This is a genomic window from Bosea sp. 685 (assembly GCF_031884435.1).
Classification (GTDB): domain Bacteria; phylum Pseudomonadota; class Alphaproteobacteria; order Rhizobiales; family Beijerinckiaceae; genus Allobosea.
On the sequence record NZ_CP134779.1, the window covers coordinates 4122931 to 4178359 of the forward strand.

The 55429-nt window shown below is 64.7% G+C and carries 56 protein-coding genes (2 of these 56 running past the window's edge); 27 read left to right on the forward strand and 29 right to left on the reverse strand.

What is annotated here, in order from left to right; genetic code table 11:
• Positions 1 to 209: the beginning of an agmatinase gene (gene speB / locus RMR04_RS20480; protein WP_311910199.1), read on the reverse strand. The gene continues 844 nt to the left of window position 1, outside the view; 209 of the gene's 1053 nt are visible here — the first part of the coding sequence; its start codon is at positions 207 to 209; its stop codon lies beyond the left edge, outside the window.
• A 330-nt stretch (positions 210 to 539) separates the two neighbouring features.
• On the opposite strand from speB, the gene RMR04_RS20485 reads away from it, so the two are divergent.
• From RMR04_RS20485 to RMR04_RS20495, 3 genes are all read left to right on the forward strand, one after another.
• Positions 540 to 1625, forward strand: coding sequence for a TRAP transporter substrate-binding protein (locus RMR04_RS20485; protein ID WP_311910200.1), 1086 nt, complete (start codon positions 540 to 542; stop codon positions 1623 to 1625).
• A gap of 388 nt (positions 1626 to 2013) precedes the next feature.
• Complete coding sequence (locus RMR04_RS20490) at positions 2014 to 3120, forward strand: TRAP transporter substrate-binding protein (protein ID WP_311910201.1); 1107 nt, start codon at positions 2014 to 2016, stop codon at positions 3118 to 3120.
• Positions 3121 to 3603: 483 nt separating this feature from the next.
• Positions 3604 to 4002 (forward strand): porin family protein, encoded by a 399-nt coding sequence (locus RMR04_RS20495; protein ID WP_311910202.1) that lies wholly within the window; start codon positions 3604 to 3606, stop codon positions 4000 to 4002.
• Positions 4003 to 4102: 100 nt separating this feature from the next.
• Here RMR04_RS20495 and RMR04_RS20500 read toward each other — a convergent pair whose 3' ends face one another.
• The 11 genes from RMR04_RS20500 to RMR04_RS20550 all read right to left on the reverse strand — a co-directional run bounded on the left by RMR04_RS20500 (position 4103) and on the right by RMR04_RS20550 (position 13843).
• The gene (locus RMR04_RS20500; protein ID WP_311910203.1) at positions 4103 to 4792 is read right to left on the reverse strand and encodes a uracil-DNA glycosylase family protein; all 690 of its coding nucleotides are present in this window, start codon (positions 4790 to 4792) and stop codon (positions 4103 to 4105) included.
• Complete coding sequence (locus RMR04_RS20505; protein WP_311910204.1) at positions 4732 to 5166, reverse strand: hypothetical protein; 435 nt, start codon at positions 5164 to 5166, stop codon at positions 4732 to 4734. The genes RMR04_RS20500 and RMR04_RS20505 overlap by 61 nt, the downstream gene beginning before the upstream one ends.
• Positions 5167 to 5201: 35 nt before the next feature.
• The gene (locus RMR04_RS20510; RefSeq protein WP_311910205.1) at positions 5202 to 5702 is read right to left on the reverse strand and encodes a hypothetical protein; all 501 of its coding nucleotides are present in this window, start codon (positions 5700 to 5702) and stop codon (positions 5202 to 5204) included.
• Entirely contained in the window at positions 5703 to 6314 is a 612-nt protein-coding gene (locus tag RMR04_RS20515) for a glutathione S-transferase family protein (protein WP_311910206.1), read from the reverse strand.
• Positions 6315 to 6890: 576 nt separating this feature from the next.
• Positions 6891 to 7694 carry an ABC transporter permease gene (locus tag RMR04_RS20520; RefSeq protein ID WP_311910208.1) on the reverse strand — a complete coding sequence of 268 codons (804 nt, stop codon included), beginning with the start codon at positions 7692 to 7694 and terminating at the stop codon, positions 6891 to 6893.
• A gap of 8 nt (positions 7695 to 7702) precedes the next feature.
• Positions 7703 to 8452, reverse strand: a complete 750-nt coding sequence (locus RMR04_RS20525; RefSeq protein WP_311910209.1) for an ABC transporter permease — start codon at positions 8450 to 8452, stop codon at positions 7703 to 7705.
• Entirely contained in the window at positions 8449 to 9282 is an 834-nt protein-coding gene (locus RMR04_RS20530) for an ABC transporter ATP-binding protein (RefSeq protein ID WP_311910210.1), read from the reverse strand. The genes RMR04_RS20525 and RMR04_RS20530 overlap by 4 nt, the downstream gene beginning before the upstream one ends.
• 11 nt (positions 9283 to 9293) lie before the next feature.
• Positions 9294 to 10283, reverse strand: coding sequence for an ABC transporter substrate-binding protein (locus RMR04_RS20535; protein ID WP_311910212.1), 990 nt, complete (start codon positions 10281 to 10283; stop codon positions 9294 to 9296).
• A 115-nt stretch (positions 10284 to 10398) separates the two neighbouring features.
• Positions 10399 to 12450 carry a phosphonate metabolism protein/1,5-bisphosphokinase (PRPP-forming) PhnN gene (phnN, locus tag RMR04_RS20540; RefSeq protein ID WP_311910213.1) on the reverse strand — a complete coding sequence of 684 codons (2052 nt, stop codon included), beginning with the start codon at positions 12448 to 12450 and terminating at the stop codon, positions 10399 to 10401.
• 22 nt (positions 12451 to 12472) lie between these two features.
• Entirely contained in the window at positions 12473 to 13309 is an 837-nt protein-coding gene (gene nadC / locus RMR04_RS20545) for a carboxylating nicotinate-nucleotide diphosphorylase (RefSeq protein ID WP_311910214.1), read from the reverse strand.
• Positions 13310 to 13360: 51 nt separating this feature from the next.
• A complete protein-coding gene (locus RMR04_RS20550; protein WP_311910215.1) occupies positions 13361 to 13843 on the reverse strand; it encodes a MarR family winged helix-turn-helix transcriptional regulator in 483 nt (160 codons plus the stop codon).
• Positions 13844 to 14648: 805 nt separating this feature from the next.
• Here RMR04_RS20550 and RMR04_RS20555 point away from each other — a divergent pair.
• Together RMR04_RS20555 and RMR04_RS20560 are read left to right on the forward strand one after the other, a co-directional pair.
• Positions 14649 to 14954, forward strand: coding sequence for a type II toxin-antitoxin system TacA family antitoxin (locus tag RMR04_RS20555; RefSeq protein WP_311910216.1), 306 nt, complete (start codon positions 14649 to 14651; stop codon positions 14952 to 14954).
• A complete protein-coding gene (locus tag RMR04_RS20560) occupies positions 14942 to 15469 on the forward strand; it encodes a GNAT family N-acetyltransferase (protein WP_311910217.1) in 528 nt (175 codons plus the stop codon). The genes RMR04_RS20555 and RMR04_RS20560 overlap by 13 nt, the downstream gene beginning before the upstream one ends.
• 111 nt (positions 15470 to 15580) lie before the next feature.
• On the opposite strand, the gene RMR04_RS20565 is transcribed toward RMR04_RS20560, so the two are convergent.
• On the reverse strand, positions 15581 to 16132 hold the full coding sequence (locus tag RMR04_RS20565) for a thermonuclease family protein (protein ID WP_311910218.1): 552 nt from the start codon (positions 16130 to 16132) through the stop codon (positions 15581 to 15583).
• An 86-nt stretch (positions 16133 to 16218) separates the two neighbouring features.
• Between RMR04_RS20565 and RMR04_RS20570 the strand changes: the two genes are divergently transcribed.
• Positions 16219 to 17736, forward strand: a complete 1518-nt coding sequence (locus RMR04_RS20570; RefSeq protein WP_311910219.1) for a sensor histidine kinase — start codon at positions 16219 to 16221, stop codon at positions 17734 to 17736.
• Between the two features lie 277 nt (positions 17737 to 18013).
• On the opposite strand, the gene ilvD is transcribed toward RMR04_RS20570, so the two are convergent.
• Positions 18014 to 19855, reverse strand: coding sequence for a dihydroxy-acid dehydratase (gene ilvD, locus RMR04_RS20575; protein WP_311910220.1), 1842 nt, complete (start codon positions 19853 to 19855; stop codon positions 18014 to 18016).
• 279 nt (positions 19856 to 20134) lie between these two features.
• Between ilvD and RMR04_RS20580 the strand changes: the two genes are divergently transcribed.
• Positions 20135 to 21016, forward strand: coding sequence for a LysR substrate-binding domain-containing protein (locus RMR04_RS20580; protein ID WP_311910221.1), 882 nt, complete (start codon positions 20135 to 20137; stop codon positions 21014 to 21016).
• On the opposite strand, the gene RMR04_RS20585 is transcribed toward RMR04_RS20580, so the two are convergent.
• Complete coding sequence (locus RMR04_RS20585) at positions 20951 to 21559, reverse strand: hypothetical protein (RefSeq protein ID WP_311910222.1); 609 nt, start codon at positions 21557 to 21559, stop codon at positions 20951 to 20953. The two genes, RMR04_RS20580 and RMR04_RS20585, sit on opposite strands and share 66 nt — an antisense overlap.
• Before the next feature lie 211 nt (positions 21560 to 21770).
• Complete coding sequence (cobT, locus tag RMR04_RS20590; RefSeq protein WP_311910223.1) at positions 21771 to 22793, reverse strand: nicotinate-nucleotide--dimethylbenzimidazole phosphoribosyltransferase; 1023 nt, start codon at positions 22791 to 22793, stop codon at positions 21771 to 21773.
• Positions 22794 to 22908: 115 nt separating this feature from the next.
• Here cobT and RMR04_RS20595 point away from each other — a divergent pair, with 115 nt between their 5' ends.
• Both RMR04_RS20595 and RMR04_RS20600 read left to right on the forward strand, forming a co-directional pair.
• Positions 22909 to 23781, forward strand: coding sequence for an adenosylcobinamide-GDP ribazoletransferase (locus RMR04_RS20595; RefSeq protein WP_311910224.1), 873 nt, complete (start codon positions 22909 to 22911; stop codon positions 23779 to 23781).
• Positions 23778 to 23954 carry a DUF1289 domain-containing protein gene (locus RMR04_RS20600; RefSeq protein WP_311910225.1) on the forward strand — a complete coding sequence of 59 codons (177 nt, stop codon included), beginning with the start codon at positions 23778 to 23780 and terminating at the stop codon, positions 23952 to 23954. The genes RMR04_RS20595 and RMR04_RS20600 overlap by 4 nt, the downstream gene beginning before the upstream one ends.
• Before the next feature lie 225 nt (positions 23955 to 24179).
• On the opposite strand, the gene RMR04_RS20605 is transcribed toward RMR04_RS20600, so the two are convergent.
• Positions 24180 to 24668, reverse strand: coding sequence for a GNAT family N-acetyltransferase (locus RMR04_RS20605; protein WP_311910226.1), 489 nt, complete (start codon positions 24666 to 24668; stop codon positions 24180 to 24182).
• A 13-nt stretch (positions 24669 to 24681) separates the two neighbouring features.
• The gene (locus RMR04_RS20610) at positions 24682 to 25515 is read right to left on the reverse strand and encodes a sulfite exporter TauE/SafE family protein (RefSeq protein WP_311910227.1); all 834 of its coding nucleotides are present in this window, start codon (positions 25513 to 25515) and stop codon (positions 24682 to 24684) included.
• 312 nt (positions 25516 to 25827) lie between these two features.
• On the opposite strand from RMR04_RS20610, the gene RMR04_RS20615 reads away from it, so the two are divergent.
• Positions 25828 to 27054, forward strand: coding sequence for an SMP-30/gluconolactonase/LRE family protein (locus tag RMR04_RS20615; protein WP_311910228.1), 1227 nt, complete (start codon positions 25828 to 25830; stop codon positions 27052 to 27054).
• A 96-nt stretch (positions 27055 to 27150) separates the two neighbouring features.
• On the opposite strand, the gene RMR04_RS20620 is transcribed toward RMR04_RS20615, so the two are convergent.
• From RMR04_RS20620 to RMR04_RS20635, 4 genes are all read right to left on the reverse strand, one after another.
• A complete protein-coding gene (locus tag RMR04_RS20620; protein ID WP_311910229.1) occupies positions 27151 to 27861 on the reverse strand; it encodes a DUF1428 domain-containing protein in 711 nt (236 codons plus the stop codon).
• Positions 27862 to 27971: 110 nt separating this feature from the next.
• Positions 27972 to 28427, reverse strand: coding sequence for an SRPBCC family protein (locus RMR04_RS20625; protein ID WP_311910230.1), 456 nt, complete (start codon positions 28425 to 28427; stop codon positions 27972 to 27974).
• A 58-nt stretch (positions 28428 to 28485) separates the two neighbouring features.
• Positions 28486 to 28845: an ArsR/SmtB family transcription factor gene (locus RMR04_RS20630; RefSeq protein WP_311910231.1), complete on the reverse strand. Its 360-nt coding sequence runs from the start codon at positions 28843 to 28845 to the stop codon at positions 28486 to 28488.
• A 478-nt stretch (positions 28846 to 29323) separates the two neighbouring features.
• Positions 29324 to 29965 (reverse strand): TetR/AcrR family transcriptional regulator, encoded by a 642-nt coding sequence (locus tag RMR04_RS20635; protein WP_311910232.1) that lies wholly within the window; start codon positions 29963 to 29965, stop codon positions 29324 to 29326.
• A 241-nt stretch (positions 29966 to 30206) separates the two neighbouring features.
• On the opposite strand from RMR04_RS20635, the gene RMR04_RS20640 reads away from it, so the two are divergent.
• The 4 genes from RMR04_RS20640 (at position 30207) to RMR04_RS32140 (ending at position 34207) form a co-directional block, all read left to right on the forward strand.
• The gene (locus tag RMR04_RS20640; RefSeq protein WP_311910233.1) at positions 30207 to 31403 is read left to right on the forward strand and encodes an ABC transporter substrate-binding protein; all 1197 of its coding nucleotides are present in this window, start codon (positions 30207 to 30209) and stop codon (positions 31401 to 31403) included.
• Positions 31403 to 32332: a MaoC/PaaZ C-terminal domain-containing protein gene (locus RMR04_RS20645; RefSeq protein WP_311910235.1), complete on the forward strand. Its 930-nt coding sequence runs from the start codon at positions 31403 to 31405 to the stop codon at positions 32330 to 32332. The genes RMR04_RS20640 and RMR04_RS20645 overlap by 1 nt, the downstream gene beginning before the upstream one ends.
• A gap of 94 nt (positions 32333 to 32426) precedes the next feature.
• Entirely contained in the window at positions 32427 to 34058 is a 1632-nt protein-coding gene (locus RMR04_RS20650) for an AMP-binding protein (protein WP_311910236.1), read from the forward strand.
• 71 nt (positions 34059 to 34129) lie between these two features.
• Positions 34130 to 34207 carry a hypothetical protein gene (locus RMR04_RS32140; protein WP_410492279.1) on the forward strand — a complete coding sequence of 26 codons (78 nt, stop codon included), beginning with the start codon at positions 34130 to 34132 and terminating at the stop codon, positions 34205 to 34207.
• A 189-nt stretch (positions 34208 to 34396) separates the two neighbouring features.
• Here the strand turns inward: RMR04_RS32140 and RMR04_RS20660 are convergent, their stop codons facing one another.
• The 6 genes from RMR04_RS20660 to RMR04_RS20685 are packed head-to-tail and all read right to left on the reverse strand — an operon-like array spanning position 34397 to position 40353.
• Positions 34397 to 35461: a LacI family DNA-binding transcriptional regulator gene (locus RMR04_RS20660; RefSeq protein ID WP_311910237.1), complete on the reverse strand. Its 1065-nt coding sequence runs from the start codon at positions 35459 to 35461 to the stop codon at positions 34397 to 34399.
• Positions 35461 to 36102 carry a ThuA domain-containing protein gene (locus RMR04_RS20665; RefSeq protein WP_311910238.1) on the reverse strand — a complete coding sequence of 214 codons (642 nt, stop codon included), beginning with the start codon at positions 36100 to 36102 and terminating at the stop codon, positions 35461 to 35463. Before RMR04_RS20665 ends, RMR04_RS20660 begins: the two co-directional genes overlap by 1 nt.
• A gap of 17 nt (positions 36103 to 36119) precedes the next feature.
• The gene (locus tag RMR04_RS20670) at positions 36120 to 37217 is read right to left on the reverse strand and encodes a Gfo/Idh/MocA family protein (protein WP_311910239.1); all 1098 of its coding nucleotides are present in this window, start codon (positions 37215 to 37217) and stop codon (positions 36120 to 36122) included.
• Between the two features lie 46 nt (positions 37218 to 37263).
• Positions 37264 to 38115, reverse strand: a complete 852-nt coding sequence (locus RMR04_RS20675) for a carbohydrate ABC transporter permease (RefSeq protein WP_311910240.1) — start codon at positions 38113 to 38115, stop codon at positions 37264 to 37266.
• On the reverse strand, positions 38108 to 39040 hold the full coding sequence (locus RMR04_RS20680) for a carbohydrate ABC transporter permease (RefSeq protein WP_311910242.1): 933 nt from the start codon (positions 39038 to 39040) through the stop codon (positions 38108 to 38110). The genes RMR04_RS20675 and RMR04_RS20680 overlap by 8 nt, the downstream gene beginning before the upstream one ends.
• A gap of 53 nt (positions 39041 to 39093) precedes the next feature.
• Entirely contained in the window at positions 39094 to 40353 is a 1260-nt protein-coding gene (locus tag RMR04_RS20685; protein WP_311910243.1) for an extracellular solute-binding protein, read from the reverse strand.
• Positions 40354 to 40536: 183 nt separating this feature from the next.
• Between RMR04_RS20685 and RMR04_RS20690 the strand changes: the two genes are divergently transcribed.
• Positions 40537 to 41295 (forward strand): SDR family NAD(P)-dependent oxidoreductase, encoded by a 759-nt coding sequence (locus tag RMR04_RS20690; RefSeq protein ID WP_311910245.1) that lies wholly within the window; start codon positions 40537 to 40539, stop codon positions 41293 to 41295.
• A 2-nt stretch (positions 41296 to 41297) separates the two neighbouring features.
• Here RMR04_RS20690 and RMR04_RS20695 read toward each other — a convergent pair whose 3' ends face one another.
• Complete coding sequence (locus RMR04_RS20695; protein WP_311910246.1) at positions 41298 to 42461, reverse strand: ATP-binding protein; 1164 nt, start codon at positions 42459 to 42461, stop codon at positions 41298 to 41300.
• 370 nt (positions 42462 to 42831) lie between these two features.
• Between RMR04_RS20695 and RMR04_RS20700 the strand changes: the two genes are divergently transcribed.
• From RMR04_RS20700 to mmsA, 12 genes are all read left to right on the forward strand, one after another.
• On the forward strand, positions 42832 to 43062 hold the full coding sequence (locus RMR04_RS20700) for a hypothetical protein (RefSeq protein WP_311910247.1): 231 nt from the start codon (positions 42832 to 42834) through the stop codon (positions 43060 to 43062).
• Positions 43063 to 43220: 158 nt separating this feature from the next.
• On the forward strand, positions 43221 to 44321 hold the full coding sequence (locus RMR04_RS20705) for an aldose epimerase family protein (RefSeq protein WP_311910248.1): 1101 nt from the start codon (positions 43221 to 43223) through the stop codon (positions 44319 to 44321).
• Between the two features lie 143 nt (positions 44322 to 44464).
• The gene (gene ytfQ / locus RMR04_RS20710) at positions 44465 to 45418 is read left to right on the forward strand and encodes a galactofuranose ABC transporter, galactofuranose-binding protein YtfQ (RefSeq protein ID WP_311915895.1); all 954 of its coding nucleotides are present in this window, start codon (positions 44465 to 44467) and stop codon (positions 45416 to 45418) included.
• A 217-nt stretch (positions 45419 to 45635) separates the two neighbouring features.
• Positions 45636 to 47213, forward strand: a complete 1578-nt coding sequence (locus tag RMR04_RS20715; protein ID WP_311910249.1) for a sugar ABC transporter ATP-binding protein — start codon at positions 45636 to 45638, stop codon at positions 47211 to 47213.
• A gap of 14 nt (positions 47214 to 47227) precedes the next feature.
• On the forward strand, positions 47228 to 48211 hold the full coding sequence (locus RMR04_RS20720) for an ABC transporter permease (protein WP_311910250.1): 984 nt from the start codon (positions 47228 to 47230) through the stop codon (positions 48209 to 48211).
• Complete coding sequence (gene yjfF, locus RMR04_RS20725) at positions 48208 to 49194, forward strand: galactofuranose ABC transporter, permease protein YjfF (protein WP_311910252.1); 987 nt, start codon at positions 48208 to 48210, stop codon at positions 49192 to 49194. The genes RMR04_RS20720 and yjfF overlap by 4 nt, the downstream gene beginning before the upstream one ends.
• Complete coding sequence (locus tag RMR04_RS20730; RefSeq protein ID WP_311910253.1) at positions 49191 to 49985, forward strand: FadR/GntR family transcriptional regulator; 795 nt, start codon at positions 49191 to 49193, stop codon at positions 49983 to 49985. Before yjfF ends, RMR04_RS20730 begins: the two co-directional genes overlap by 4 nt.
• 8 nt (positions 49986 to 49993) lie before the next feature.
• A complete protein-coding gene (locus RMR04_RS20735) occupies positions 49994 to 50920 on the forward strand; it encodes a dihydrodipicolinate synthase family protein (protein ID WP_311910254.1) in 927 nt (308 codons plus the stop codon).
• The gene (locus RMR04_RS20740; protein WP_311910256.1) at positions 50917 to 51861 is read left to right on the forward strand and encodes a Gfo/Idh/MocA family protein; all 945 of its coding nucleotides are present in this window, start codon (positions 50917 to 50919) and stop codon (positions 51859 to 51861) included. Before RMR04_RS20735 ends, RMR04_RS20740 begins: the two co-directional genes overlap by 4 nt.
• Positions 51855 to 52757, forward strand: coding sequence for an SMP-30/gluconolactonase/LRE family protein (locus tag RMR04_RS20745; RefSeq protein WP_311910257.1), 903 nt, complete (start codon positions 51855 to 51857; stop codon positions 52755 to 52757). Before RMR04_RS20740 ends, RMR04_RS20745 begins: the two co-directional genes overlap by 7 nt.
• A gap of 91 nt (positions 52758 to 52848) precedes the next feature.
• Positions 52849 to 53916, forward strand: a complete 1068-nt coding sequence (chvE, locus tag RMR04_RS20750) for a multiple monosaccharide ABC transporter substrate-binding protein (RefSeq protein WP_311910258.1) — start codon at positions 52849 to 52851, stop codon at positions 53914 to 53916.
• 69 nt (positions 53917 to 53985) lie between these two features.
• Positions 53986 to 55429, forward strand: the 5' portion of a protein-coding gene (gene mmsA, locus RMR04_RS20755) for a multiple monosaccharide ABC transporter ATP-binding protein (RefSeq protein WP_311910259.1). The gene runs 122 nt beyond the window's last position; 1444 of the gene's 1566 nt are visible here — the first part of the coding sequence; it begins with the start codon at positions 53986 to 53988; the stop codon falls past the right edge of the window.

Consider the following 55429-nt stretch of genomic DNA (forward strand, 5'->3'; position numbering starts at 1 on the left):
GCGACATCGAGGCCGCCGAGATCGGGCAGGCTCAGCGCATCCGGCCTATAGGGCGCGCTGATGAAGGTCGCGACGTCGGAGAACGGCCATTTGCGCTTGTCGCCCTTGAACTGGTCGGCGGCGACCTTGGCGAAGCGCGGATCGTGGATATCGGCCCCGCTCGCGCCGGCATAGCGCGCCCTCAGCAGGCTGAGTTTATCCTGGTCCATATCGCGCCTCTTTCGCATTTCGTCCGCATCAGATCGGGCGGAGGTTGACCGCATGCGTGAAAAGTTTCATGCGCTCCTGGCGCAGCCGTGCCATGTTCCAGGCGCAATTGTCGAGCCCGCAGGATTGCCCGACGGTCACCAGATGTTTGGGGAGATGTGCGAGAAAAACGTGCAAGTATAGGGCCGAACACAAGAGCGCGTTGCACCAAAGAACAATGCGCCCGGCCTTGATGATTGCTGCCGCCAGCCATCATTGTCCTGAAACACCGCAGGATGGGAGCAAACCCGTCTGCGTATCATTTTGCTGAAATCCCGGAGGAGATGTTCCAAATGAAGCGTCGTCAATTCATCCAGACCGCCACTGTCGGCGCAGCCGCCGCAGCGGTCGCCATGCCGGCCGTCGCACAGTCGAACCCAGAAGTGAAATGGCGCCTGGCGTCGAGCTTCCCGAAATCGCTCGACACGATCTATGGCGCCGCCGAGGTCATGGCCAAGATGGTCTCCGACCTGACCGACGGCAAATTCCAGATCCAGGTCTTCGCCGCCGGCGAAATCGTGCCCGCGCTGCAGGCCGCCGACGCCGTGACCAACAACACCGTCGAGATGTGCCACACGGTGTCGTATTATTATGTCGGCAAGGATCCGACCTTCGCGATCGCGGCCTCGGTGCCCTTCGGCCTCAATGCGCGGGGCCAGAACGCCTGGCTCTACCAGGGCGGCGGCAACGAGCTGTTCAACGAGTTCTACAAGAAGTTCAACATCTACGGCCTGCCCTGCGGCAATACCGGCGCGCAGATGGGCGGCTGGTTCCGCAAGGAGATCAAGACCGTCGCCGACTTGCAGGGCATCAAGATGCGCATCGGTGGCATCGCCGGGCAGGTGCTACAGAAGCTTGGTGTCGTGCCGCAGCAGATCGGCGGCGGCGACATCTACCCCGCACTGGAAAAGGGCACCATCGACGGCGCCGAATGGGTCGGCCCCTATGACGACGAGAAGCTCGGCTTCGCCAAGGTCGCGCCGTACTACTATTATCCGGGCTTCTGGGAGGGTGGGCCGACGGTCCACGCCTTCGTCAACGTGGAGAAGTGGAATTCGCTGCCCAAGGCCTACCAGGCCGCGCTGACCGCCGCCTGCACCTATGCCAACAACTGGATGGCGGCGAAGTACGACGTCGTGAACCCGCCGGCGCTGAAGCGCCTCGTCGGTGCCGGCACGCAATTGCGCCCGTTCTCCCAGGAGATCCTGGAGGCCTGTCTCAAGGCCTCGAACGAGCTCTATGCCGAGATCTCGGCCAAGAACCCCGACTTCAAGAAAGCGATCGAATCCATGGCCGCTTTCCGCGGAGACCATTATCTCTGGTGGCAGGTCGCGGAACTCACCTTCGATGTCTTTCAGGTGCGTACGCGCTCCCGCTGAGGCAGGGGCCGCGCTTCAGCGCGGCCCTTCCACTGCGACGACGTCCGCTTCAGCGCGGCCTTTCCACTGCGACGACGGCCGCACTCCGGCGCGGCCTTTCCCTTCAACGACGCTTCGTCCTCAAAGCCCGGCAGGTTGCCGGGCTTTTTTCATGTCCCGGGCTTTTTTCATGTCCAAGGATTGCGTAGAGGCCCCGGAATGCCCCTGCCCCACCGGGAATGCCTGCTCTTGCGCGCAAAGGTGGTGGATTTCGAAATAGATATGCTATTTTTGCATGATCGCCATGCTGTTTTCGCTTGCACTGGTGAAAAGACCTGCTTTGTTTGTGGGAATGCGAAGACTGGGCAAACCCGGCGCGCGCACCGTCTTTGAGGGAGGACAGGTCCAGATGAAGCGTCGTCAATTTCTGAAGACGGCAGGAGCCGGCGCGGCCGTCGGCATGGGTGCCGGTGTGATCGCGAGCCCGGCCATCGCGCAAGCGCTGCCCGAGGTGAAGTGGCGCGTCACCTCATCCTTCCCGAAATCGCTCGACACGATCTATGGCGCTTCGGAAATCCTGGCCAAGGCCGTCTCGGAGGCGACCGACGGCAAGTTCCAGATCCAGGTCTTCGCCGCCGGCGAGATCGTGCCCGGGCTGCAGGCCGCAGACGCTGTCACCAACGGCACCGTCGAGATGTGCCACACCGCGTCCTATTACTATGTCGGCAAGGATCCGACCTACGCCTTCGGCACGGCCGTGCCCTTCGGCCTCAACGCCCGCCAGCAGAATGCCTGGTTCTACCATGGCGGCGGCATGGAGCTGCTCAACGAGTTCTACAAGAAGGCCAATATCTACGCCCTGCCCGGCGGCAATACCGGCTGCCAGATGGGCGGCTGGTTCCGCAAGGAGATCAAGACCGTCGCCGACATGCAGGGCGTCAAGATGCGCATCGGCGGCTTCGCCGGGCAGGTGATGAGCAAGCTCGGCGTGGTGCCGCAGCAGATCGCCGGCGGCGACATCTATCCGGCCCTGGAAAAGGGCACGATCGACGCGGCCGAATGGGTCGGGCCGGCCGATGACGAGAAGCTCGGCTTCAACAAGGTCGCGCCCTATTACTATTATCCGGGCTGGTGGGAGGGCGGCGCGGCGCTGCATTTCTTCATCAACACGGCGAAATGGGACGCCTTGCCGAAACTCTACAAATCGGTCCTGACCACGGCCGCGGCGCTCGCCAATGTCGACATGCAAGCCAAATACGACGCCCGCAATCCGGCCGCGCTGAAGCGCCTCGTGGGTGCGGGCGCGCAGTTGCGGCCCTTCTCCCAGGAGATCATGGAAGCCTGCCTCAAGGCCTCGAAGGAGGTCTATGCCGAGACCTCTGCCAAGAACGCCGATTTCAAGAAGATCTACGAGGCGATGTCCGCCTTCCGCGGCGACCAGTATCTCTGGTTCCAGATCGCCGAATATTCCTATGACAATTTCCTGATCCGCGCGCGCGCGGCCAATCAGCTCTGAAAAGAGCGACCGGCCAGTTCTCTGGCCCAACTCGAAGCCTGACGAACCCCGGCCGCAAGGCCGGGGTTTTTCCTTGGAGCCCGTTTGAGATTCACTCAGCCCTCATCCTGAAGGCCTGGCCGGAAATGAAATCTAGGATTTCGATGGCTCAGCGTTGACTACCCCTGCGCCGTCATTCCGGACGCAGCGAAGCGGAGATCCGGAATCCATCGTAGAGTTCGGTGGCCTCCGATGGATTCCGGATCTGCGCCGCGACGCGGCTTGTCCGGAATGACGGCGCGGGTGATAGCAAGCGAACGGAGGTTCTTGATATCGCTCGATTCATGTCCGGTCAGGCTCCGAGGAGCCATTCCGGCAGGAATGGCGCCTCGAAGGATGAGGGCTGGAATGATCGATCTGTCTCTTAATCCAAGGCCCGCGGCCATGGCTTTGCCGGAATTCTGTCGTTACCATCGCCGCATGGCGCATCCGAAGGTCCCGACCGTGCTCATCCGATTCCCTGCATTCGCGCTGCTGGCATTAGCGACGCTCGCGGTCGCGCCCGCTCCCGCCATGGCGCAAGTCATCGGCGAGCCGATTCCCGGGCAAAGCACGACGACCTCCAAGGCGACGCCCTGGAAACCCAATAAGACCGCCCGGCCCTGCCCCGAATACGGCCCGGGCTTCGTGCGCATGGAAGGCAGCACGGCCTGCGTGCGTCTCGGCGGCTCGGTCGCCGTCGAATACGGCGTCCGCACGGGCGGCCGGAGCGGCTCGGCGGCAACAGCCGGCGTGCGTCTCGAAACTCGCGACCAGACGACACTCGGCCCGGTCAGCACCGTCATCCAGGCCAGGGGCCGTATCGACCGCGGGCTCGACGGCTACGCTTACGGCTATCGCTGAGCTGGCAAGGACACCGGCGCATCCTGCTCTCATACCAACGGCGTTTGAGGCCGGCTCATGGCCGTGGCTCCGCCGTCGCTCAGCGCTGAAGGCCGTCAGTTTAACTCTTCGAAACGAGCCGTGCGATCTCGGCGCGCAGGACCGGCACCAGCTCCGCCTCGAACCAGGGATTGCGCGTCAGCCAGGCATTGTTGCGCCAGGAGGGGTGCGGCAAGGGCAGCACGCGCGGCATGACCGGCCGCGCCAGGATTTCGCGCCAGCTCGCCATCGTCTGGGACAGCGAGGCACCCTGGCTCGGCCCCAGATGCCAGGCCTGGGCATAGCGGCCGATCGCCAGCACCAGTTCGATCTCCGGCAGCGCCGCGAGGACTAGGCTGCGCCAATGCGGCGCGCATTCGCGGCGCGGCGGCCGGTCGCCGCCCTTGGCGTCGAGACCGGGGAAGCAATGCCCCATCGGCACGATCGCGACGCTCGCCTCATCGTAGAAGGCGGCCTCGTCGAGCCCGAGCCAGTGGCGCAAACGGACGCCGGAGGGATCGGTGAAGGGCCTGCCGCTGGCATGGACGCGCGTGCCCGGCGCTTGCCCGGCAATGCAGAGCCTGGCTGTCACGCTCGCCTGGATCACCGGGCGCGGCTCATGCGGGAGGGGCGGCGGATAAAGCGGGGCGTCGCGGCAGATCCGGCAGGCGCGCAAATCCCGCAGCACCGCCTCGAGCGGCTCCGCCTGGCTCACCGCCGCGCCAGCCGGGAGCGGCCGGGCGCGCGCGAGATCAGCCCGTCGCAGGTCCATTGCGCGGCCCCAGTACCAAAGCCATGCGGATCGCCGGGCTCGATGGTGGCGATGCCGTTGATGCGCCCGCTCGGCCGGCTGCGCAGCACATAGAGCCGGCCGCTCAATTCCACCGTGAAGCAATAGGTCCGGCGCGTTTCGGTGGGTCCATAGTAGTAGCAGACCGCGTCCGCCGTGGTGATCCAGCAGGCGTCCGTATTGGCGACATTGCGGTTGTGGCCGCTGGCGCGGCCATCGGGGTGGTGGAATTCGCTGAAGGGCAGGTTGTTGCTGGAATAGCGGCCGCTCACCGTATTCCCCTCGAACGCCTTGCGGATGGCGTCGCCGCTCAAGCGCTCAGCCGCACGGCCGACGGCACTGACAGGAACCGACAAGACCAGGATCAGAGCAGCGCAAGCGAGCCGCCGCATCATCGGGACGCGAACCGGCGCCGCGACATCGGCAGGGCCGGCGCCCGCGAGATCAGCCCGTCGCAATACCAGGGCGCGCCATTGTCGCTGTGCTTGCGCGGATTGCCGAGCTCGACCGTCGCAAACGCGTTGATCTGGCCGTTGGAGACGTTGCGCAGCACATAGAGCTTCTCGGTGGCCTCGACGGTGAAGCAATGCACCGTGCGGTCGGTCGGCGGGCCATAGTAATAGCAGACCTGATCCTCCTTGGTGATCCAGCAGGCGTCCTTGTTGGGTTGCCAGCCATTATGGCCAAGCGCGCGCCCATCCGTGTCATGATATTCGGTGAAGAAGCCGCCATTGGTATAGCGGCCACTGACCGTGTTGCCCTCAAAAGCGCGCTTGATCGCCTCGCCGGTCAGTCGCTCGGCGGCGGAGGCGGGTGATACCAGCGCCAGTGATGCCAGCGCCAATGTTGTCGGCGCCAATGTTGCCAGCACTAAGACGACGATCGCGCGCATTCAGGCCTTCCAACTCGGGCGCGCTGAGAGCTCAGTGTGCCAGCGGCGGATATGGACGAAATCCTCGGGCAGCGAAATACGCGAGGGCTTCATGAAGTCGATCGCGATGCCGGCCGTGATATCCGCAACCGTCAGCGTCTCCCCGCAGACGAAGCGGTTGCCGGCGAGCTGGAGCTCGAGAATCCAGAGATGATCCTCGATCTGCTCGCGATTGGCCTCGGCCCATTCGGGAACCTGATCCTCCAGCTCCGCCATCGAGGGGTGGCTGTGGCGGAAGACGGCGGAGACGCTGCTGAACAGGCCAAGCTCGACGCGGCGATTCCACATCTCGGCCAGCGCCTGCTGCTTCGGATCGACCCCGAACAGCGGCGGCTGCGGATGGAGGCTCTCGACATAGCGGCAGATCGCAATGGTCTCGGCCAGCGCGGTGCCGTCGTCGAGCACGAGCACCGGCAGCCGCTGCAGCGGGTTGATGCGCGTGAAGCTTTCGCTCCTGTGCTCCTTTTTCGCGATATCCACCGGCACGAGCTCGGGCAGAGTCACGCCCTTCTCGGCGAAGAAAATCCGCACCCGCCGTGGATTGGGCGCCCGCCCGCCATCATAGAGCTTCATCGAAGACCCCTCCCTTTCGCGGGCCGACCCGACCATGGCGAGGCCTTGGCGGTCAACAGGATGACGCCATTTCATGATCGATGTTTGGCGATGATTTGAAAACAGCCCTCATCCTGAGGAGCCGCGGCACGCGGCGTCTCGAAGGATGCTCCAGATGGTTCGGGAGCCTCTTGGAGCATCCTTCGAGACGCCATTCCTAAGCTGCATCGGCCCGAAAAGTGGGAACCGGTTTTCGGGACAAGCCGATGCAGGATCAAAGCCCTACAACATCAGGCCGAATACGATATTCTGCCTGATGTTGTAGGGGGAATGGCTCCTCAGGATGAGGGCTCGCGGAGTTTCCAAACGGCTCTCAGATCAGGCCGTCCAGGCACGGAACCACACCGTCATCCTGGACAAGCCGCGTCAGCGGCGCAGCTCCGGGATCCATCGTAGAGCCGACTCCTTGATTCAAGAATCCGCCCTCCGATGGATCCCGGGAGGCCCTTCGGGCGCCCAGGATGACGGTGCGGTTCCCAAGCGCAACTAGCGCAATGCTTTTGCGAAAAACCGGTTCCCGCTTTTCCGCATCCCGCTCTACCGGCCGGCCGAGCGGTGGCGGATCGCGCGCTCCAGCGACAGCAGCCCGCCATTCGCCAGCACCGCGAAGAGCGCCAGAAACACGCCGATCGCCATGATCGTGTCGAGATCGCCCAGGCCCATCGCGTTGACGGCGGTGAAGCCCAGGCCTCGTTTTGACGCGAACATCTCGCCGATCAAGACGCCGAGCAGGCTCAGCGAGAAACCGATCCGGATGCCGGCGACGAGCTCGGGAATGATCGCGGGCAGCACGACGGAGCGCACCGCCTCGAACGCGCTGAGCCGCATCACCTTGGCCGTGCGCAGATAGACCGGCTTCAATTGGGTGATGGCGTTGCGCGTCAGGAGCGTGATCGGCACGAGCCCATGCATGATGCCGAAGGCGACCTTCGCCGGCATTCCAAGCCCGAAGATCAGCAGGACCAGCGGATACAGCGTCACCTTCGGCAGCGAGTAGAAGGTCACCAGGATCGGCTCCATCACCTCGCCCACCGGCCGCAGCAAAGCGAGCACGACGCCGAGCCCGATGCCGAGCACGATCGACAGGACGAGCGCCCAGGCGAAGGCCGTGCCGGTCTCGACGACGTCGAGCCAGAAGCGGCCGCTCCCCATCAGCACGACGAGCCGCGCCAGGGTCGCGGCGGGCGAACTGATCGCGCCCGATGCGGTGGCAAGGTGCAGGCCCTGCCAGCACAGGATCAGGACCAGGGCCAGCACGATCGGCGGCACGATGTTTCGCAAGGCTCCGCCTGGCAGGGTTTGGCTCGACAGGGCTTTGCTCGCCAGGGGTTTGCTCGCCATCTTGGACCTCAGCGGCGCAGGCGCGATTGCAGGCGGCGGTCGAGCCTGTCGAGCGTCATGTTGACGAGCGTGACCGCGATCACGATCAGCAGCATCAGCCCGTACATCTGCCGGTTCTCGAAATTGTTGTAGGCATAGGCGATGGCGTAGCCGAGCCCGTCGCCCGACAGGATGAACTCCGAGGCGATGACGCCGATGAAGGAGTAGGCCACGCTCAGCCGCGCCCCGGTGAAGAAATACGGCGCCGCCGCCGGCAGCTGGATCATGAGCGCGGTCTTGACCGGCGACAGGCGCATGATCCGGGCGGTGCGCAGCAGCACGGTCGGAATCCGGTCGAGGCCGTTCATCGTGGCGGTGATCATCGCCACGATCGAGAGCAGCACGGCGATGGCGATGATGGCGGCACTGTTGACGCCGAACAGCACGATGAAGACCGGGTAGAAGATGAAGGTCGGGACGGCGTAGTAGCTGGCGAGATAGGGCTCGACCGCGCGCCGCAGAAAATCGCTGGCATGGATCGCGACGCCCAGCACGAACCCCGCCGCAATCGAGATCACGACCGAGATCATCACATTGGTCAGGGTCAGGGCGATCGCGCGGTTGAACTCGCCCGACCACAGGATGTCGCGGAGGCTGCCGACCATCTCGCTGGGCGGGATGATCACGGTCCTGGCGACCCAGCCCAAGGCGCAGGCCAGTTCCAGCGCCAGCACGCAGGCCAGCACGACGGCCAGGGTGACGAGCGCACGATATCTCATCGCGGTCCGGCGCCTTGCGTCTGCATGTGCTTCATCGTCTCAGTGCGCAGCTTCTCCCAGATCCGGCCGGTCATCTCGCCGAAGCGCGGATCGGCGACGATCCGGCTGTCGCGGTCGCTGGGCCAGCCGGTCTCGATGATGTCGATGAACAGGCCCGGCCGCGCCGACATCACCCCGACGCGGTCGGCCAGCATCGCGGCCTCGTCCAGCGAATGCGTGATCAGAAGCACGGTAGCCCTGGTCTCGCGCCAGAGCCGCAACAATTCGTCGCCCATGATCAGCCGGGTCTGCTGGTCGAGCGCGCCGAAGGGCTCGTCGAGCAGGATCAGCCGCGGCTGCAGCACGAGCGTGCGGGCGATGCAGACGCGCTGCCGCATCCCGCCCGAGAGCTGCGCCGGATAGGATTGCCGGAAATCGCGCAGGCCCATGAAGCCGACGGCGTAATCGACGCGGCGGTCGATCTCGGCCTGGTCGATACCGGCCCGCTTCAGGCCGAAGGCGACATTGGCCTCGACCGTCAGCCAGGGAAACGAGGCGTCCTCCTGGAAGACGACGCCGATGCCATCGGGCACGCCGGCGATCGGCTTGCCCTCGAAGCTCGCCGTGCCTTCGCTGGGCGGGTTCAGCCCCGCCAGCACGTCGAGCAGCGTCGATTTTCCGCAGCCCGACGGGCCGACGACCGAGAAGAACTCGCCCTGCCGGAGGTCGAGATCGATCGGCCCCAGCGCATGCAGCGTCTTAGCCCCGCCGGGGAAGCGGTAATGGCGCGTCACGCCCCTGAGGCTCGCGGCCGGCGGCTCCGCGGCTTTCGGCGCGTCGCGTGACGCCATGGCCAGGACCGTCATTGGTCGGCCTTGAGGTCGGCCGGCAGGAAGGAGCGGTCGATCAGCGCCCCCCAATCCGGCAGGGCCGATATCTCGCCGACGAGCTTGAGGCCCTCGCCGATCCGGTTCAGCTCGGCCATGCTGAAGGCGCCCTCGCTCCACATCTGCGGCTCGATCATGTTCAGCATCGCGACCTTGGCTAGGACCGGGTCCATGTTGAACTGCTTGGCGACCATGTCGGAGGCGGCTTCCGGCGCGCGGTAGATCGCCTGCACGCCCATGCGGCGGCCGGCGATCAGGGCCTTCAGCTGCTCAGGGTTGGCCTTGGCGAAGTCGCGGGTGGTGATGCCGACCGAGGTCGTCATCGCCGGCAGCAGGCCTTTCGCCGCGATCACCGTGCGGTAGCGGTCCTTGCGCAGGATCGAGAGCGGCTCGATCAGGACGGCAGCCGAGACGGCTCCCTGCTCCAGCATGGTCAGCCCCTGCGTATAGCCGCCGGACGCGATGCGCTGGATCTTCGAGGCGTCGATGCCTTTCGCCGCCAGCTCCATCAGGAAGACCATTTCGGAGGTCGATTTCGGCGAGGTGATCGCGACCTTCTTGCCGATGAGGTCCTCGAGGCTCTTGATCTCCGAATTCGGCATCGTCACCAGGCTGGCCTCGGCGACCGTGCGGGTGCCGGAATGGATCAGCACGACCGGCAGCCCCTGCCTGGCGGCCGCCAGCGCTGCGGCCGTGGCGACCTCGCCATAGGGCACATCGCTCGCCAGGATGTTGCGAACGCTCGTGCCGCCGCCGCCCGAGCCGACCACGCCGGTCACATCGATGCCGGCCTTCTTGAAATCGCCCTGCTCGATTGCAACAGCCACGGGAGCGCCATAGAGGCTGGCGCCCCATTGCGTGATCGAGATTTCGACCGCGCCGGCCGCGCCGGACAGGATCGACGTCGCGGCGAAGGCGAGCGCCCCCACCAGGGATCGAGCGCTCCTGCGTGTCCTGAAAGCCATACGATTTCTCCCGAAAATCGCCGCCCGTGCTCCGAAAGGGGAGGACGCAGCCGCAGTTGGATAGCCAAGATTCGTGGATAGCGAAAACGCGTGGATAGCCTAGATTCGGCCGTGCTCAGACTGTCTCGAAAACCTCGCTCAGCGTGATGCCCGATCGTCTCGACGACAATTCGACGGCCGCGTCCAGATCGGCCGCTCCCGTCGCGTGAATGGTGTAGAGCGCCCCGCCGGCCGCGACGCGCTGTCCGACCGATGTCGCAAGATCGATGCCTGCCGCCTTGACCGCCGGCGCGCCGGCGCTGCGCGCGACGCCGGCCAGTTGCCAGCCGTCGATGGCGGTGACGCGGCCCGCCTGCGCAGCCCGCACGACATGGGTCAGGGGGCCGGGCTCGATCCGGTCTGTGCGTCCCTGCGCCGCCACGATGCGCTCGAAGCGGTCGCGCGCCGCGCCCGACGCCAGCAGCGCCTCGGCCCGCGCCCGTCCGCGCGTGGTATCGCCGATTGCGGGATCGAAGGACAGGATCTCCGCGGCGAAGGTCAGGGCCTTCTCGCGCAGATCGCTGGGAGCCGCCGGGTCGCAATCCAGCACCAGGCCGACATCGCGCAGCTCCAAAGCGGGCCCGATGCCGCGGCCGATTGCGCTGCTGCCGTCGGTGGCCAGCGCGCGCACCGTGAGGCCGAGCCCGGCGCCGACCAGCTCGAAGACGCGGCAGAGTTCCCGGGCGTCAGTCAGGGTCTTCAGCTTGGCGTTGGGGCCGTAGGGACAATCGACCACGACATGGGTCGATCCCGCGGTCCATTTCTTCGACATGATCGAGGCGACCGACCAGCGGTTGCTGTCGAGGCCGAGCGGCCGCGTGATCGCATTGACCACGTCATCGAGCGCGGAATGGTTGAGCCGGCCGTTCCAGGCGATGCAGGCGCCGGTCTGACGCACGACGCGGGCGACATCGGCAGCATTCAGGTCGACCCGGCAGGCGGCTTCCATCGCATCGGCCGTGCCCGATGCCGAGGTGATGGCGCGCGACGAGGTTTTTGGCATCAGCAGCCCGTGGGCGGCGACGATCGGGACCACGATCAGAGTGATGCGGCTGCCGGGAATACCGCCGAGCGAATGCTTGTCGACGACGATCGGCGCGTCCCAGGCGATCCTGGCCATGAAGCGGCAGCGCGCCTGGGCGACGGCGACGACCTCGGTATCGTCGAGGTTCTGGATCGTCTTGACCAGGAAGGCCGAAACCTCGCTCTCGGGGTAGCGATCCTCGACGATGTCGCGAAACAGCGTCTCGTATTCATCGGCGCAGAGGCGCCCGCCATCGATCTTGCGGCAGAGCAGCGCGCGGCTGCCGGGTGTCGGCGTGCGCCTGATCGACACCCTATGGCCCTCGGGCAGCGACAGCGTATCAAAGGCCTCGGCCGAGAGGCCGATCTCGTCATCGCCGAGAAGCGTCGCCGGCTCGACCATGCTGACCGCGGCCCGCACGCTACGCCCGGCCGCCATGAGCTCGATGCGCCCGCTGCCCGCATAGGTCGCGGCCGGCACCGCGCTGCTGTCTTGCGGCAAGAACGCCATGTTGGCGCGCCCCGCATGGATCGGCATGCGCCGCAGTGCCATGCGCGCGGCGGCGGTCTCGATCACTGCGACAAGTTGCTCGATCCCGGCCTCGACGCTCGTATCATTGGCGACCGTCAGGACCTCGATCCCCTCCGGCAGTGGATCGGGGCTGCGGTCGAGGCGTCGGTCGATCTCGGCTGCGCTCTCGCGGCCACGCGCAAGGATGCGCTCCCGCAGCCTGGCGCGTGGCGCCGTGATCTCGACGACGACGAGGCGCGGCACGATGTCCTTGAGCCCCGCCAAGGCCCCCCGCGAGCCATTGGCGACGACATGGCGCCCGGCCTCCAGCTCGGCGCGCAGCTGGATCGGCAGCCCATAGCTCAGCCCATGCGCCTGCCAGCGGTGCAGGAAGCCGCCGGCTGCGACACGGCGTTCGAACTCTTCGGCAGAGACGGGCTCGTGATCCTCACCCGGCCCTTCCGCGCGCGTGATGGCCCGCCGGCAGGCGACATAGCGGCCCGACGCTGCAAGGGTGGTCATCGCGCCGGCGATCAGCGTGTCCTTTCCGACACCGCTCGCACCAACAATGACGAAGAGAATGCCGGGTTTCATCGGGTTTCGTCCGCCGGCCTCGTCAGCGCGGCTCGTCGAGACCGATATCGACCGCCGGCGCCGATTGCAGCGGCCGGCTCGTCGAGACGTAGTCGACGCCGGTCTCGGCGATCGCTGCGATCGTATCGAGCCTGATCCCGCCCGAGGCCTCCAGCGCCGCCCGGCCAGCGACGAAGAGAACGGCTTCGCGCATCGCCGGGATCGCCATATTGTCGAGCATGATCACATCGGCGCCTGCCGCCAACGCCTCGCGGACCTGCTCCATCCGGTCGCATTCGACCTCGATCTTGGTCAGTGCCGGAACCTTCAGCTTCGCCCGGCGAACCGCCTCGGTGATGCTGCCGCAGACCGCGATGTGGTTGTCCTTGAGCATCACGCCATTATCGAGGCCGAGCCGGTGATTGAGCGCGCCGCCGCAGGCGGAGGCATGCTTCTCCAGCATCCGCAGGCCCGGCGTCGTCTTGCGGGTATCGAGCAGTCGCGCCTTGGTGTGGGCGATGGCGGCGGCATATTTCGCGGTCTCGGTGGCGATGCCCGACAGGCGCTGGACGATGTTGAGCGCCACGCGCTCGGCGGTGAGCAGGGCCTGGGCCGGCCCGCTGACGATCATCAGCACCGCGCCCTTGTCGACGGCTTGTCCGTCCTCGACCTTCAGCTCCACCTGGCAGGACGGCTCGTAGCGCGTGAAGACGGCGGCGGCGACCTCGATGCCGGCGACCGTGATCGGCTCGCGCGCATTCATGTGAAAGGTGGCGCGGGCCTTCGGATCGATCATCAGCTGGGCAGTCAGGTCGAAGAAGCCGATGTCCTCCGCCAGCCAGAGGTCGATCATGCGAAGTGCGGAGAAGCGGTCATACATGCGTCTTGCCTCACGATGATGCGAACGGGTTGGATGCGAACGGGTTGCGTATCAGAACATTTTCCGGAGAACGAAGATCGCCGCCGCCTGCTCGGCGGGATTGAGCTCCGCCAGGGTGCGTTGCGTGATGTCGCGCGCACGGGGGATCATCTCATCGAGTAAAGCCCGCCCCGCCGGCGTGATCGCGACCAGGACCTTGCGGGCGTCCTGGCGGTCCTTATCGAGGGTGATGCAGCCGCGCGCATGCAGGCGCTCGAGAATGCCGCGGATCGTGCCCTGGTCGATCGCGGTGGCGGCGATGAGATCCTTCTGGGAGGCCTGGCCCTGGCGCTCGAGGGCGCACAAGGTCGCAAACTGGACCGCGGTCATCTGCGCGTCGCCGATATGCTCCTGGAAGATCGCGAGATGTCGGTGATAGGCGCGCCGCAGCAGGTAGCCGATCTGCTCGGTGACGTCGTAAGGCTCAGGCAGCGTAGCGCGGGCCGCGCTTTCGGCGGCTTCATGCACCGGTCCCGACTGTCCTGACGCGAGCATGCGAGTCCTTCCGCTGGGGGGAGACACAGGCGCTTTTGAAGTCTTCGATTTATAGAGTGCACACTATTCCGCGGGGAGCGTCAATAGCGCTTCGCAGCTGAGATGCCGTCTCATATGGCAAAAATAATCCAAAAAATAGGCGACATGAACCAATGCGGAGATTCCGCGCCGCAGGCTGTCGACCAGAAAGAAGAGTGTACCCTGCTTATAGGGGGAAGTCCGACTCTCTCTATGTCGCCTCGGCGTCGGTGCACGGCGATCGTCGCCGGGCCTATTGAGTCCTGTGCAGTCTTTGGATCCGAGGTGGGCTTGGGAGAGGTCGATCGCGAGAAGGGAAAGACGATGCGCGACTCGCTCAAGACCATCCAGGCCGTCATTGCAAGCGTGAGCCGAAGCAGTCCAGGGGACATAGAGCTCTGCCACCCCTGGATTGCTTCGTCGCTTTGCTCCTCGCAATGACGGTGCAGTTCAGGCTGGAATCACCCCCCTAGGGTAACTGTGCTCAATCACTGATCGGTGCCTTATGCCCGAATGATTGGAGTTGAAGTCCCGTGGAGCGGAGTTCCGCTGCATCGCTGATGCTCAGCAGATTGTCACAACGCCAAATCCACGATCATGACCGATCGTGGTCAGCATTTCGTCCGTGCCCAGATTGCTGCGTGTTGGCACTGCAATGCGCATGCGACGTTATCTGTGTTGACGATGTAGATACAAATATGGCTTATCAACGATGTGTTGACCGATTGGCAGATCGATCAACCCGCGCAGCCAAGCGCGATCAACCCGGAGAGAATGGAACCTGACAATGCCACCCGCCGCAGTTGTCGTGAAGCGACCGGCATCGGAGACGAAGACGACAACGATAAATCTGAGAGTACCCCGGCAGACACGAGATCTCATCGATACCGCTGCAAATGTCGTCGGGAAAACGCGTACGGAGTTCATGCTGGAGAGTGCGAAGCAGCACGCGATCGATGTCCTGATCGATCAGAAGCTGTTCTCTCTGAATGAGGCGCAGTTCGAAGCGTTTATGGATGTCCTCGACAATCCGCCGCCGCCTAGCTCACGACTGAAGAGACTGTTCGCAGAGAAATCTCCATGGGAGACGTAACGGACATATCGACGAAGCTCGGGGGCGGTCTTTCGCCCCCGAGCCCCATCACCTCTCATCACGATCTGAGCCGGTTCGCCTGCGGCCACAATGCCCTCGACGATTGGTTGAAGGCTCGCGCTGTGAAAAGCGAAGGGCAAACCAGCCGCACATATGTCTGCGCCGAGCGCAATCTCGTCGTGGGTTACTACTGCATTTCGAGTGCCTCTGTCAGATTGGATGCAGCCCCTGGAAAGCTGCGGAGAAATAGCCCAGATCCCGTGCCGATGATCGTGCTTGGTCGCTTGGCGGTGTGCAAATCTCACGAGCGACAGGGTATTGGTGCTGGCCTTCTGAAGGACGCTCTTCTTCGGGCAATCCAAACGTCCAAAATCATCGGCGTGCGAGGCGTCCTCGTGCACGCTATCGATGATAGTGCCGCGGCCTTCTACAAGCGTTTCGACTTTGTTGGGTTCCCTGCGGAGAGCAGGACGATGTTCATACCGATTGAGACTGCTATTAGGGCGCTCGGCTGAAACACAGCAAAGTTCAACGAAATCTCATAAGGCTGTAGCAGAGCGTTGCTACAGCCTTGTTTTTTCGCATTTTCTTCACGCGAACTGGTGTCCACTTCGCTCAAAAATGCTCTACTGCGGATGCTCCCGCCGCCAGGTCTCGGGCCGCTCGAAGTCGAGCGCCCAGAGACCGCGCCCGGCCGCCCTCGCCTGCTCTTCCTCGTTGCGATAGCCGCCATAGGCGACAGCCTGGCCCTGCCGCACCAGCTCGGCATTGATGTCGATCTCGCCGACGCGGCAATGGGCGAGGCCGCGGCCATAGCGATCGAGCTTGCTGATCTCGCAGGTGACGAGGCCACGCTCCAACAAATCGGCCAAGGCGCGGCGTGCGCTGCGTCCGCAATCGACCGGCCTGCCGGCCTTGGTCGTGCAGCTCTGGCGATATTCGGGCGCATCCAGCCCTTCCAGGCGCAATTCCTCGCCGTTCAGCCGCAGCGAATCGCCGTCGATCGCCTGCGCCGCGCCGGTCAGCATGCGCGCAGGGCCGAGCCGATATTGCAGAACTGCGCCCGCTATCGCCAATAAACCAAGGATTCCAAAGGCGACCACGAAGTCGACCAGCCGGCTGACGCGCCGCCAGCCGAAGGGGCCTGACCTGAAACGACCGAATCCGAAGCGCGCCATCAGGAAGAGCTTAACGATTTACCGACCATGATGGCGAGCCGGCCCCGCATCCTGCGCTGCCGGGTGAGGAATTTTTAGCTTCGATCATGGCGGAAGTCACGGCTGAACAGGTGCAACGCGGGCGAGGACCCGACCCGACCGCATTGGCGCGCCGCAAGCTCGTCACGCGCGAGGTCAAGTCGGTGCGCGAGCGGCTGACCTCCTCGACCGGGCTCGAGCGCGCCTTCGACTACGAATTGCTGCGGCTGTTCGCGCAATACCGCATGAACGGCACGGCCGGCACGCTGGTGCTCGCGCTTTGCATCGCCGCGGCGGCCTGCCTGTGGACACCGGTCTCCAGGGTCGCGCCCTGGGTCGGCGCCGTCATCCTCAGCTCCCTGGTGATCGTGATCCTGTGCCGGCGTTTCCTCGCGCAGGAGACCGGCGATGTCCGGATCAGGCTGTGGCGCCGTCTCTTCGCCCTGGCGGAAGGGGTCCATGGCTTCACCTGGTCCCTGATCCTGTTGCTGTTCGCGCAGAGCAGCGCGCCGGGCGCCAAGGTCTTCGTCACCACGACCCTGCTGATCGTCAGCGCGTTGACCGTGATGCTGTCGGCCTCGATCCCGATCGCGGTCTATGCCGGATTGCTCCCGATCACCGTCGGCATCGGCCTGTTCTTCTGGGGCCGCAACGATATCGACAGCGTGACGATGGCGCTGATGGCGGCTTCCGCCCAGTTCTTCTTCATCTTCCTGGCCAACAGGCTCTATGCCAGCTCGGTCTCGACCATCGAATTCCGTGCCGAAAAGGACGCGCTGATCGCGGAGCTGGAAACCGCGACCGCCAATTCCGACGAGGCCAGGCGCAAGGCGGAGGAAGCCAACCTCGCCAAATCGCGCTTCCTCGCGACGATGAGCCACGAGTTGCGCACGCCGCTCAACGCGATCCTGGGCTTCTCGGAGGTGATGAAGAACGAGGTTTTCGGCGGGCACGCCAACGCCGCCTACAAGGAGTATTCCGCCGACATCCACGGCTCGGGCCAGCATCTGCTCGAACTGATCAACGAGATCCTCGATCTCTCGCGCATCGAGGCCGGCAAATACGAGCTGAACGAGGAGGCGCTCTCGCTCGCCGCCATCGCCGATGATTGCAGCCACATGCTGAACCTGCGCGCCAAGGCCAAGGGCCAGACGATCCGCGAGGCGATCGAGCCCCATCTGCCCAAGGTCTGGGCCGATGAGCGGGCGATCCGGCAGGTGGTCCTGAACATCCTCTCCAACGCGATCAAGTTCACCCCGCAGGGCGGCGAGATCTCGATCAAGGTCGGCTGGACCGCCAATGGCGGGCAATATGTCTCGATCACCGATACGGGACCGGGCATCCCGGAGGATGAAATCCCGATCGTGCTGCAGACCTTCGGGCGCGGCTCGCTGGCGATCAAGACGGCCGAGCAGGGCTCAGGCCTCGGCCTGCCGATCGTGAAGGGGCTGGTCGACCTGCATGGCGGCGGCTTCCACCTGAAATCGAAGCCGCGCGCCGGAACCGAGGTGACGATCACACTCCCGGCCGAGCGGGTGATGGATACGCTGGCGGCCCTGCCGGAACCGACGACGCGGGCGGCCTGAAGCGGCTGCCCTGAAATAAACCGAGCGATATCGGGGCTTCCGATCGCTCGACATCCCCACGCCGTCATTCCGGACAAGCCGCGCCAGCGGCGCCGATCCGGAATCCATCGGAAGCCACCGGAGCTCTACGATGGATTCCGGGTCTCCGCTTCGCTGCGCCCGGAATGACGCAGCGGAGGTGGTCAGGGCAGAGCCATTGAAATCTTTGGCTTCATCCGGGCCAGCCTCTGAAGAGGCGAATGGCGAGAGTGCTGTCCCTCGCCATTCCGCACTGCGTTCAATCCACGACCCGGACTGCGCCCTTGGCGGCGCTCGTCGTCATCGCGGCATAGGCCTTGAGCGCGGTGGTGATCTTGCGCTTGCGCGGCGCGGCGGGCTTCCAGGCGTCCTTGCCCTTAGCCTCCATCGCGGCACGCCGGCGCGCCAGCTCCTCCTGCGAGACCTGCAGGCTGATGCCGCGATTGGGGATATCGATGGCGATGATGTCGCCATTCTCGACCAGACCGATCGCGCCCCCTTCCGCCGCTTCAGGCGAGACATGGCCGATCGAGAGGCCCGACGAGCCGCCCGAGAAACGCCCATCGGTGACCAGCGCGCAGGCCTTGCCGAGCCCCTTCGATTTCAGATAGCTCGTCGGATAGAGCATTTCCTGCATGCCCGGCCCGCCGCGCGGCCCCTCATAGCGAATGACGACGACGTCACCTTCCCTAACCTTGCGGTTGAGGATGCCCTCGACGGCAGCGTCCTGGCTCTCGAAGATCACCGCCGGCCCGGAGAAGCTCAGGATCGAGGCGTCGACACCGGCCGTCTTCACGATGCAACCGTCGAGCGCGATGTTCCCGGAGAGCACGGCGAGGCCACCATCCCTGGAATGGGCATGGTCCTTGTCGCGGATGACGCCGCCGGCACGATCGAGATCGAGCTCCTCGAAGCGGCGCTCCTGGCTGAAGGCGACCTGGGTCGGCACGCCGCCAGGCGCTGCGCTGTAGAAGCTCTTCACCGCCTCGCTCTGTGTCCGCGTGATGTCCCAGCGCGACAGCGCTTCCGCCATGGTCGCCGCATGGACGGTTGGCAGCAAGGTGTCGATCAGCCCGGCGCGCTCGAGCTCGCCGAGGATCGCCATGATGCCGCCGGCGCGGTGGACATCCTCCATATGGACGTTGGCGACCGAAGGCGCGACCTTGCACAGCACCGGCACGCGCCGCGACAACCGGTCGATATCGGCCATGGTGAAAGCGATCTCGGCCTCATGGGCGGCGGCGAGCAGATGCAGCACCGTATTGGTCGAGCCGCCCATGGCGATGTCGAGCGTCATCGCGTTCTCGAAGGCCTTGAAGCTCGCGACATTGCGCGGCAGCACGCTCGCATCGTCCTGCTCGTACCAGCGCTTGGCGATGTCGACGATCAGGTGTCCGGCCTCGACGAAGAGACGCTTGCGGTCGGCATGGGTCGCCAGCACCGAGCCATTGCCCGGCAGCGCCAGCCCCAGCGCCTCGGTGAGGCAGTTCATCGAATTGGCGGTGAACATGCCCGAGCAGGAGCCGCAGGTCGGGCAGGCGGAGCGCTCGATCACATCGACTTCGGCATCGGAATATTTGCTGTCGGCGGCGGCGACCATCGCATCGACGAGGTCGACCTTCTTGAGCACGCCCTCGGCGATATACTTGCCCGCTTCCATCGGCCCGCCGGAGACGAAGACGGCGGGGATGTTGAGCCGCATCGCCGCCATCAGCATGCCGGGCGTGATCTTGTCGCAATTCGAGATGCAGACCATCGCGTCGGCGCAATGGGCGTTGACCATGTACTCGACGCTGTCGGCGATGATCTCGCGCGAGGGCAGGCTGTAGAGCATGCCGTCATGGCCCATGGCGATGCCGTCATCGACCGCGATGGTGTTGAACTCCTTGGCGACGCCGCCGGCCTTTTCGATCTCGCGGGCAACGAGCTGGCCGAGATCCTTGAGATGGACATGGCCCGGCACGAACTGGGTGAAGGAGTTGACCACGGCGATGATCGGCTTGCCGAAATCGCTGTCCTTCATGCCCGTGGCGCGCCACAGGCCGCGCGCGCCGGCCATGTTGCGGCCCTTGGTGGTGGTGTCGGATCTCAGCTTCGGCATGATTCACCCTCTCCGCCCGGGAGACTGGACGTCAAAACAATCGCCGGCACGCTAATGGCTGCTGCATCTGCAGCAAAATTGAATTCTTCGATTTCCAGGATCGACGCTGCCGATCGCAAGTCGCTATCGCAGCGAGAGCGTTTTCGAGCGAAGTGGATACCGGTTCGCGTGAAGAAAACGCGTTTAAGCAAATTGCTCTAGCTGGAGACGGCCCGCCGGAGTTGGCATAACGGGGCAAGGCCGGCGATTTCGACGGCAGGCGCGTCGGGAAGACACCGCATGATCCGCAACATCGACATCGACCTGATGCGCTGCCTGGTGACCATCGCCGAGAAGGGCAGTTTTACGCGCGCCGCGGCAGCGCTGTTCCGCAGCCAGTCGACGATCAGCTCGCAGGTGCGCCGGCTGGAGGAGCTGGTCGGCCACACCTTGCTGCAGCGCTCGCCCCATGAGGTGGCGCTGACGCGCGCCGGCGAGGATTTCCTGGGCTATGCGCGCCGCATCGTGGCCTTGCATGACGAGGCGCTCGACGTCGCCGATGCGCAGAGCGTGAGCGGACCGGTGCGGCTGGCGGTGATGGACGACTACGCCACGATCGTGCTGCCGGAGACGCTCGCCCGCTTCGTGCGCTCCCATCCCGATGTCGAGCTCGAGGTCACGACCGGCTTCACCCGCGATCTGCTGACCAGGCTCGGCGAAGAGTTCGACCTCGTACTCACCACCCAAAAGCAGGGCGACGGGCGCGGCGAGGTGCTGCGCAGCGAACGCACGCTCTGGGCCTGCTCGGATCGGCATGGTCTGTCATTGGAACAACCCCTCAAGCTTGCCCTGCTCAGCGCGCCCAACATGTACCGGGAATGGGGGCTCGCCGCCTTGAACGCGGCAGGACTGAGCTGGCGCATCCTGTTCAGCAGTTCCAGCATCGGCGCAGTCGAGGCCATGGCGGCATCGGGCGCCGCCGTGACCATCGTCAAGGCCGGCACGGCGCGACCGGGCTTGCGACTGCTCGACGCGAGCGACGGCTTGCCGGCCCTGCCGGCCTCCGAGATCGCGCTGCACATGGCGCCCGGCCGCGCCAGCCCCGCCATGCGGGCGCTATGCGACTTCCTGCGGCAGGCGCTGACGCAAAGCAGCGACGAGAGCAGCCAGGGCGAAGCCTGACGACGCCTCAGGCTCCGCCGTCTTCCTGGCGCTCATTGAGAGCAGGTAAAACACCGAAACGTCCCATCGGAGACGAACGTCCCCGTCAGCGGCCGCTTCGCACGAAAGCGCTGCCGTTCCAGGACAGACGTCGCCGGCAGGTTTCGGCGCCCACTCGTCCGCACGCACTGCCATGGAGTGCCAGCTCGAGCACACTGCGCCCCCCGCCTGCGACAAATCACGGACGGTGTCGGCGAATACTCGCCGATAACCCGTTCCTTCCGAGAGGAAGATCATCACCGTGCACCCACCGGACCCGCACTCGGACGAGAGGGTACCGGGGCAATCAACCGCGCCGAAATCCAGGACGTAGTCCGGTTTTCCGTCTCCGTTGAACTCCGCTGTTCGCAGGAAACCGGGCTTGAAGATTACAGGCTTGCTGCACTCCTGCCGGATTTCCTCCTGCACGCGCGTAACGACTGCCGGAGTTTGGGCCACCGCATGGGCGATTGTCGCCATGGTGATGACAGCCATTGTGGTCGGCGTCACAAGCCATTTCATCATCGCTCGACAATCTCCTGAAGACGTGAAAATTCTCGACCTGGCAAGAATCTCAGCAACTCGGCCACGTTGTCCTAAAGACGCTTATCAATGATCTTTCTTGTCACCAAGCATCTCACGTCGATCATCGCTGTCTCTCCGTGATTGCCGCAGTTGCGCGATGATGAGATTGTTTTCGGCTGCGGACAAGGGCCGGCGCCCCCGCCTTATGCCGTCAGGCCCCCTTCCCCGCCACACCAGCCTGAGCGAAGGTCGCCATGCCGGAATGGATCGCGGCGGCGGCCTTGACCAGCGAGGCGGCAAGTGCCGCCCCCGTGCCCTCGCCCAGCCGCATGTCGAGCGCCAGCAGCGGCTGCTTGCCGAGCCGGGCCAGGACCTGCGCATGCGCGCCCTCGGCCGAGAGATGGCCGGCGAGGCAATGGTCGATCGATGACGGCTCCAGCGCGTGCAGGATCGCGGCGGCGGCGGTGACGACATAGCCGTCGAGAATGACCGGGATGCGCTGCGAGCGCGCGGCGATGATGGCGCCGCAGATCGCCGCGATCTCGCGCCCGCCGAAGCGGCGCAGGACCTCGAGCGGGTCGCCGAGATGGGCCGCGTGCAGGGCAAGCCCCGCCTCGACGGCAGCGACCTTGCGCTTCAGCCCCGCATCATCGACGCCGGTGCCGCGGCCGCACCACATCGCCGCATCGCCACCATAGAGCGCGGCGTAGATCGCGGCGGCCGAGGTGGTGTTGCCGATGCCCATCTCGCCGAGGCAAAGCAGATCAGCCCCGCCCGCCAGCGCCTCCATGCCGAAAGCCATGGTGGCGACGCAGGCGCGCTCGTCGAGCGCGTCGCCTTGCGTGAAATCGCCGGTCGGCAGGTCGAGCGCCAGGTCGAAGACCTTGAAGCCGATATCGAAGGCCGCGCAGATCTGGTTGATCGCCGCGCCGCCGGCAGCGAAATTCTCCAGCATCTGGCGCGTGACCGCCTGCGGAAAGGCGGAGACGCCTTGCGCCACGACGCCGTGATTGCCGGCGAAGACGCAGACCAGCGGCCGGTCGACGCGCGGAATCGGCTTGGCCTGCCAGGCGGCGAGCCATTCGGCGATCTCCTCCATGCGGCCGAGGCTGCCGGCCGGCTTGGTCAATTCCTTGTCGCGGGCGCGCACCGCATTGGCCGCGACCATGTCGGGGCCGGGCATGGCGGCGATGAGCTCGCGGATATCGTCGAAGGGCAAGCCGGAAGCGGGCATGGGCGTCTCGTCGGGCGATGCGGAGATGGGCACCGGGCGCTTCGCCATGGCGGCCGGCTCGCCGCTGCTGCTATAGGCTCGCAGGCGTGAAGACAATCGAGGACGACCAGACAGCATGAGCGAGACGCGGGCCGAGAGCGCAAATGCGCCCCCAGACGAGCCGTCATTTCAAGACGAGCCGACTTGGCCGGGCTGGCTGGCGGCGACCGCGATCTGCGTGCGCTTCTATTCGCGGCTGCCGTTTCCGCGCCTGGCGCGCGAGGGCGAGGTCCACGCCATGCCGGATTTCCGGCTGGTGCCGCGCGCCCTGCCCTTGGCCGCCCTCCTCATCGCGCTGCCCGCCGCGCTGATCCTGCTGGGCGCGGGCCTTGCCGGCATCAACCCGACGCTGTCAGCCGCACTCGCCGTCACTGCGCTCGTGCTCACCACCGGCGCCTTCCATGAAGACGGTCTCGCCGACGCAGCCGACGGGCTGTTCGGCGGACATAGCCCGGAGCGGCGCCTGGAGATCATGAAGGACAGCCGCGTCGGCACTTTTGGGGCGATGGCGCTGGGATTGTCGCTGCTGCTGCGGGTCACCGCGCTCGCCGCGATCCTGGCGGCGGCGGGCCCTTGGGCTGCGGCCGGCGCCGTCCTTATCGCCGCGCCCTGGTCGCGGGCTGAGGGCATCTATCTGCTCGCGACCGAGAAACCGGCGCGTACGGAGGGCGCATCGGTGGCGGTCGGTCGGCCGACGGGGCGCACGGCCTTGATCGCATTTTGCCTGTCGGCTGCCTTTGCGATCATTCTCGACACCTCATTCGCCCTGCCACCCTTCGGCTTGGTGCTCGGCTGGTTCCTGAGCTTCGGCACCGGGGCGATACTCAAGCGGCTCTGCCGCCGCCTGATCGGCGGGCAGACCGGCGACATCGTCGGCGCGATGCAGCAGCTCTCCGAAATCGCGATCTATCTCGGCTTCGCGCTCATGCTGGGCGCGGCCAAGCCGTGACGGCGGCATCCAGTCCCTGCATCAAGGTCTGCGTGATCGACCCTGCCAGCAAGCTCTGCCAGGGCTGCGGCCGGACGCTCCGAGAAATCGCGCAATGGGCCGGCATGAGCGAGGCGCAGCGGATGGCGGTAATGGCGCTGCTGCCGGAGCGCATGCGGGCGCAGCGGGGCTGACCGCTCAGTCCTGTGCAGCGGCGCTACCAGAGCGGGATGAATTGCTCGGGACACACCGCCGTCATTCCGGGGCGGTCCGCAGGATCGAGCCCGGAACCCAGAACCGATGCAGCGGCCTGAGAAGGCACGGGGAGCAGGCTCGCTTCACGACGACACGCATCGGTTCTGGGTTCCGGGCTCAGGCCTTCGGCCTGCCCCGGAATGACGGTGTGGTTCCAGCTGAAATCACTCGGCTCGGGCTGTCGCGACGAGTGCCTCACCCGTCAGCCGGTAGAAGATCTTCTCCCGCTGCGCGACCGCGCCCAGGCTCTCATAGAAGCGCAGCAATTCGGGATTGGCGGCGTCTGCCGTCCAGTCGAGACGCTTATGGCCGCGCGCCAATGCGAGGTCGGCAAGCGCGCGCATCAAGGCGCGGCCGATGCCGGCTCCACGCGCCTCACGCGCCACGTAAAGCTCCTTCAGGAAGAAGCCCGAGGTCAGGCCGGGTCCGGGATAGATCGCCGCAGCCGCGGCGAAGCCGAGCAGCGCCGCGCCATCCCCAGCGATCAGCAGCTCGACGCCGGCCGGCGGCGCCGCGATGCCGGCCAGGATCTGCGCCGGCTCCGGGCACGGCACGCGGTAATGCCCCTGCATCTCGACCATCAGCGCCACCAGCGCCGGATGGTCGGCCTCCGTGAGAGGACGAATGCGGATTTTCCGGGTCTGAGCAGCCATCATCCGCCCTCCTTCAGACAAGCAGCGACCAGAGGAAGCGGCTGGCGATGACCAGCAGGAACAGCCCGAAGGCCACCTCCAGCTTGCGCTTCGAGAGCCTATGCGCCAGGCGCGCGCCGATCGGGGCTGTCCAGATCGAGGTCGGGATGAAGAGCAGGAAGCCGATGAAGGAGACATAGCCGAGCGAGAGCGGCGGCAGCACGTCCATCTTCGGCCAGCCGGCATAGATGAAGCCGAGTGCGCCGGGGATCGAGATCAGGACGCCCAGCCCCGAGGAGGTCGCGACGGCCTGGTGGATCGGGCGGCCATAGAAGGTCATGAACAGGCTCGATAATTGGCCGCCGCCAATGCCCATCAGGGCCGAGAGCACGCCGATGACGCCGCCATAGATCGTCATCACAGGCCTGCCCGGCATCTCGGAGCCGAGCTTCCAGCGATCCGAAGCGAAGAGCAGGCGCATGGCGCTGGCGACCGCGACGACGACGAAGACGATCTTGAACAGATCAGGCGGCGCGAAGCGGGCGACATAGCTGCCGAGGATGACGCCGAGCACGACCGGAACGGCCCAGACCTTGAGGATGTCGAGATCGACCAGCCCCTTGGCGCGATGGGCGTTGAAGGAGCGGATCGAGGTCGGGATGATGATGGCAAGCGACGTGCCGACGCAAAGCGGCATGCGCACCTCTTCGGGCACGCCGATGACGCGGAAGACCTCGTAGAGCACCGGCACGATGACCGCGCCGCCGCCGACGCCGAAAAGGCCGGCGAGCACGCCCGTGAAGGCGCCTGCGACGACGAGCGAGACGGCGAGGAAGACGAGATCGCCGATCGGTATTCCAGCAAACATGGGATGAGCCCGGTGATTTTCAGGCGCATCCTGTGGGCGATTTCGCCTGCGACGGCAAGGCTGGCTGCGGCAGAGCGGCCATACCCGGACAAGCAAGAGCCGGACCGGGACAGGGCTATTCCCATGCGGCTGGGGCAAGGCAGCCCCCTTGCCATGAGGGCTCGACCGAGCGCAACGGAGCGGCCGATCCTGAGGCCGCGTCCCAGGTGACGCCGCTGCAACCCATCATCGGAAAGGACCAGAGACCACACAGGGATGGCACGCAGCATCTGGACTAAATCGTTTCAATCAATAAAAATTGAGGGAGGTACGATGACAGACCCCTATGAAGCGACATCTCCGCAAGGCGCGCTTTCGCGGCGAGCCCTGATCAGGGCAGCCAGTGCCGGCGTACTCGCCGCGGCAGCCGGCCCCGTTCTGGCGCAGACCGCGGCCAGCCCCGCCGCACCACCGACCACCATCACCAACCCGCCGCGCGATTTCAGCCCGCGCGGCGCGCCGACCACCTATTTCTGGGATCCCGACGTCATCGCGGTCGACCCGTCCTTCAATGGCCTGGCCCAGCCCAACGCCTCGATCCAACGGCTCTGGACCGGCGGGCTCTGGGTCGAGGGGCCGGCTTGGAACGCACAAGGGCAATACCTGGTCTGGAGCGACATCCCGCGCAACCGCCAGATGCGCTGGATCGAGGATGACGGCCATGTCAGCGTCTTCCGCGCGCCCTCGGGCAACAGCAACGGCAACAGCTTCGACTTCCAGGGCCGGCAGCTCTCCTGCGAGCATCTCAACCGCCGCGTCGTGCGCTATGAGCTCGACGGTTCGGCGACCGTTCTGGCCGACAGTTTCCAGGGCAAGAAGCTGAACTCGCCCAACGATATCGCAGCCCATCCCGACGGCAGCTACTGGTTCACCGATCCGCCCTATGGCGGCCAGCTCTATGAGGGCGCACCAGACGCGGCCGGCGGCCCGAGCAACGCCAATGGCAAGATCAATCCGCGGCTTGGCCAATTGCCCGGCATCGGGCTGGCGAAGCGCGAATTGCCGACCAACACCTACCGGCTCGATCCGAGCGGGCGCCTCGACATCGTCGCCACCGAGCAACAGGTGCCGGACCCGAACGGGCTCGCCTTTTCGCCTGACTACAAGAAACTCTACATCTGCTCGACTGGAAAAGGGCCAGGCGACACCGGGCCGGGCGGCAAGGGCGACATCCATGTCTTCGATGTCGGTGCCGACAACAAGCTCTCGAACCAGAAGCTCTTCGCCGATTGCATGATCGACGGCATCAATTGCGGGCCGGACGGCTTGCGCTGCGATGTCGAGGGCAATCTCTGGGCCTCGTCCAATGCCGGGCGCAATGTCGGCTATAACGGCGTCACGGTGTTCAATCCGGCCGGCAAGCTGATCGGCCGGATCAGGCTGCCGGAGGTCTGCGGCAATATCTGCTTCGGCGGCCCCAAGCGAAACCGGCTGTTCATGGCCGCAAGCCAGTCGATCTACGCGGTCTATCTCGCGACGCAGGGCGCCGGGCCGGGCTGAACCAGCCTGATGTCACTCATGGAGGAGCCCCGGAGCGTTCTGCTCCGGGGCTCCTTCGTCATTCCGGCGGCCAAGCAGACGGCAAACCCGTCGGCCTTACGCGTCGACGATCGGTGCGAAGCCACCATGGATCAGGCGCCTCCCGTCGAAGGGCATCTCGCGCCGCATCCGCGGATCGGCCATGACCTTCTGCCAGCCGGCATTGCGGACCTCTTTTGAGGGCCATTCGATCCAGGAATAGACCACCGTCTCGTCGGCTGTCGCCTGCACCGCCCGCTTGAAATCGGTGAGCTTGCCGTCGGGAACATCCTCGCCCCAGCTGTCGACGACGCGGGCGGCGCCGTGCTCGCACAAAACCGCGCCATGATGTTTGCAGAAGTCGCGATAGGCGTCCTTGTTGCCGCTCGGAACCGCAGCGACCATGCCGTCGACATAGGCCATTCCACCGCTGGCGCCCTGCTGGGCAAGCGAAGCGAAGCCGCCATAGATCATGCGCTTGCCGTCGAAGGGCATGGAGGTGCCCATCTCCTTCATGCGCGGGTCGCTCATCATCTTCTCATTCGCCGCGTCGGCGACGGCCTTGTCGGGAAATTCGAGCCAGGAGAAGACGACGACCTCGTCGGGCGCAGCCTGCACAGCGCTCTTGAAGTCGGTCAGCTTGCCGTCGGGGATGTCGTCGCCCCAGGCCTCGACGAGGCGGGTCGCGCCGAACTCCCTGAAGATCGGGGCGGCATCAGCGGCATGCTTGCGATAGGCCTCCTTGTTCGCAGCCGGAACGGCGACGACGAATCCTTGCACATAGGTCATGGCTTCACTCCCAGGGGTTCGAGGCCGGTTGGAGCGTTTTCACGCGAACCGGTATCCACTTCGCTCGAAGGCGCTCTCGCCTCCAAAGCCGTCCCCGATCGCATGCGCGATCAGGCGAACAGCGCCTCCAGCTTGACCATCGAGCCGGTCCAGCCATGGGTGTGGCTCTTGACCACCTGCTCGTCGAAGAGCTGCTCGTGCAGCAGCGTCAGGATGGTGATGTCGCCATCGGGCTTCAGCGTGACGGTGACGCGCGAGACGCGCTCGGGCGTCGTCACCCAGGACCAGCTGAAGACCAGCCGCTCATTCGCGACGACCTCGTGATAGGCGCCCGAGACCTGATGCCGCGCGCCGGTGTTTTCCAGCATCACGATGCGGTAGACGCCGCCGACCCGGACATCGAGCTCGGCCTCCAGCGTCTCGACGTTTTCCGGCCCGAACCAGCGCGTCAGCAGCTTGGGATCGGTCCAGGCCCGATAGACCTCGGCGGGGCTGGCGTTCAAGCGCCGCTTCATCGTCAGGCTCGGCGTGGTTTTGGTCGGAGTGGTTTTGGCTCGAGCGTCCATCGCATCGCCTCCCGGCACGTTTCTTGTTTCAGGCGCCGCCTCGTTCGGGCGTCGTCTTTCAGATCTTGTCTTTCACATCCCGATCCTGGCGCTGCGCGTTCAGCATCGCCTCCAGCGCGTCGAGGCGCTGGGTCCAGAACCTTTGGTAGCGCGCGAGCCAGCCCATCGCCTCCTCCATCGGTTCCGCGTTGAGGCGGCACGATACCGTGCGGCCCTGCTTCGAGCGCGTGACCAGCCCGGCATCGGAGAGCACGTCGAGATGCTTCATGATCGCCGGCAGCGAGACCGGAAAGGGCCGCGCCAAGTCGCTGATCGAGAGCCCGTCCTCCCCTTCGAGACGCGCCAGCAACGCCCGCCGCGTCGGATCGGACAGAGCGGAAAAGGTGCGGTCGAGCTGCGTCCCTTGAAACTTAACCATTGAGTTAAGTTTAGGCGCGCGACATGGTGCCGTCAAGCCTTACGCCACTGCACGCCGCCCGCATGCAGGTGTAGGGAAACCCAAAGTTTGCCGCAGTTGAGCAAAACTGCCGCAAACCGCGCCCGTCAGCCGGAGTTCGCCCCTCGCGTTTGACCAGGGAACACGCAGATTGCCATCTCGCGACGCGACGGACCGGCACTTGCTCCAAGTGCGAGACATGCGAAGGAACTGCGGGATGCAAAAGTTGCGAGAAGATCGCTCTTGTTCTCACGGCGCACAAAGATTGGCGCCGGGATGCGCAACTTGGCACCGATATGCAGAAAGTTTGGCACTTGCCGTGGTTTCCCCCGCCCCCCGCGGCACCTCCAACACGCTTTAGGATACGATCTTTTGAAAACGTACGGGCGATTCACGAGAATCGCCGTGCGACATTTCGCATGCGGCGACGTTGCGCTCTATCGGCCTCGCTGCCGCCCCTCTAGCCGCGAGCCGAAGGGTTCGGCGCCAAACCGCCTCGGGCGAAGGTCATATATGCGGCAACGATTTTCTCATCCATGTTGCCCTCGTCGTCCAGCCGATGCTTGAGACGCAGGCCATAGTAAATGCGGGACGCCATCAGGGTCAGCCCCATTGCTTCAATTCCGTCGTCATCGAGGGTTCGGATTTCGCCTCGTTGCGAGGCATTTCGGAGAACGCGGCGATAACCATCGTCGATCGTTTTGAAGTACTCCTCGAACGCTTCCGGCACAAAGAGTTCCGCTTCGCTAAGAACGCGCACGAAGAACGGGTTCTGGTACAGAAATCTGAACCAGGCTCGAAAAGCCGACTCCTCGCGCTCGAAAAACGTCGCGTCAGAAGGAATGTGCGAGCTGACATAAGCCCTTAGAAGCACGCCATATTCGACAACGAGGTCCGCAAAAAGCTCCTCGCGATTTTGGAAGTAGTTGTAAAAGGTGCCGAGGGCGATACCGGCACGGTCCGTTATCCTGATGAGCGTAGCGGAAGCAAATCCGCTTTCTCCGATAATTTCGGCAGTGCTCTGATGCAATCGCTGCCGAGTCTGCTCGACCTTCTCCTTCCGGGTCAGCTTGACGGCGGCTTGCGGGCGAGACGTCGCCAAATTCCATGCTCCTCGGATTGGCGGCCGTGCCGCACTGCCTGCCCTACATAGCCCAATCGGTGCGATGGCGCACGTTCCGGCGTGATCGGTACCACGCGCGCAACGCAGTGACAGCCCATGTGCGTCGGCTCCGGACGCGGCCGAAAACTCAAAACATGAAACATGAAACGTCTTTCATTTTTGTTGACGAGCTCCCTTCCCGCGTGTTAGGCGAAAGAAAAAATGCAAACGGGAGGTTTGAGTGAAAAAGCAATTCTTGACCGCTTTCAGCGTCTTCGCATTCACGGCCGCAGCACACGGGCAGCAAGCACCGCTAAAGATCGGCGTGGTTGCCGATATGTCCGGGATGTATTCCGACATGACCGGGACTGGATCAGTCGAAGCCGTCAAACTTGCTGTTCAAGATTTCGGCGGAAAGCTGAATGGAAGATCGATCGAGGTTGTGTCGGCCGATCACCAGAATAAGGGCGACATTGCAAGCAGCCTCGTCCGCAAATGGTTCGACGCTGACGGCGTAGACGTCGTCGTGAATGCAGCTGGTTCAGCGGTGGCTCTGGCGGTCGTGGCGATCGCGAAGAACGCCAACAAGACCGCACTGATCACCGGAGCGGTTACGGATCGCCTCTCGAATGAGGCCTGCACCCCCAACAGCGTGCATTATGGCATCGATAATCACGCGCTCGTCGTGGGGACCGTCGATGCGCTGCTCGCTCAGGGCAAGAAGAAATTCTTCTTCATTGTCGCCGACTACGCCTTCGGCCACTCGTTCTTGGCCCAGGCCCGGCCCTATATTGAGGCCCATGGCGGTCAAGTCGTTGGCTCGGTTCGACACCCATTGAATTCGGCCGATATGTCATCCTTCCTGCTTCAGGCACAGGCCTCTGGCGCCGATGTGATCGCGCTGGCCAATGCCGGCAGCGACACGATCAACTCGGTATCCCAAGCCGGCGAGTTCGGCATGACGCAGGGCAAGCAAAGCGTCGCGGCGATGGTGATGTTCCTCACCGACGTGCACTCGCTCGGCCTGGAGAAATCACAGGGCCTTCTGCTCACGACCCCTAGCTACTGGAATCTCAACGACGAGACGCGCGCCTTCTCGCAGCGCTTCAACAAGGTCGTCGGCCGGATGCCAACCTTCTACCAGCAGGCCGACTACTCTGCGACCCTCGCCTATCTCAAGGCTGCGGAAAAGGTCGGCACGCAGGACGGCGCCAAGGTCGTCGCCGAGATGAAAGGCAAGCCCATCAACGACGGATTTGCCCAAGGCGGGATGATCAGGGAGGACGGCCTTCTCGTCCACGACGTCTACCTCGCGCGCGTCAAGAAGCCATCGGAATCCAAGGCTCCTTGGGACTATTACGATATCGTCGCGAAAATTCCCGGCGATAAGGCCTTTCGGCAGCTCGATAAGTCCGAGTGCCCGCTGGTGAAGAAGTGATGGCAACCGCAACGAGGGTGATGGCACTAGCCGAGAAGCCTCGTGCTTCTGCCGTCGCGGCCGGTGATTTGCTCGACGGCAGCGCCGCTGGACGCGTCGTGGTGGAGCGTTCAACCACCGTTTCGACAAGAGACCTCCTCTGCTTTGCGGGAGGGGTAGGCGCGGGCGACGATATTTATCTGGATGATGCCCGAGCTGGCGGAATTGTCGCCGCTCCCGGCTTCCACTGCGCGTTCGAGTGGCCGTGCATTTTGGCGGATGGCTATCTCGAAGCGCTAGGGATCGCCCGCGAGCGCCTGCTCCAGATCAAGCTCCACGCATTCCAGGACACCCGGTTTTTGGCTCCGATCCGACCGGATAGCGTCTATAAGACGACACTCAGGATCGCGGAGATACGGCAGGTTCGTCCCGGTTGCCTCGTTGTCTCGGAGATGACGACAGCGAACGAAGCAACGGGCGAAATCGTCACCAAGAGCTTTTATGGGTCAATCTTCCGAGGCGCACGGACGGATAATGAAGTCATCTCCCGTGACCTGCCTCCGCTGAGGGACGATGCCGGCATCAGCGAACCTTTATGGCATGTCGCGATACCGGTTTCTCGCGCCCTGCCGCAGGTTTACACGGCCTGCAGTGACATCTGGAATCCGATCCATACGGAGCGGCAGTTTGCATTGGGAGCCGGGCTTCCGGATATCATTCTGCACGGAACATGCACCTGGACCCTTGCGGGCTTGGCACTGCTGGGCCGGAACGGACGCAAACGACGACTGACGCGTCTTGCTGGACGCTTTTCCTCGATCGTCCTGCCGGATCAAGACCTTGGCTTGTCTTCGCGGGTCGCCGGCCCCGGCATTGAGCATTTTGCCGTGCTGCGGTCGGACGGCGAAGTGGCTCTGTCTCACGGCATCATGGAGAGCGCCGAAGCCTAGTCGGCCCTCCGCCTAAAAAGTCTCTTCAACCTCATAAATGCAGGCCGACCGCCAATTTCGACGCGGCGTGGCCTCCAAGTACTGGGAGGAAATAATGGTTTCGCTGAGGGAAGCGGAAAGCAGCTTCAACTATGAGCGCGCGGCCGCTGAGGTGCTCGGTGGCAGGCTGGATTCCATGAATGCAGCGTTTGAATGCTGCGATCGGCACGACGCGCACAAGGTCGCTCTCGTCTGGGAGAGCGACACCGGCAAGTCCGAGGAATGGACCTTCGGCAAGCTTTCCCAACATTCGCAGCAACTGGCGAACGTGCTCAAGCAGCAGGGGGTTCAACCCGGCGATTGTGTAGGCGGCCTTCTGCCTCGTATCCCGGAGCTGATCGTCACAATCCTCGCCACCTGGCGCGTCGGCGGCATCTACCAGCCCTTATTCACGGCATTCGGACCCAAGGCGATCGAACATCGTGTCACGACGGCGAAGACCCGCGTCGTTGTCACCACCCCCGCCGATAGAAGCAAGCTAGACGGTGTCTTTGAAGGCACCGTCATTTCGACGGACGCCACCGCACCCAATGACATCGATTTCTGGTCGGAGATCAGGACCGCCTCAGAGCAGTTCGAAGCTGTGGCCCGCGACGGCGAAGATCCGTTCTTGATGATGTTCACGTCCGGAACGACCGGGCTCGCCAAGCCATTGATGGTTCCGAACAAAGCGATCATCGCATTTGCGGCATATCTGCGGGATGCGGTCGGCCTTCGGCCAGAAGACAACTTCTGGAATATGGCCGATCCCGGGTGGGCATATGGTCTCTACAACGGCATCGTCGGTCCGCTCGCCCTGGGCCATACGACCACGTTCTTCGACGGGCGCTTCACGGTCGACAACTTCTGCAAACTCATCGAGCGGCGCCGGATCTCCAACTTAATCGGAGCCCCGACCGCTTATCGGATGATCATGGCTGAAGGGCCTGCTGCGGCCGCTTCAATCAAGGGAATGCTACGTGTCGTCAGCAGCGCTGGCGAACCACTCAATCCTGAGGTGGCGCGTTGGTTCAAGGATGAACTCGGCGCGCCAATCTACGACCACTTCGGCCAGACCGAAGTGGGCATGGTCCTGTGCAATCATCACCACCTCGAGCACCCGGTGGTACTCGGCGCGGCCGGCAGGGCAAGCCCAGGCTATCATTTGGTGGTTCTTGGCGAGGACCACCAAGAACGTCCGGCGGGCGAGCCAGGCGTGCTTGCGATAGACCGCGTGAAGTCGCCCCTGATGTGGTTCAAGGGCTATCACGGCGTCGAAACCAAAGCCTTTGTCGGCGACTACTATCTGACGGGCGACACGGTCGTATTGAATGCGGACGGCAACATCACCTTTGTCGGCCGCGAGGACGACATCATCACCTCCGCGGGCTACCGGATCGGACCTTTCGACGTGGAAAGCGCCCTGATGGAGCATCCCGCCATTGCCGAGACAGCGGTCATCGGGAAGCCAGACCCCGAGCGCACCGAGGTGGTGAAAGCCTTCATCGTTCTCAAGGCCGGCGAAAATGCCTCTGACGCGCTGATTTCTGAACTGCAGCAACACGTCAGGAAGCGTCTCTCGGCCCACGCCTATCCGCGCGAAATCGTCTTCGTGCAGAGCCTCCCCAAAACACCGAGCGGTAAGGTTCAGCGGGGCGTGTTGCGGCAACGGGAGGTTGCGGCCGCGAACCTTGGCACCGCAGCATGACCGCTGACGGCCCTTTGACTGTGATCAGAGTCGTTGAGTTCGCCGGCATCGGCCCGGGGCCGTTTGCCGCCATGCTCCTCGCCGATCTGGGCGCGGATATCATTCGGATCGATCGGCTTGGTGGGTCATCGCCGGCAAAACCGGGATAATCCGCAAGGCCGTCATCGGACATATCCAGCGGGATGTGTCTTTGCGCTCATTTCTCCAGCATTTCGCACACCTCCACATGGCGCTCCGCGTTGAGCAGGCTGCGCTGAGATGCCGGGATCAGAAAGATGAGGAGAGATCGCCGGGCCGAGCCAATCCTGGCATGGACGCCAAGGTTCTGGACGCCGAAATCAAGGCAGATTGTCCCGCAGGAAGATGTCGATCCCGATGCGCTCCTGATCCGCCACCAGCCGATCGCCTGAGCAATATGCCAGCAGTACGCGCGCCGCCGAGCGCGCTTCGTGGCCTGGATCCTGGCTGATGATCGCGTCGATGTCGCCGTGCAGCAGGAAGCGCCGCGTATGCGGCGTCAATTCATGAGCGATCCAGACGATGTCCTGGGCACGACCGGCCTGCTGCAGCGCTGCCGCGATGCCACGGTTGCCGGCGCCGGCATTATAGAGACCGACGAGATCAGCATGCTGCCGTAACAGGGCCTCTGTCGCTGCCAGCGTTTGCTCGTTGTCGTCGCGCCCCTGGACCGCCGGAAGCATGATCAGATCAGGAAATTCGCGCGCCATGACCTGATTGAAGCCATAGAGGCGCTCGGCATGGTCGCGTAGCGAAAGCGAGCCGGCGACCACAGCGACGACGCCCTGGCGGCCGCGCAGGAAGCGGCCCATCAGCGTCGCCGCGGTGCGCCCCGCAGCAGGATTGTCGATGCCGACATAATGCAGGCGCCGCGCGCTGGGCACATCGGAGACTAGGGTGACGACGGGAACGCCGCGGTCGGTGAGATCGTCGATCGCGGCGCGCACGCGCGGATGATCGAGCGCGATCGTCGCAACGCCGTGATAGCCCGGCAAGACGCCCTCGAGGACGCGCGCCAGCGCATCGGCATCAAACACGTCGACATGCTCCACATCGATGAAGGCGCGCTGGGCGGCGAGCCACTCGGCGGTGCGCGCGACCTGCTCGCCCAGCATGGTCATGAAGCTGTTGGCTCCGCTGGGCAGCACGAAGAGGAAGCGGAAGTTCTGATTGCGGGCGAGACGGGCGGCTGCAGGATCGGCCCGGTAGCCGAGCCTGGAGACGGCCGCCTCGACCCGCGCGATCGTCTTGTCGCGCACGCCGTCGCGGCGGTTGACGACGCGGTCAGCAGTCGCGAGCGACACGCCCGCGGCGCGCGCGACATCCTCCAGCGTCGCCCGCTCCAGCGTCGCCCGGCCGATGACCCCTGTCTCTTCAGCCCCCATTATCGCGCCGCCCAGAGCATCCCGCGCGTCAGCATGGTGCGGATCTCCGGTAGATCCAGCTCATAGGCGCGGTGCCCCAGCGCGCAGTAGAATACCCGGCCCTCCCCATAGCGTTTCTTCCACACGACCGGCATCTCGACGCCGTCGATCCAGGAGGCATGCTCGCCGCTGAACCGCGTCGTCGCCAGGACCTCGTTGGCGGGGTCGACATGCATGTAGTACTGCTCCGAACGGTGCTCAAAACCGGAGATGCCAGCCATGATCGGGTCATCGGGCCTCGCAATATCGACCTTGTAGTCGATGATGTTGCCGGGATGGGCAACCCACTGGCCGCCGCACATGAACTGGTAGTCCACAGAATCGCGGAACGCGTCGCACATGCCGCCGTGATGGCCGGCGAGCCCGACGCCGCCGCGAACGGCATCGCACAGCGCCCGCGCCTCGGGCTTCTCGATCTTCGACATCGTGTAGATCGGCACGATCAGGGAGAGATCGCGGATCGCGGGATCGAGGAAGGCCTCCGTCGAGGTCTCGACGCGCACCTCGAAGCCTTCAGCCTTCAGCCAGCCCCTCATCATCGAAGCGCAGAGATCGGGATCGTGACCCGCCCAGCCGCCCCATACGATCATTGCCTTACGCATTCCAGTCATCCTTCGCTTCAGTCGATCTGGCCGGTCGTACGCCCGGCGGGCAGAGGAGCTGGTCTCTCGACACGGCTCTCGATTTTGATCCGGCGCCCCTCATCGGCCGATTTCTGGAATGCCTCCATCACCTCGAGGACGTGGAAGGCGAGTGCGCCGCTGGCGCGATGCGGGCGGCCTGCAATGATCGCGGCGGCCATGTCGGCAACGCCGATCGAGCGGAACTCGCCATCGGCATGACCATGCGAAAGGGCAACCGATTCCCAACTGCCCCGCGGCTTGGCGATCTTGACCTCGCCGCCGAATTTATTCGGATCGGGCACCAGCAGGCTTGCCTTGTCGCCATGGATCTCGATCGGCGAATGGGTGTGCTGAGGCACGTCGAAGCTCATCGTGATCGAGACCACGGCACCGCTCTCGAACTCCAGCGTCCCGGCGACATGGGTTGCGACCTCGACCGGGATCAGCGCCCCGTTCATCGGCTGGCTGGTGACGCGCCTCTCGGAGCGCGGCCGCGCCGTCGAGCCCATCACGCCGGCCACCGGCCCCAGCAACTGCACCAGATCCGTGATGTAGTAGGGCCCCATGTCGAGCATCGGGCCGCCGCCGCGCAGATAGTAGAAACCCGGCGCCGGATGCCAGCTCTCATGGCCGGGGCAGCCGAAAAAGGCGCTGCCGGCGACCGGCGTGCCGATCGCGCCGTCGTCGATCAGCTTCCGCGCGGTCTGGTGGCCACCGCCGAGGAAGGTGTCCGGCGCGCAGCCGACGCGCAGATCTTTCTGGGCGGCGAGGTCCATGACCTTGCGGGCCTCGACCGTGTTGATGCCAAGCGGCTTCTCGGAGTGGACATGCTTGCCGGCATTGAGCACCGCGAGGCTGACATCGGTATGGGCGAGCGGCACGGTCAGATTGACGACGATCTCGACGTCGTCGCGCTTGAGGAGTTCGCCCACGCGCAGCCCGGGCACGCCGAACTCGGCGCCGCGCTTCTCCGCCGCGGCGCTGCGCATATCTGCGACGGCCTTGAGCTCCACCATCGGAAACTGCCTGATCGCCTCGAGATATTTCGTGCTGATGTTGCCGCAGCCAATGACGCCGATTCCGACTTTGCGCATTCTTGTCTCCACAGGTGATGTCCGAGGCCGGTTATTCGAGACGCGCTCAGCCCTTGACCGCACCGGCGGTGAGGCCCGCGACGATGTGTTTCTGAGCAAAGATGAAGAGCAGGATCGTCGGCAGCAGGGTCAGCGTGATAAACGCCAGGATCAGGTGCCATTCCGACGAGAATTCGCCCTGATAGATCATGATGCCGAGCGGCCAGGGATAAAGCTGTTCGGAATTCAGCATCACCAGAGGCAGCAGGTAGCTGTTCCAGCTGTGGACGAAGGTGATGGTGCCGACGGTCGCGAGAATCGGCCGCGACAGAGGCAGCGTCACATGACGGAAGAAGCCGAAGTAGCTGCAACCATCGACGAGCGCGGCCTCCAGCAGTTCGTGGGGCAGATCCTTGAAGAAGCGCCGCAGGAGCAGGATGCTCATGGCCAGGCTGAAGGCGACCTGAGGCAGAATGACGCCGAAATAATTGTCCAGCAGGCCGAGATCGCGAACCTTGATGAAGAGCGGCAGGATGGCGGTGGCGGCCGGGAACAACAATCCCATGGTGAGATAGCTCAGCAGCATGGAGCTGCCGAAAAAATGGATGTGAGCGAAGGCGAAGGCCGCCATCGACGCCACGATCAGCGTCAGGACGACGGTGAAGCTCCCGATTACGAACGAGTTTCCCAGCAACTGCCAGTAGCGTTTGGACAGCAGGATGCCGGTGTAGTTCTGCCACTCCCAGGTCTCCGGCAGGCCGAACGGATTGGTGCGCAGCTCACCGAGCGTCTTGAAGCCGCCGAGCAAGGTCGCCAGCAGCGGCACGGCGACGAATGCCGCCACCAGCGCGAGGAACAGCACCTTGTAGACCAGGACGAGATCGAGCGGCCGGCGGCCAACGATGGACGTGTCACTCATCGCGCATGAACCAGCGTTTGTAGGTGATGGCGAAGGTCACGCAGATCACGAACAGGATCACGCCGATGGCGCTGCCATAGCCGACGCGCATGCGCGAGACGCCGTGGTTGTAAAGGAAAGTGACCATCGTGTTGGAGGAGTCGGCCGGCCCGCCCCGGGTCAGCGGCATGACGAGGTCGAAGAGCTGCAGTGAGCCGACGACGGCAAAGAACACCGAGAGGCGGATCGTCGGGTAAAGCAGGGGGATCACCACATGGCGCAGCACCTGCCAGCGCGAGGCGCCGTCGATCCGCGCCGCCTCGACCAGATTGCGGTCCATGCCCTGCAGTGCGGCGATGAACAGCATCATGTGGAAGCCGAAATACTTCCAGATGACGACCACCAGGATGGCCAGCATCGAGGTCTGCGTGCTGGCGAGCAGGTGCGGCGCCTCAGCCCCAAACGTCCTGTAGATGGATGCCAGAAGCCCATAATTGCCGTCGTAGATGAAGCTGAAGATCAGGCCGGTCGCGACCTCGGCCAGCACATAGGGCAGGAAGAACAGCATTCGCAGCGCCACCGAGCCGCGAAACTTGTCGGCGAGAATGAGAGCCAGCGTCAGTGCCAGAGGCAGCTGGATCACCAGCGACACCGCGATGATCAACAGGTTGTTGCGAAACGCCGTGCCGAAGCCGCGCGTATCGAAGACGAAGCGGTAATTGTCGAAGCCGATCCAGCGCGTCGGGCTGCCAAACCCGTTCCAGTTGAAGCCGGAATACCAGGCCGCCTCGCCGATCGGCAGCACCACGAACAGTGTGAACAGCAACAGCGCCGGCGGCAGGAACAGCAGGAGCGAAGCGAGGCGCCCGTCGGTCGCCGCTCTCCGGCGAGCACCGGACGCTGCAGGCTTGCCGCTGATGACGGCTGCTCCGCTGTACTGAGACATCGATGTCACTCGCAGGTTGACGCGCCCGGGCCGGTCTCAATTGCCTTGCTTGCTCAATTACCTTGCTTGAAGGCGTCCTGGATCGCCTTGGCGGCCTGTTTCGGCGTCATCGAGCCGCCGGCGATCTCAGCCGTCGCGTCGTTCACCACCCGGCCGACCGAGGGGCCCAGATCCTGGTCGTAGAAGTTCTGGTGGTATTGGGAAGCGGCGATGTTCCTGGCCACGTTCTGCATGAAGGCGGCGCTCAAGGCTGCTTCCGCCCCCTTGAAGGTCGGGATGATGAAGTTCTGCTTGGCGAGCTCGCGCTGGACCTCGTCGGAGATGAAGAACTTGACGAACTCCACCGCCTCCTTCGGCGCGCCCTTGGTGATGATCCAGCCATTGACGCCGCCGAGCGTATCGGACGACCGGCCCTTGCCGCCGGCGGGCATCGGGAAGTCAAACCAACCCAGCTTCTCCTCGGAGATGCCCTTCTTGTCGGCAGCCAGCGCGCGCTGCGTCGCTGAGTGACTCGAGATCGCGAGATTCATCGCGGCCTTGCCATCACCGAAGAAGCCGAGCGCCTGCTGGTTCTTGAAACCGAGGAAGCCGTTCTGGAACGGTTCGAGATCGACGAGCTGCTTCATCAACTCGCCGGCTTTCTGGAAGGTCTCGCCTTCAAAGCCGCCATCCTGGCCCTTGAGCGCAGCCTCGAATGCCGGCTTGCCGCCGAGCCGGACCGCCAGATGCGTCCAGTAGAAATGCAGCGGCCACTTGTCCTGCCCGCCAACGGCGATCGGCGTGACACCGGCAGCCTTGAGCGTCTTCACCGCAGCCAGGAAATCGTCCCAAGTCTTGATCGCGCCGCCGTCGACGCCAGCCTTGGCGAAGAGATCCTTGTTGTACATGAAGCCGACCTGCGAGACCGTGTAAGGCAGGCCATAGAGCTTGCCATCGACCGCGAAGGCCGCGACCGCGCTCGCCGACAGATTGTCCTTGTAGGCGCCGACGCTGTTCGTGACATCCTCCAGAACCCCGGCCTCGACCTGGGCTTTCAGCACGCCGCCGGCCCAGGAGTAGAGAATGTGCGGCCGGTCCTTGGACTGCAGGATGGTCGGAAGCTTGGCCTTGTAGGCCTCGTTCTCGAGGAACTGCATCTCGACCTTGACGCCGGTGTTCTTGGCCTCGAAGCGCCGGGCGACCTCCTCCCAGATCTTCACCTGGGCGGGGTTCTGCTCGAGGTGGAGCCAGCGGACGGTGGTCTGCGCGGCCGCTGCGCCGGCGGCCAACGTCAATCCTGCGGCGGCGAGCGCCAGCCTCGTGAGAAATCGCATCGCATCCTCCCAGTCCCGTCTGTTCGCGGGTTGACGCCAGCCTAACTCAAATTATGAGGTACGCAACTCAGAAAATGCGTTGCATGACCGCTCGCCGAATGCTTTCGTCGGTTCTGCAACTGACTGGCCGTTCACGGCGGAACCGGGCCGAGCGGTCAGCGCCAATGCCTATCGGAGTTGATGATGGCTGCCGTCTATCGCGATCTTGCCGGCAAGGTGGTTCTGGTCACAGGCGGCGCCTCGGGCATCGGCGCGGCGATTTCGCGCCGATTTGCCGAGCAGGGATCGACCGTGGTGCTGTTCGACATCATGCGCGACAGCGGCGAGGCGCTGGCGCAGGAGCTGCGCGCGGCTGGATTGGCGGCGCATTTCCAATCTGTCGACCTGACCGACATCCCGGCACTGAGGGCCGGCATCGAACAGGCGCGCGCGCTGCATGGGCCGATAGACATCCTCGTGAACAATGCCGCCCATGATGAGCGACATGCGACCGAGGAGGTTACGCCGGAGTATTGGGACGACCGGATCGCGGTCAATCTGAAGCACCAGTTCTTCGCGGCGCAGGCAGTGCTGCCGGACATGAAGGCCAACAATGGCGGCGCCATCATCAACTTCGGATCGACCTCCTGGATGGCGGGTCAAGGCGGCATGGCCGCCTACACCGCCAGCAAATCCGGCGTGATCGGCCTCACCCGCTCGCTGGCGCGGGATTACGGCGCCTACAACATCCGCGTGAACGCCATCGCGCCTGGCTGGATCATGACCGAGCGACAGATCGAGAAATGGCTGACACCGGAAAGCGAGGCTGAGCTGATGCGGCGGCAATGTCTCAAGCGCCGGCTGACGCCGGACGAATTGGCGAAGTTCACCGTATTCCTCGCATCGGATGAAGCGTCAGCCTGCACCGCGCAGCATTATGTCGTGGATGGCGGGTGGGTTTAGCATTACAGTTGCATGATTTCCCGCCCAGCCAAGGCAAGGGGCATTGCCTCGATCCCATCCTTGAGCGGATATCGCTCGACGCCGGGATAGACGACGATGCGCCGCTCGGGATCTATATCCTCACAAGCGTGATGAAAGCCTCTTTCTACTTTCGGCGCCAGGCTCCTCTTAATCTCGATCGCCCAGGGGCGCCCGCCTGGCAGTGTCAGCAAGAGGTCAATTTCAGCACCTGCTGACGTCCGATAGAAATTCGCCTGGGTCCCAGAGGGTGCGGCCGTGATCAAAGTTTCGATCACAAAGCCTTCCCAGCTGGGCCCCGCCACCGGGTGGCCAAGAACATCTTCAAGCGTCGCAAGGCCAAGCAGCGTGTGGCAAAGTCCACTGTCTCGCACATAGGCTCGTGGAGATTTCACAAGGCGTTTGCCAGAATTGGCGTGCCATGGTTCGAGCCGTCTGACGAGCAGCAGGTCGACCATGAGATCCAGGTAACCTGCGACGGTTTTACCGTCGACACCAAGAGATCTGGCAAACTCGGCTGCGTTAAGGAGCCCCGACTGATGATGCGCCAGCATTGTCCAGAACCGCCTGAGCGTTTCCGCTGGTATCCGCGGCCCCAACTGGGGAATGTCGCGCTCAAGATAGGTCCGAATGAAATCCTGGCGCCACCTTGCGCTGGTTCTGTCGTTTGACGCGAGATAGCTGTCTGGAAATCCACCACGCACCCAGAGCCGATTGATCTGGTCAGCCTGAACCTCAAGACCGCTCAAGGGTCCCAGCTCCAAATAAGCGATGCGACCCGCGAGGCTCTCTCCCGATTGCTTCATCAGTTCGATCGAGGCTGAACCCAACAGGAGAAACCGGCCCGTCCTACGTCCAGCTCGCCGGCCACGATCGATGATGCCGCGCAGATTCTGAAACAGGTCAGGTAAGCGATGAACCTCGTCGAGAATGACGAGCTTCTCATCGTGTTGCGCGAAATATAGCTCTGGCTCCGACAGTTTCGCTCGATCGGCGTCGGATTCGAGGTCGAGGTAAATCGACGGCCACTGATCCGCGATCGCGTGAGCCAACGTGGTCTTTCCGACCTGGCGTGGTCCCAGAAGAGCCACCGCCGGATAGCTATCGATCAATTCGACCAACTCAGGAAAAATTCTGCGCGCGATCATCCTTGCATTTATGGATACGAACTCCTGAAATGCAAGGTTATTATGCCGCGTTGGAAATCGACCGGAGCCATGCTTTTTGCGTCGCGCAAAACCGCCTCGATGCCGTTGGGCAGGTCGTCGACGGCAATACAGCGATGGCGTGCTCCGGCGGAGAGATTGCGTTCCAATGTAAGCGCCCTTCGGTCCCACACTCCTCTCATCCATCGTGGCGTTTGGGGGGCGGTACAAAGGTGTGATCCGCACGAGCTTGATACCGGGGGACCATCCCGAGCATCATGTGTTGGCAAACGCGTACGTCAGCAAACTCCTGCGTCAGCAATGGAACACGTCTCCAGTGTCATCAGTTTCCTCGGCAAAAGAGGAGGATACGATGGCAAAGCAACCCGAAGCCCTGGCCACTTTCGCGGCGAGTGCGCGCAACAACAGCAGGAAACCTGACGACGTCGGGTTGGAGGCCACGCCGGCAACAGACGGCCTGAAAACCAATCCCGCACAGAAGGTCGATGCGGCGACCAAGGTGCTGCGCGAGGGCGTCCTTCACCGTGACGAAGGGGCGGACAAAGCCGTCGATAAACTGCCCGACCGGACGCGGGACCTGTGAGCAGCTGATGGCTCGGAAACGAGAAGCACATCAATGGCTTCGCGGTCGATCAATCGGCGGCGCCCTGCTACGCCGAACAGGCATTTGAGGGTGCTTCTTGACACCGCGCCGCTCGCGGCGCGGCATCTGTCACAGTGAGCGCCGAACCAGAGAGACGCATGCCGGTCGAACGCGAGATCTTTGGGCATCTGCCTGATGGCACCGCCATAGAGCGCGTCACGCTCAGGCGCGACGGCGGGCTGACGGCGCGCATCATCAGCTATGGCGCCGCTCTCCAGGCGCTGCTGGTGGCCGACAGCGCTGGGGCGATCGACGACATCGTCCTCGGCTTTGACGCGCTCGAGCCCTATACCCGGCCGGGCTGCTATTTCGGCATGACGGTCGGGCGCTACGCCAACCGCATTGCCGGCGGCCGCTTCGTCATCGACGGGGCGCAGGTTTCGCTTGCCTGCAACAATGGCCCCAATGCGTTGCATGGCGGCATCAACGGCTTCAGCCGCAAGGCGTGGCGGATCGTCTCGGCAGAGGATGGCCCCGTTCCGTCGCTGACGCTTACCTGCCGCAGCCGCGATGGCGAGGAAGGTTATCCCGGCACGGTCGAGACCCGGTTGAGTTATAGCCTGCCAACTCCATACGAACTCCTGCTCGAGATCACCGCAACGAGCGACCGGGCGACGGTGGTCAACCTGACCAATCACAGCTTCTTCAATCTCGACGGCACCACGGCAGGCGACATCCTCCAGCACCGGCTGCAGATCGCCGCCGATCATTTCCTTGCTGTGGACGAGACCGCGATCCCGTTGCAGGAGCCGCCGCGAGACGTCACTGGCACGCCGTTCGATTTCCGCCAGCCCCATCCGATCGGCGCCCGCATCCGGCACCCCGACGAACAATTGCGGCGTGGCCGCGGCTACGACCATAATTACTGCCTGGCTCCTGCGGATGGCTTGCCGACAGATGCCTTGCCGACGGACGACTTGCCGGCGGATGATTTGCGTTTGGCCGCTCGCGTCGAGGCGCCCCACTCCGGGCGGATCATGGAGCTCCACACCAACCAGCCCGGCCTCCAGCTCTATTCCGGCAATTTTCTCGACGGCAGCGTGGCGGGAAAGCATGGCAGGCTTCACCGCCAGGCCGACGCCTTTTGCCTGGAACCGCAGATCTGGCCCGACGCACCCAATCGCCCGGATTTCCCATCGGCCAGGCTGACGCCGGGCATGATCTACCGACATCGCACGCTCTATCGCTTCACCGCCTGAAGCGGCCCCCGCATGCACCTGCCCATTAGTAAGATAGTATGACTATTTACAGCTTCAGGAGACCCCGGTAGAACAGGGACGCGCACGTAGAGGCGCCTCGATTGATAACGTTCCGGGAGAAGCTCATGCGCCGTCTTTCATCCATGACCACGCTGCTTGCCGCGACCATGCTGGCCGGCGGTCTCAATGCCGCCAGCGCGGCGGAACTCACCGTCGGCTTTTCACAGATCGGCTCGGAATCGGGCTGGCGCGCAGCCGAGACCTCGGTCTCCAAGAGCGAGGCCAAGAAGCGCAATATCACGCTCAAGATCGCCGATGCGCAGCAGAAGCAGGAGAACCAGATCAAGGCGATCCGCTCCTTCGTCGCGCAGGGCGTCGACGCGATCTTCCTCGCGCCCGTCGTCTCGAGCGGCTGGGATTCCGTGCTGAAGGAAGCCAAGGAAGCCAAAATCCCCGTCATCCTGCTTGATCGCGACATCGATCCGGCGGGCAAGGAGCTTTATCTGACCGCCGTGACCTCCGACAGCGTCCATGAGGGCGAGGTCGCCGGCAAGTGGCTCGCCAAGACGGTCGGCTCCAAGCCCTGCAACGTCGTCGAGCTGCAGGGCACGGTCGGCGCCAGCGTCGCGACCAACCGCAAGAAGGGCTTCGATACGGCGATCGCATCAGCCTCCAACATCAAGGTCGTGCGCAGCCAGACCGGCGACTTCACCCGCGCCAAGGGCAAGGAAGTGATGGAGAGCTTCATCAAGGCCGAGGGTGGCGACAAGTCGATCTGCGCCGTCTATGCGCATAACGACGACATGATGGTGGGCGCGATCCAGGCCATGAAGGAAGCCGGCCTGAAGCCCGGCAAGGACGTGCTGACCGTCTCGATCGACGCGGTGCCCGACATCTTCAAGGCGATCGCGGCCGGCGAGGCCAATGCCACGGTCGAATTGACGCCAGACATGGCAGGCCCCGCCTTCGACGCGCTGACCGCCTACAAGAGCAAGGGCACAGTGCCACCCAAGTGGATCCAGACCGAATCCAAGCTCTACACCGCCGCCGACAATCCGCAGAAGGTCTACGATTCCAAGAAAGGCCTCGGCTACTGAGAGCCTGTCCCGAAACTCTACTCCGGCGGCCGTCTGACGCGGCTTTCTGCGCTTCCGGTGCTCACGGACACGAAGTCCGCTGCGCTCCGGTTCTCGAAAGCCGCGCCAGCCGACACACCGGAGCGCGTTTCAAAAACAGGCTCTGAGGGCCCGCGCGCGCTCCCGAGCTTGTTCCCACGGCCGCGCTACAGGCGCGGCCCGCGTGGAGATCGTGCCCATGTCTTTGCCCCCGACCACGTCCTTGTCCCCGACCGACGCCGCGCCGCCGATCGATGCCGTGCCGCTCCTGGCCGTACGCGGGCTCTCGAAGAGTTTCGCAGGGTTTCCCGCGCTCGCCGGGATCGACGTCACGCTCCGGCGTGGCGAAATCCATGCGCTGCTCGGCGAGAACGGCGCGGGCAAATCGACCTTCATCAAGGCGGTCACCGGCGTGATCGCGCGCGACGCGGGAACCGTGGCGCTGGACGGCACCGAAATCGCCCCCCGTTCGGCGCAGGAGGCGCTGCAAGCCGGCATCGCGACCGTCTACCAGGAGGTCAGCTTGCTGCCCAACCTCTCGGTCGCGCAAAACCTGTTCCTCGGACGCCAGCCGATGCGCTTTGGTCTCGTGCGGGAAGGCGAGATGCGCCGCCGCGCGGCGGCCCTGCTGCGTGATTTCGACCTCGATATCGATGTCGCCGCGCCATTGGGCGATTATTCGGTCGCCGTGCAGCATCTGGTGGCAATCGCGCGCGCCGTCGACATGTCGGCACGGATCCTGATCTTGGACGAGCCGACAGCCAGCCTCGACACCCATGAGGTCGAGATCCTGTTCCGCGTCATGCGCGGTCTCGCCGGCCGGGGCCTCGGCATCCTCTTCGTCACCCATTTCCTCGACCAGGTCTATGCGATCAGCGACCGTATCACGGTGCTGCGGAACGGCAAGCTCGTCGGCGAGCGCGAGACGGCAGCGCTGCCGCGCATGGAGCTGATCAGGATGATGCTGGGCCGCGAGCTCAGCGAGGCCACCTCGGAACATCCGGCCCAGGACGCGGCCGAAACCGCGCCCGCAGCCGGCGGCGCGATCCGGTTCGAGGGCTTCGGCAAGGCCGGCTATGTCGCGCCTTTCGACCTCGCTCTGGCGAGCGGCGAGGTCGTCGGGCTCGCCGGCCTGCTCGGCTCGGGGCGCACGGAGACGGCACGCCTGATGTTTGGGGCGGAGGCCGCCGATAGCGGGCGCCTCACCATCGACGGCCGCAGCGTGCGCCTGGCCTCGCCGCGCGACGCGATCGCACAGGGCTTCGGCTATTGCCCGGAGGAGCGCAAGACCGAAGGCATCGTCGCCGAACTCACGGTGCGCGAGAACATCGTGCTCGCCGTCCAGGCGCGACGCGGCGCGCTGCGCCCGCTCTCGCGGCGGGAGCAGGACGAGATCGCGCGGCGCTTCATCTCCATGCTCGACATCCGCCCGCCCGACCCTGAGCGCCCGATCGGGCTGCTTTCGGGCGGCAACCAGCAAAAGGCCCTGCTGGCGCGCTGGCTGGCGACGCAGCCGCGCCTTCTCATTCTCGACGAACCGACGCGCGGCATCGATGTCGGCGCCCATGCCGAGATCATCCGCCTGATCCGGCAGCTCTGCACTGAGGGCCTCGCCCTCGTCGTGATCTCGTCCGAGCTGGAGGAGATCGTGAGCTATGCCGACCGGGTCGTCGTGATGCGCGACCGCAGGCAGATCGCCACCCTGGAGGGCGAGGCCGTCAACGTCACCGCGATCCTGCAGGCGATCGCGGCCGATGCGCCCCCGCTCGCGGCGTAGAGGAAGCCGATCCGATGCGCTTCACCCTGCCCCGCAAGGGCCTGCCGCAAATCGCAGCTTTCATCGTCGTGCTGCTGATCAATTTCGCCGTTTCGCCGCAGTTCTTCGACCTCAGGCTGCAGGATGGCCGCCTGTTCGGCAGCCTGATCGACGTGTTCAACCGCGGGGCGCCCGTGGCGCTCCTGTCGCTCGGCATGGTGCTGGTCGTGGCGACCAGGGGGATCGATCTCTCGGTCGGCGCGGTGATGGCGATTTCAGGCGCGCTCGCGGCGACGCTGGCCGACACGCAGCCGCTGCCCGTCGTCCTGCTGGCGGCGCTGGCTGCGGGGCTGCTGTGTGGGCTCTGGAACGGCATCCTCGTCGCCGTGCTGCGCATCCAGCCCATCGTCGCGACGCTGATCCTGATGGTCGCCGGCCGCGGCATCGCGCAATTGATCACCGAGGGCAGGATCGTCACCTTCACCTCGCCCGGCCTCGCCTGGTTCGGCGGCGGTTCGATCCTGGGGCTGCCGGTCCCGGTGGTGCTGACCGCCTCGGTGCTGGCGGTGGCGGCGCTTGTCGTGCGCGGCAGCGCGCTCGGGCTGCTGATCGAGGCGACCGGCGCCAATGCCCGCGCCAGCGCGCTCGCCGGCATCGAGACGCGCATGACCACCATTGCGGTCTATGTCTGGAGCGGTTTCTGCGCGTCCCTGGCCGGGATCGTCGCCGCCGCCGATATCCTGGGCGCCGACGCCAACAATGCCGGGCTCTGGCTCGAGCTCGACGCCATCCTGGCGGTCGTGATCGCCGGCAGCTCGCTCCTGGGCGGCCGCTTCAGCCTCGCATTGGCGGTGCTGGGTGCGCTGATCATCCAGGCGATGAACACCGGCATCCTGCTGGCCGGCTTCAGGCCCGAATTCAACCTCGTGGTGAAGGCGGTCGTCGTCCTGGTGGTGCTGCTGGCGCAATCGCCGCGCCTGTCGGGCCTCGGCGTCCTGCTGGCCCGGAGATCGGCATGACGCGCTATCTCCCGGTCATCGTCACCGCCGCCGTCTTCGCGCTCGGCTATGCCATCTGCGCGCTCCAGTTTCCCGCCTTCCTGTCGACGCGCGTGATCGCGGACCTTTTGACCGACAACGCCTTCCTCGGCATCCTGGCGGTCGGCATGACCTTCGTGATCATCTCGGGCGGCATCGACCTGTCGGTCGGTTCGGTCGTGGGGTTCACGACGGTCTTCCTCGCCCTGGCGATCGGGACATGGAACATTCCCCCCTTGCTCGCCTTCATGCTCGTGCTGCTGGTCGCGACGCTGTTTGGCGCCACGATGGGTGCACTCATCCAGGGCTTCGAGATGCCGCCCTTCATCGTGACGCTGGCGGGCATGTTCCTGGCGCGCGGTGCGAGCTTCCTGCTCTCGACCGAGTCGATCCCGGTCACCGCACCGCTCTACAGCGCGATTTCCGACTTCGCGCTGCGCCTGCCCGGCGGCGGCCGGCTGAGCGTCGTCGGGCTGATCATGCTCGCGGTCTTCCTGGCCGGCGGCATCCTGCTCCATCTCACGCGCTTCGGCACGAACGTCTATGCGCTGGGCGGCAGCCGGGTCTCGACCGGGCTGATGGGGATCTCGGTGGGCCGGCACACGATCGCGATCTATGCCCTGTCGAGCTTCCTGGCGGGGCTGTCGGGCATCGTGTTCTCGCTCTACACCTCGTCGGGCTATTCGCTCTCGGCGGTGGGTGTCGAGCTCGACACCATCGCTGCCGTGGTGATCGGCGGCACGCTGCTGACAGGCGGCTACGGCTTCATGATGGGAACGTTCCTCGGCGTTCTCATGCAGGGCCTGATTCAGACCTACATCAATTTCGACGGCACCTTGTCGAGCTGGTGGACCAAGATCGTCACCGGCGTCCTGCTGTTTGCCTTCATCGCTTTCCAGCAGGCGACGCTGGCGCTGGCCCGCCGCTCCGTGCGGGGCACTGCGGCAAAAGGGACCATGCCATGAAACCCGGAATCGTCGCGGTTCCCGAACGGCGGGAGCATTCCAACCACGCCGAGGTGGCGCGGATGATCGCGATCGACATCATCGCCGGCCGTGCCAAGGAAGGCTCCAAGCTCGCCGGCGATGCCGAGCTGATGCTGCGCTTCGGCGTCTCGCGCCCCGTATTGCGCGAAAGCGTCAAGACGCTCGTCGCCAAGGGCCTGCTCACCACCAAGGCGCGGGTCGGCACGGTGGTGCGCGAGCGCGCCGCCTGGAACATGTTCGACGGCGACCTGCTCGCCTGGCACCTTCAGGCCGGCATAGACCGCCGCTTCCTGGACGATCTCGCCGAAATCCGGCTGGCGGTCGAGCCTCGTGCGGCGGCGCTCGCCGCAGAGCGCAGAACCGAGGCCGATCTTGCCGCGATGCGCGCCGGCCTGGCTGCGATGCAGCGCGAGCCGTCCGATTCCGTGGCCTTCGCCAATGCCGATCTCGCGCTCCATGTCGCGGTCGCCAATGCGTCCGGCAATCCGTTCATGCGCTCGGTCGGCGGCGTTATCGACGTTGCGCTGCGGGCGTCCTTCCTGCTGAGCGCGCCGGTCGAGGACCCCGAGCGGGACATCGTCATCCTGGCGCATCGGAAGATCGTCGACGCTATCGCGGCCCGCGACATCGAGGGTGCGGCCGACGCCATGGTCGGCGTCATCTTCAACGGATTGCGCCGCCACGGCGCGGCGCGCACCGAACCCTCAGAACAGCTTTCCGGGCAACATCGTCCCATCGCCCCTTCCCGCCTTCTCACAGACAAGGACTGAGCCCGGCCATGCCTGCAGCGACCAGACCCTATCGCGGCGTCTTCCCCGTCGTGCCGACCATCTTCCACGATGACGGCAGGCTCGATCTTGAAGGCCAGCGCCGCTGCCTGGACTTCATGATCGATGCCGGCTCGGACGGGCTGTGCATTCTGGCGAACTTCTCCGAGCAGTTCGTGCTGACCGATGCCGAGCGCGACACGGTGATGGATCTGGCGCTCGACCATGTCGCGGGCCGGGTGCCGGTCATCGTCACGACCACGCATTTCAGCAGCGCGGTCTGCGCCGAGCGTTCGCGCCGCGCGCAGGACAAGGGCGCGGCCATGGTGATGATCATGCCGCCCTATCACGGCGCGACCTTCCGGGTCGGCGAGGCGGCGATCGAAGCCTTCTTCCGTCGCGTCTCGGATGCGATCTCGATCCCGATCATGATCCAGGACGCGCCGGTGGCCGGCACGCCGCTCTCGCCCGCCTTCCTGGCCAAACTCGCCGGCGAGATCGAGAACGTCTCCTATTTCAAGATCGAGGTCGCCCAGGCCGCGGCCAAGCTGCGCACGCTGCTCGAACTCGGCGGCGAGACGATCGAGGGCCCCTGGGACGGCGAGGAGGCGATCACGCTGATGGCCGATCTCGATGCGGGCGCGACCGGCGCGATGACCGGCGGCGGCTATCCCGACGGCATCCGCCAGATCGTCGATCCCTATTTCGCCGGGCGCCGCAATGAGGCCATAGCCGCCTATGCGCGCTGGCTGCCGCTGATCAATTACGAGAACCGCCAGACCGGCCTGTCGGCGGCGAAGATCCTGATGAAGGAGGGCGGGATCATCGGCTCGGCCGCCTTGCGCCATCCGCTCGAACTGCCTCATCCAAAGACGCAGGCCGGGCTGATCGAGATCGCCAAAAGCCTCGACGCCGCGGTTCTGCGCTGGAGCAAATGAGCATGCTGCGCCTCGCCATCGTCGGATTGGGCAAGATCGCCCGCGACCAGCATCTGCCCGCGGTGGCGGGCCTGCCCGCGGTGGCGGGCCTGCCCGAGATCGCGATCGCGGCGGTCGTCAGCCGCAATGCGCGGCTGGACGGCGTGCCCTGTTTTGAGACCCTCGAGGCGCTGTTTGCCTCTGATGTCGCGGTCGATGCGGTAGCGCTCTGCACGCCGCCGCAGGTGCGACGCGCCCAGGCCGCGCTCGCTTTGGCGGCCGGCAAGCATGTCATGCTGGAGAAGCCGCCGGGCGCGACCGTCGGCGAACTTGCTCCGCTGATCGCCAGCGCGCGCGACAACGGCCTGACGCTGTTTGCCACCTGGCATTCCCGCTTTGCCCCGGCCGTCGAACCGGCACGCGCCTTTCTCGCCGCGAACCGGCCCTTATCGGTCAAGATCGACTGGCGCGAAGATGTCCGGGTCTGGCATCCCGGTCAGGACTGGATTTTCGAGGCCGGCGGGCTCGGCGTGTTCGACCCCGGGATCAACGCGCTGTCGATCCTGACCCGCATCCTGCCGCGCCCGGTCTTTCTCCGGGGCGCCGGGCTCGCCTTCCCCGCCAATCGCGCAGCGCCGATCGCAGCCGAACTCGATCTCGCCGACGCGGCCGGCTTGCCGATCCGGGCGGAATTCGATTTCCTGCAGACAGGACCGCAAAGCTGGGACATGCGCATAGAGACGGAAGGCGGAACGCTGATGCTTTCAGCCGGCGGCGCCAAGCTCGACCATGACGGCCGCGCGCTCGTCGACGAGGCGGAGGCGGAGTACCCGGCGCTCTACCGCCGTCTCATTGATCTCGTCGGCAGACGCGAGAGCGACGTCGACCTGGCGCCTCTGCAACTTGTGGCCGACGCCTTCCTGCTCGGGCAGCGTCGCGGCGTGGAAGCCTTCACATGGTGAGCGTGACGCCGGCCGCCCTGCCCGCTCCCGTGCTGCTCGGCGAAACACGCTGCCATCTTGGCGAAGGCCCTGCCTATGACGCCGCGACCAATGAGGCGTTCTGGTTCGACATTCTGGAGCGCAAGCTGTTCGCGGCTGATCTGGGAACCGGCAGCGTGACCTGCCAGGATCTGCCGCTGATGGCCTCGGCGCTGGCCATGGTCGACGATGAGCGCCAGATCGTCTCGACCGAGAGCGGGCTGCATCTGCGTTCGCGCCGCGACGGCGCAATGGCGCCGTTTCGTGCCGTCGAGGCGGATAACCGCGCGACACGCTCCAATGATGCGCGTGCGCATCCCGGCGGCGCGTTCTGGTTCAGCATGATGAGCAAGAGCGCAAAGGCCGGCGCCGCCTCGATCTATGCGCTGTCGGGCGGCGAGGTCGTGCTGCTTTTTTCCGGGCTGACGATCCCCAACGCAATCTGCTTCTCCGCCGACGGCCGGCAAGGTTTTTTCGCCGACACGGCGCAAAACGAGTTTTACCGCGTGCCGCTGGACCCCGTGACGGGGCTGCCGCGCGAGGCGCCCTCCTCGCTTGCCCTGTCCGATGACGGCAAAGGGCTCGACGGTGCCGTGATCGATCGCGAGGGGCTGATCTGGATTGCCCGCTGGGGTGGCGCGCGCATCGATGTCCTCACCGATCAGGGCGAGAGCGTCCGTAGCCTGGCCGCGCCGGCGCGCCAGCCAAGCTGCCCGGTCTTCGTCGGCCGGGCCTTTGACCGCCTGCTGGTCACCAGCGCCTGGGAGGGACAGGATGAAGCAGCCCGCGCTGCCGACCCGCTGGGCGGCGCGACGTTTGTATTCACCCCCGGCGCGGTCGGAAAGGCGGAGCCGCGGGTCAAGCTGGGAGCGCACTGACAGTCTCGCATCAACCAAGACCGCTTGCAGGCGGCAATGAATGTTCAGCGAAATATTCAACCAAGCAAATATTCTACCAAGGGAGAAAATGATGACATCCGGTATCACCAAGCTTCTGTCGGCTCTCGCGCTGGGCGCGCTTGCCTTTGCCGGGCCTGCGCTGGCGCAATCCAAGCCCACCGTCGGCATCGCCATGCCGACGAAATCCTCCGCCCGCTGGATCGCCGACGGCGACAACATCGTGAAGGTGCTGAAGGAACGCGGCTACAATACCGATCTGCAATATGCCGAGGACGAGATCCCCAACCAGCTCTCGCAGATCGAGAACATGGTCACCAAGGGCGCGAAGGTCCTGGTGATCGCCGCCATCGACGGCACCACCCTGTCCGACATCCTGCAGCAGGCGGCCGCCGCCGGTACCAAGGTGATCGCCTATGACCGCCTGATCCGGAACTCACCGAATGTCGATTATTATGCGACCTTCGACAACTTCAAGGTCGGGGTCCTGCAGGCGCAGACGCTGGTGAAGGGTCTTGGCCTGCCCGAGGCGAAGGGGCCGTTCAACATCGAGCTCTTCGGCGGCTCGCCGGACGATAACAACGCGTATTTCTTCTATGACGGCGCGATGTCGGTGCTGAAGCCCTTCATCGACTCCAAGCAGCTCGTGGTGGCGAGCGGCCAGATGGGCATGGACAAGGTCTCGACCCTGCGCTGGGACGGTGCAACGGCCCAGGCGCGCATGGATAACCTGCTCAGCGCCTTCTACAACAACAAGCGCATCGACGCCGTGCTCTCGCCCTATGACGGCATCTCGATCGGCATCCTGTCCTCGCTGAAGGGCGTCGGCTACGGCTCCGCCTCGATGAAGATGCCGCTGGTCTCGGGCCAGGACGCGGAGGTTCCCTCGGTCAAGTCGATCCTCGCCGGCGAGCAGTATTCGACCATCTTCAAGGACACACGCGAGCTCGCCAAGGTCACCGCCGACATGGTCGATGCCATGCTCAGCGGCAAGGAGGTGCCGGTCAACGACACCAAGACCTACACCAATGGCCGCAAGACCGTGCCGTCCTATCTGCTCACCCCGGTCGCGGTCGACAAGTCGAACTGGGAAGCGATCCTGGTCGCCTCGGGCTACTACAAGGCCGGGCAGATCAAGTAACGCGCCCCCCTCGCGCGCGGCCCTGCTTTGGGCGGGGCCGTCGATCCCTCCGGTCGCGGAGCAGAATACATGAATCCGATCCTGGCCATGCGCGGCATCAGCAAGGCGTTCGCTGGCGTCAAGGCCCTGAGCGAGGTTTCGTTTTCGGTCGAGACGGCTGAAATCCACGCCGTCGTCGGCGAGAACGGCGCCGGCAAATCGACCCTGATGAAGGTGCTGAGCGGCGTCTACCCGCACGGCTCCTATGACGGAGCCATCGTCTTCGATGGCGAGGAGCGGCGCTTCCGGGACATCACCGAATCCGAGGCGCTCGGCATCATCATCATCCATCAGGAGCTGGCGCTGATCCCGCTTCTGTCCATCGCCGAGAACATCTATCTGGCCAACCCGCCCACAAGATTCGGGGTGATCGACCAGGGCGCGGTCTATCGCGGCGCCCTGGCGCTGCTGGCCAAGGTCGGCCTGAACGAGGCGCCCGACACCCGTGTCATCGATCTCGGCGTCGGCAAGCAGCAGCTCGTCGAGATCGCCAAGGCGCTGTCCAAGGATGTCCGGCTCCTGATCCTGGACGAGCCGACCGCGAGCCTCAACGAGCGCGACAGCGAAGCGCTGCTCGATCTCTTGGTCGAATTGCGGGCGCAGGGCATCTCCTCGATCCTGATCTCGCACAAGCTCAACGAGGTCGCGCGCGTCGCCGACCATATCACCGTGCTGCGCGACGGGCGCACGGTCGACACGCTCGACTGCCGCGCCGGCCCGGTCGACGAAGACCGCATCATCCGCAGCATGGTCGATCGCGATCTCGAGCATCGCTATCCCAAGCGCGAGCCCAAGATTGGCCAAGAGAAGATAGGCCAAGAGAAGATCGGCGAGGTGATCTTCGAGGTCGAGGACTGGACGGTGTTCCATCCGCAGGATGCCGGGCGGCGCGTGATCAAGGGCGTGGATTTCCAGGTCCGGCGCGGCGAGATCGTCGGCATCGCCGGATTGATGGGCGCAGGCCGGACCGAATTCGCGATGAGCGTCTTTGGCCGCTCCTATGGGCGCCATATCAGCGGCCGCGCCAGGCTGGAGGGTCGCGAGGTCGATCTGTCCAGCGTGCGGCGCGCCGTCAATGCCGGGCTCGCCTATGTCACCGAAGACCGCAAGGAGCTTGGGCTGATCCTGGCCGAGGACATCCGCAAGAACATGACGCTGGCCAACCTGCCGGCGGTCGCTCCCGGCGGCGTCATCGATGACATGGCCGAGCTCAAGGTGGCGGCGGGCTATCGCTCGCGCATGGGCATCCGCAGTGCCAGCGTCTACCAGGAGGTCGGCCAGCTTTCGGGCGGCAACCAGCAGAAGGTCGTGCTGTCGAAATGGCTCTTCACCGAGCCAAAAGTCCTGATCCTGGACGAGCCGACGCGCGGCATCGACATCGGCGCCAAATACGAAATCTACTGCATCATCAACGAGCTGGCGGATTCGGGGCGCGGCGTCATCGTGATCTCGTCGGAAATGCCGGAACTGCTGG

What these genes read in the sequence shown, in the direction of transcription:
- RMR04_RS20705 (WP_311910248.1), top strand. Translation starts at nt 43,221, where the DNA reads ATGCCGGTCGAACGCGAGATCTTTGGGCATCTGCCTGATGGCACCGCC.
- RMR04_RS20645 (WP_311910235.1), top strand. Translation starts at nt 31,403, where the DNA reads ATGGCAACCGCAACGAGGGTGATGGCACTAGCCGAGAAGCCTCGTGCT.
- RMR04_RS20625 (WP_311910230.1), bottom strand. Translation starts at nt 28,427, where the DNA reads ATGGACGCTCGAGCCAAAACCACTCCGACCAAAACCACGCCGAGCCTG.
- RMR04_RS20620 (WP_311910229.1), bottom strand. Translation starts at nt 27,861, where the DNA reads ATGACCTATGTGCAAGGATTCGTCGTCGCCGTTCCGGCTGCGAACAAG.
- RMR04_RS20555 (WP_311910216.1), top strand. Translation starts at nt 14,649, where the DNA reads ATGCCACCCGCCGCAGTTGTCGTGAAGCGACCGGCATCGGAGACGAAG.
- RMR04_RS20630 (WP_311910231.1), bottom strand. Translation starts at nt 28,845, where the DNA reads ATGGTTAAGTTTCAAGGGACGCAGCTCGACCGCACCTTTTCCGCTCTG.
- ytfQ (WP_311915895.1), top strand. Translation starts at nt 44,465, where the DNA reads ATGACCACGCTGCTTGCCGCGACCATGCTGGCCGGCGGTCTCAATGCC.
- RMR04_RS20535 (WP_311910212.1), bottom strand. Translation starts at nt 10,283, where the DNA reads ATGGCTTTCAGGACACGCAGGAGCGCTCGATCCCTGGTGGGGGCGCTC.
- RMR04_RS32140 (WP_410492279.1), top strand. Translation starts at nt 34,130, where the DNA reads ATGCTCCTCGCCGATCTGGGCGCGGATATCATTCGGATCGATCGGCTT.
- RMR04_RS20490 (WP_311910201.1), top strand. Translation starts at nt 2,014, where the DNA reads ATGAAGCGTCGTCAATTTCTGAAGACGGCAGGAGCCGGCGCGGCCGTC.
- RMR04_RS20695 (WP_311910246.1), bottom strand. Translation starts at nt 42,461, where the DNA reads ATGATCGCGCGCAGAATTTTTCCTGAGTTGGTCGAATTGATCGATAGC.
- RMR04_RS20715 (WP_311910249.1), top strand. Translation starts at nt 45,636, where the DNA reads ATGTCTTTGCCCCCGACCACGTCCTTGTCCCCGACCGACGCCGCGCCG.
- RMR04_RS20740 (WP_311910256.1), top strand. Translation starts at nt 50,917, where the DNA reads ATGAGCATGCTGCGCCTCGCCATCGTCGGATTGGGCAAGATCGCCCGC.
- yjfF (WP_311910252.1), top strand. Translation starts at nt 48,208, where the DNA reads ATGACGCGCTATCTCCCGGTCATCGTCACCGCCGCCGTCTTCGCGCTC.
- chvE (WP_311910258.1), top strand. Translation starts at nt 52,849, where the DNA reads ATGACATCCGGTATCACCAAGCTTCTGTCGGCTCTCGCGCTGGGCGCG.
- RMR04_RS20735 (WP_311910254.1), top strand. Translation starts at nt 49,994, where the DNA reads ATGCCTGCAGCGACCAGACCCTATCGCGGCGTCTTCCCCGTCGTGCCG.
- RMR04_RS20500 (WP_311910203.1), bottom strand. Translation starts at nt 4,792, where the DNA reads ATGGACCTGCGACGGGCTGATCTCGCGCGCGCCCGGCCGCTCCCGGCT.
- RMR04_RS20685 (WP_311910243.1), bottom strand. Translation starts at nt 40,353, where the DNA reads ATGCGATTTCTCACGAGGCTGGCGCTCGCCGCCGCAGGATTGACGTTG.
- RMR04_RS20675 (WP_311910240.1), bottom strand. Translation starts at nt 38,115, where the DNA reads ATGAGTGACACGTCCATCGTTGGCCGCCGGCCGCTCGATCTCGTCCTG.
- RMR04_RS20525 (WP_311910209.1), bottom strand. Translation starts at nt 8,452, where the DNA reads ATGAGATATCGTGCGCTCGTCACCCTGGCCGTCGTGCTGGCCTGCGTG.
- RMR04_RS20570 (WP_311910219.1), top strand. Translation starts at nt 16,219, where the DNA reads ATGGCGGAAGTCACGGCTGAACAGGTGCAACGCGGGCGAGGACCCGAC.
- RMR04_RS20720 (WP_311910250.1), top strand. Translation starts at nt 47,228, where the DNA reads ATGCGCTTCACCCTGCCCCGCAAGGGCCTGCCGCAAATCGCAGCTTTC.
- cobT (WP_311910223.1), bottom strand. Translation starts at nt 22,793, where the DNA reads ATGCCCGCTTCCGGCTTGCCCTTCGACGATATCCGCGAGCTCATCGCC.
- phnN (WP_311910213.1), bottom strand. Translation starts at nt 12,450, where the DNA reads ATGAAACCCGGCATTCTCTTCGTCATTGTTGGTGCGAGCGGTGTCGGA.
- RMR04_RS20515 (WP_311910206.1), bottom strand. Translation starts at nt 6,314, where the DNA reads ATGAAGCTCTATGATGGCGGGCGGGCGCCCAATCCACGGCGGGTGCGG.
- RMR04_RS20585 (WP_311910222.1), bottom strand. Translation starts at nt 21,559, where the DNA reads ATGATGAAATGGCTTGTGACGCCGACCACAATGGCTGTCATCACCATG.
- RMR04_RS20520 (WP_311910208.1), bottom strand. Translation starts at nt 7,694, where the DNA reads ATGGCGAGCAAACCCCTGGCGAGCAAAGCCCTGTCGAGCCAAACCCTG.
- RMR04_RS20530 (WP_311910210.1), bottom strand. Translation starts at nt 9,282, where the DNA reads ATGGCGTCACGCGACGCGCCGAAAGCCGCGGAGCCGCCGGCCGCGAGC.
- RMR04_RS20595 (WP_311910224.1), top strand. Translation starts at nt 22,909, where the DNA reads ATGAGCGAGACGCGGGCCGAGAGCGCAAATGCGCCCCCAGACGAGCCG.
- RMR04_RS20560 (WP_311910217.1), top strand. Translation starts at nt 14,942, where the DNA reads ATGGGAGACGTAACGGACATATCGACGAAGCTCGGGGGCGGTCTTTCG.
- RMR04_RS20730 (WP_311910253.1), top strand. Translation starts at nt 49,191, where the DNA reads ATGAAACCCGGAATCGTCGCGGTTCCCGAACGGCGGGAGCATTCCAAC.
- RMR04_RS20605 (WP_311910226.1), bottom strand. Translation starts at nt 24,668, where the DNA reads ATGGCTGCTCAGACCCGGAAAATCCGCATTCGTCCTCTCACGGAGGCC.
- ilvD (WP_311910220.1), bottom strand. Translation starts at nt 19,855, where the DNA reads ATGCCGAAGCTGAGATCCGACACCACCACCAAGGGCCGCAACATGGCC.
- RMR04_RS20565 (WP_311910218.1), bottom strand. Translation starts at nt 16,132, where the DNA reads ATGGCGCGCTTCGGATTCGGTCGTTTCAGGTCAGGCCCCTTCGGCTGG.
- RMR04_RS20550 (WP_311910215.1), bottom strand. Translation starts at nt 13,843, where the DNA reads ATGCTCGCGTCAGGACAGTCGGGACCGGTGCATGAAGCCGCCGAAAGC.
- RMR04_RS20680 (WP_311910242.1), bottom strand. Translation starts at nt 39,040, where the DNA reads ATGTCTCAGTACAGCGGAGCAGCCGTCATCAGCGGCAAGCCTGCAGCG.
- RMR04_RS20700 (WP_311910247.1), top strand. Translation starts at nt 42,832, where the DNA reads ATGGCAAAGCAACCCGAAGCCCTGGCCACTTTCGCGGCGAGTGCGCGC.
- RMR04_RS20485 (WP_311910200.1), top strand. Translation starts at nt 540, where the DNA reads ATGAAGCGTCGTCAATTCATCCAGACCGCCACTGTCGGCGCAGCCGCC.
- RMR04_RS20745 (WP_311910257.1), top strand. Translation starts at nt 51,855, where the DNA reads ATGGTGAGCGTGACGCCGGCCGCCCTGCCCGCTCCCGTGCTGCTCGGC.
- RMR04_RS20670 (WP_311910239.1), bottom strand. Translation starts at nt 37,217, where the DNA reads ATGCGCAAAGTCGGAATCGGCGTCATTGGCTGCGGCAACATCAGCACG.
- nadC (WP_311910214.1), bottom strand. Translation starts at nt 13,309, where the DNA reads ATGTATGACCGCTTCTCCGCACTTCGCATGATCGACCTCTGGCTGGCG.
- RMR04_RS20610 (WP_311910227.1), bottom strand. Translation starts at nt 25,515, where the DNA reads ATGTTTGCTGGAATACCGATCGGCGATCTCGTCTTCCTCGCCGTCTCG.
- RMR04_RS20510 (WP_311910205.1), bottom strand. Translation starts at nt 5,702, where the DNA reads ATGCGCGCGATCGTCGTCTTAGTGCTGGCAACATTGGCGCCGACAACA.
- RMR04_RS20615 (WP_311910228.1), top strand. Translation starts at nt 25,828, where the DNA reads ATGACAGACCCCTATGAAGCGACATCTCCGCAAGGCGCGCTTTCGCGG.
- RMR04_RS20690 (WP_311910245.1), top strand. Translation starts at nt 40,537, where the DNA reads ATGGCTGCCGTCTATCGCGATCTTGCCGGCAAGGTGGTTCTGGTCACA.
- RMR04_RS20665 (WP_311910238.1), bottom strand. Translation starts at nt 36,102, where the DNA reads ATGCGTAAGGCAATGATCGTATGGGGCGGCTGGGCGGGTCACGATCCC.
- RMR04_RS20580 (WP_311910221.1), top strand. Translation starts at nt 20,135, where the DNA reads ATGATCCGCAACATCGACATCGACCTGATGCGCTGCCTGGTGACCATC.
- RMR04_RS20660 (WP_311910237.1), bottom strand. Translation starts at nt 35,461, where the DNA reads ATGGGGGCTGAAGAGACAGGGGTCATCGGCCGGGCGACGCTGGAGCGG.
- RMR04_RS20650 (WP_311910236.1), top strand. Translation starts at nt 32,427, where the DNA reads ATGGTTTCGCTGAGGGAAGCGGAAAGCAGCTTCAACTATGAGCGCGCG.